This is a genomic window from Paraburkholderia sp. EG287B, from assembly GCF_040965595.1.
Classification (GTDB): domain Bacteria; phylum Pseudomonadota; class Gammaproteobacteria; order Burkholderiales; family Burkholderiaceae; genus Paraburkholderia.
The window spans coordinates 1-45,657 of sequence record NZ_JBFRCG010000040.1 but is presented as its reverse complement, the minus strand read 5'-3'; the positions used below and the strand labels follow the sequence as shown (position 1 = coordinate 45,657).

Below are 45,657 nucleotides of genomic sequence, written 5' to 3'. Positions count from 1 at the left end.
TCGCGCTGGGCAATGCCCTTTGTCGCGCGCTCTTCGAGATCGCGGATATAGCCCCTGACGGCCTTGGGTACGTGCTTGAGATCGGGTGGATTCATGCGCCCCAGGATAGCGGAGCACGGCGCGCCGCAGGTTTACGTCAAACTGTAAAAAGCGCGCCGCCGTTGTTTACGTGCAACGTGTCTTTTGGGCAGACTAGCTCGCGTGCAGGTAGCGACGTACGGGATGGCGACGAACGGCGTCGATGTCGATACCGTCGAGCAGCCAGTGGAGCTGCTCCGTCGTCATCTCGATGACTTCCTGAGGCCGCTTCGGCCAGACGAAACGGTCTTCCTCGAGCCGACGCAGCAGCAGCCAGAAGCCGGTGCGCTCATACAGCAGGAGTTTGACGCGATCGCATTTGCGATTGCGGAACGCATACACGGCGCGGGCGAGCGGGTCCAGCTGCATCGACTCCGTGACCAAGGCCGCGAGCGTGTTGATGCCGCAACGGAAGTCGACAGGCTCGCGACAGAGGTAGACCTTCAGATCGGGATCGAAGCGCAGCATCACCTCGCCCTCAGCGCATCGATCATCGCCGTGAGTAGTGCCGTATCCTGCTGGTCACATTCGAGTTCAAGGCTGACGCCGTTGGGCAACTGCGCCACCAGGCGCGAAGGCAGTGGTGCACGTTGCGAGGGTCGCATCGGCTCGTGCCGCGTCGCAGCCGGCTGGGCGTCAGACAGGGATGCCCTGGCTGACAGGTGCCCAGGCCCGGCATCGACCACTTCCAGAACAGGAACGAATGCCGGCGTACGGGCTGGTGCCGGCGGCCGTCCAGGTCGGCGGCGTGTCTTTGTCCGATCGATGGAGATCCACTTGCGAAGCTGGTTGGCGTTTACGCCGGCCTTGAGCGCAAGCCCGGCCACTGAGGCGCCGGGCTCCTGGCACGCCGCGATCAGCTTGCGCTTGCTATCGCGGTCGTACCGGTTCTTGCCGTCGGCCGATTTGCCGATTACCCGCAGGGGCAGGAAGTCAAAGTCAGTTTGTGGGTCAGTCATGATCTGCGTCCGCAGTGTGTAAGTTGCGGACGCAATCTTGATCCCTGTTACCCGCAGGTTCCAGATGAGCCGAAATTACCGCTTACGATTCACCAGCGACGAGTTCACCCTCCATCGCGGTATTGCAGCCGCCAGTGACGGAACCGCTTTATTTCCGCGCCAGGAGCACCCTGGACACAGTTGGGGATCGGCGCCGGTATTTAACGCCACGCAAGCTCAACAGGATCAAGCCGTGGCGAGCGGCAGTCACGACCTGCTGCCCATGATCTCGCTCGAAGCGGCCATTGCAGGGCGCGACCGCATTGACCTGCTGCACATCGACATTCAGGGTGGAGAAGCTGACTTGATCGAAGCGTGCCTGCCGATGCTCAATGAGAAGCTGGCCTATTTGCTAATCGGCACTCACTCGAAACACATCGAGGGGAGGCTGTACGACATTCTCTCGCCCACCGACTGGGTCATCGAGATGGAGCGGCCCGCCTTCTATCAGGTCAACAACCGGAAGCCAGAGTTGGCCGTGGACGGCGTGCAGGCATGGCGCAATCCTCGTTTTATCCCGATGTAGCTTTTTTGCCGCAATCGCTGGCCCCTAGTTCTGGGGGCTAGCCGCTTCCCTTTTCTACCTGGTTACCGGTCTCCACGGCGTAGCTCAACCCCGACATGGCGCGGTTTGTCCACGATGCGCGACGCCGGTTCGTGCGCCGAACATTCATGTGTAGACTGCTGCTACGATACCGGACTGAAACGACTGAACCGAATCCCGCTACTCTGAATGAGCACTCTAGCCACTATAAAACGCGCGGCCTTGATGGTCATGTCCGGTCAGCAATTCCTGATGACGGAAACGGCACCCCGAAACACCAGAAAGGTATTGTGGTATTACGATTGGGGCACGATCGGTGATTCGATCATGGATTTGTCGCAACGTTTCCTGATTCATGCGGACATCGAGATTGACCTGTGCATGCCCTACGGGCCGATAGAGTTGTTCACCGGCGATAGTCGGTTCAGACGTGTATTTAAGGCGTTGTCGGACGCCGACGACCGATACGACTTTGCTATCGTCCAAAACATTACGACCAAAACACTAGGGCAAAAAGTCCGCTTTTTCCCGCGGACAAGATTCTGCTCGATTATGGGCCATAGGCGGAACGAAGACTTTTCGCGCATGCAGTTGAGCTACGAACGTCTCGCTCAGATTTTCGACGTAACGAACGGCACGGGACCGATCGAGCCGTCCCTTGAGGTCGTGCACGACGAGACGGCCGACGCTGATGGTTTCCAGATCCTAGTTGCGGTAGGCGGGAACGACAGACGGCGCCGGATCGACGACTGGTCAAAACTGTTGCGGGCAGTCGATGCGTTCTGGCCGAAATCGTACGTCAAACCTCGCTACGTGCTGCTAGGAAATGGCGAACCTGCTCGCGAGGCGGTAAGGCAGATTGAAGCGCATCTGCCCCCACAACGCCTCGTTACTGTCACGGACATGCCCGATCTTCGGGCTGCTGCCGGGGTCATCGACCGCTGTTCGTTCTTTCTCGGCGCTGATGGTGGGCTGATGCATATCGCGGCAGCGCTCGGGAAGCCTGGTGTCGCCATTTTCAGTGAGATTCGCCCCGAATGGCGCTTGCATACCCGCTCTAAGATGAGACCGATTTTCACCGACGGCAGTATCAATGAAATCCCGGACGCAAAGATCGCAGGCGAAGTCGTGGGATATTGCGAAGAGCAGATTACCCAAAATCAAATGGAAGCGCAGACCTGAGCTTTTGCCCTAGATAAGGTTCGCATGAACCTCCGAGCGTTCCGCAATCGCTGCGAGGACGGCCAGCATGGTCGCGTAGAAAGACACGGTGCTCTTCAGGTCGAACGTCTCGACGGTCAGCCCAAAAACGAAAAACATCAGAACGAAGGACAGCCCCATGAGCGCTGTGCGCCGCGTTGTCCTCGATGCGGACTTGAGCTTCGCCGCGAAAAATATCGCGGGCACGATGTAGATCGACAGCAGCGCGAGGCCGCCCACAATGCCGTAGTTGGCCATGTAGGCGAGCAACTGGTTATGCACTTCGCCTTCGCCGAATGCGGCCGCCTTCGGGGTGAGCGCGCCTTGCTTGGCCATCGAGGTCATCTTGTCGCGGAACCCGTCGCCACCGAGGCCCAGCACCGGATGTTCAGCGATCAGCGTCGAGGCTGCCTCATATAGCTGCAGGCGGATGCCAACCGAGGTGTCGCGGTGGCCCTGCGTGTACTGCGCGAGGTCGGATGACACATCGCCGACGCGCTGGCGTACCGTCCCCGACAGCCCGTACACCATCCCGAGCAGCAGCGCGACAGTCACCGGCATCAGCACCTTCCAGTGAAGCGGCTTGCCGCGGCCGAGTTCCCACACGATCAGTACGGCAACGAGAGGGATCGCAGCCCAGCCACCACGCGAGCCCGACAGCAGCGAAGCGGCAAGGCCGGCAAACAGGCCCGCGAACTTGAGCGCGCGCATGAACGTTGAGTCCTTGCGCCACCAGTTCAGTGCAATCGCCGACAGCACGCCGAGCGCGACCGCGAGATCGCCGAAATGGATCGGATTCAGGAATGCGCTGCCGATGCGTCCGTCGCCCCAATCGCGCGGCAGGATGACGGCAATCACGAGCGAGGAGAGCGCGCCCAGCGTAAAGGAGAGATCCGCCCAGGCGAAGATCCGCAGCGGCGCGCGCCGCAGGGCAAGAAAGATCGGGACTGCAAGCAGGAACCGCGAGGGCGAATCCCAGGTGCGGAGCAATGGATGGTCGTGCGAGAGCGTGCTGAGCGCCACGGCGGCAACAGGGGCGCACAGTGCAATGCACAACGCCAGCCCGAGGCGGTCGGGACGCGCGTAGCCATACGGCCCGCCGGCCGGCCGCCAGCACAGCGCCGCCAGCGCAATGACACCCGCGCCGATCGATACGGCGCTCGAGGCGCCCTGCACGAGCATCGCGATAGAGGGAAAGCCGAGCAGGAAAGCCGCGGTCAGCCAGTCGCCAGGTTCGGTGCGTCGGGAGTCAATCGTCACTGCTGTCTGCATCGCTACACTGCTCTTGTCGGTAAGGGCGGGACTGACTACATCTCCCGCATTACGTCCCCAAATCGCACCCTCTCGGTTACGAAGTCTGACGGGAAACCCGCCATTGTACGCACACATTCCACCCGCTCGCGTTTTCCCCGAAAAATGCGCACATCAGGACCGTCAACGCCCTCAAAATAAGGGCGCGAATAGCCGTCGAGCTTGACATAAGCCTGTCTGCGCTCCAGGATCGCACCGCCGGGCAGCAAGCTGCACAAGAATAAATATTATGCGGATGCAGGCAGACTTAAGCGCCCAAATGCGATCGCCCGTCGCGGGCACAGTGAACAATCAGATTTTTGCAAGGCACTTCGATTCGCCGATCGGGCAAAGGGCGCCTATGAGGAACCTGCGCGCCGCAATTTGAATCTCGGACTAATCGATGTTTCAAAACCGCTCGCGAAGAACCTGCGCATGGCATCATTCGCATACTTGAGGGAAGGAACATCGTGAAATCAGCAATCATTACTGGCATTACCGGCCAGGACGGCGCCTATCTGGCGGAGCAGCTTCTCGAGAAAGGCTATATCGTCTACGGCACGTACCGCCGGACGAGTTCCGTCAACTTTTGGCGTCTCGAAGAGCTTGGTGTCGCCCATCATCAAAATCTGCGCCTCGTCGAGCACGATCTGCTGGATGCGGGCAGCTGTATTCGCCTGATGGAGCGTGCGCAGCCCAACGAGGTGTATAACCTCGCTGCGCAAAGCTTCGTTGGCGTGTCGTTCGAGCAGCCGGCGCTCACGGCACAGGTAACCGGAGTCGGCGCACTGAATCTGCTCGAGGCGCTGCGCATCATCAATCCGAAGGCGCGTTTCTATCAAGCCAGCACGTCGGAGATGTTCGGCAAAGTGCAGGCTATTCCTCAGACGGAATCGACGCCGTTCTACCCGCGCAGCCCGTACGGCGTTGCCAAGCTCTACGCGCACTGGATCACGGTGAACTACCGTGAAAGCTACGACATGTTTGCGTCGAGCGGCATTCTTTTCAATCACGAATCGCCGCTGCGCGGGCGCGAGTTTGTGACGCGCAAGATCACCGATTCGCTCGCGAAAATCAGCCTCGGCCAGCTCGACGTGCTTGAGCTAGGCAACCTCGACGCACAGCGCGACTGGGGCTACGCGAAGGAATACGTGGAAGGGATGTGGCGCATGTTGCAGGCCGATCAGCCCGATACTTATGTGCTCGCAACCAACCGCACGGTGAGCGTGCGCGATTTCGTCAACGCGGCGGCGAAGTGCCTTGGCATCGAGATCGAATGGCAAGGCACCGCGGAAAACGAAATTGGACGCGATGGCAAGAGCGGCAAGACGATCGTGCGCGTGAATCCCGCGTTCTATCGTCCGGCCGAAGTCGACCTGCTCATCGGCGATGCACAAAAGGCGCACGACGAGCTTGGCTGGGCGCCGAAAACGTCACTTGAAACACTGTGCCAGATGATGGTCGAAGCGGATATCGCGCGTAACAAGAAGGGGACGTCGTTCTGATGGCTTCAGTGCTGATTACAGGAGCCGAAGGCTTCACGGGGCGTTATGTTGCTCAGGCATTGCGCTCGCGCGGCCATCAGATTTCGAGTCTCGTGCGACGCTGTGATGAGCCCAAACCTGACGTGTACGCGTGCGATCTTCAGGATCGCGCGGGGCTTGCAGAGGTGGTGGCGCGTGCGCGACCCGACTGGGTCGTGCATCTGGCCGCCATCTCGTTCGTCGGGCACGGCAATCCGGGGGAAATTTACGCGACCAACGTCGTAGGATCGCGCAATCTGCTCGAGGCGCTCGCCGCGGCTGAAAAGAAACCTTCGGCGGTGCTGCTTGCAAGCAGCGCGAACATTTATGGCGCGGGCCCGCTGGGTCTGCCGATCCCGGAGACGGCGCCGTATCATCCTGCGAACGACTACGCCGTGAGCAAGGTCGCGCTCGAATACATGGCGCAACTTTGGACGGACCGGTTGCCGATCATCACGGTGCGCCCGTTCAATTGCATCGGCGTGGGCCAATCGCTGAGCTTTCTCGTTGCGAAGATGGCGGATCACTTCCGTCGGCGTGCGCCGGTCATCGAGCTGGGCAATCGCGATGTGGCTCGCGACTTCTCCGATGTGCGCTGGGTGGCCGACGTGTATTGCAGGCTGCTCGAAAAGGCGCCGGTCGGCGAAGTGTTCAACGTGTGTTCGGGCCATGCGGTCACGCTCACGCACGTGCTGCAGACAATGTCCACGATCACCGGTCACGATATCGAAGCGCGGACCAATCCCGACTTTGTGCGTGAGCACGAGGTGAAATCGCAGTGTGGCGACAACCACAAGCTGTTGAGCGCCATCGGGCAGCTCGATGCGCCGACACTCTACGACACCTTGAACTGGATGTTGACCGATAGCGACGCCGCGTGAAGGTGGCGGGCAGCGTACATTCTGCCTGCTGTCGACACGTCGCGCCGATGTACCGCGCTCGCGTCATTCTTGGCAGCCGCGCCTGCCCGATAAACCAGCGCGGCTGCATTCAGTCTTACTCAAACCCCCGCGGATTCTTCTCCTGCCAGCGCCAGTGGTCCACGCACATGCGCTCGATCCCGAACTCCGCTTTCCAGCCGATGACGTATTCCGCCGCGACCGGGTTCGCATAGCACTCGGCGATGTCGCCAGGCCGGCGCGCCACAATCTCATAGGGCACGGGGCGCCCTGAGGCCTGTTCGAACGCCTTCACGACTTCCAGCACGCTGTAGCCGCGCCCGGTGCCGAGATTCACGACCAGGCCTTCCCCACGCGAGGCAAGCGCATCGAGCGCCTTCAGGTGGCCCTTCGCGAGATCGACCACGTGAATGTAGTCGCGCACACCCGTGCCGTCCGGGGTCGGGTAGTCGCCGCCGAACACGCGCAGCTTTTCGAGCTTGCCGACCGCCACTTGCGCGACATAAGGCATGAGGTTGTTCGGGATGCCCGCCGGGTCCTCGCCGATTAGCCCGCTTTCGTGCGCGCCAACCGGGTTGAAATAGCGCAGCACGGCAATGCGCCACTCCGGGTCAGAGATCTCGACGTCGCGCAGGATCTGCTCAGCGATGAGCTTCGACTGGCCGTAGGGATTCGTTGCCGAGAGCGGAAACGTTTCGTCGATCGGAGAGCGTTCGGGCATGCCGTACACCGTGGCCGAAGAGCTGAACACGAACTGCTTCACGCCGTGCTGGCGCATCACGTCGAGCACCACGAGCAGGCCGTCGACGTTGTTGCGGTAATACTCGATGGGCTTCGCGACCGATTCGCCCACGGCCTTGAGCGCCGCGAAATGGATCACGCCAGTGATGCGATGCGCTTCGAAAACGCCCGAAACGGCCGCTGCGTCGCGCACGTCGGCTTCGTAGAACGCCACGGGCTTACCGGTGATCTGCTCGACGCGCTTGAGCGATTCGCTGCTGCTATTCACGAGATTGTCGATGGCGACCACCTCATAGCCGCCATTGAGCAGCTCGACGCAGGTATGCGATCCGATATAGCCCGCGCCGCCGGTGACGAGGATGGTGCCCTTTGAGTTCGTCGCAGTCATGCTGTGTTCGTTCCCGTGAAATCCAGACTCGATCAAAAAGTCGACCCGGTGATTTCCCGGATCAGTTCCCGGTAGCGTTGTACCACAACGCGCTCATCGAATTCTTTCTCGATTTTTTTTCGGCCGCGCCCGGCCATGGCGGCGCGCGCCGGCCCGTCGAGGTCCAGCATCCGCGCGAGGCTGGCGGATAGCGAGGCGGCGTCACGCGCTTCGCACAGCAGGCCGTTCACGCCGTCGGCAACCACTTCGCGGCAGCCGGGCACGTTGGTGGCCACGATCGGGCGGCCCATCGCGCTCGCTTCCATCAGCGTGCGCGGCACGCCCTCGCGGTACGAGGGCAGCACGACGCAATCCGCATCGGCGATAAAAGGGCGCACATCGGCCGTTTCGCCCAGATATTCGATCACGCCTTCGCGTTCCCAGGCGGCGACTTCTTCGCGCGAGATCGCGCTCGGGTTGTCCACACCCACCGGGCCGAGCAGCTGGAAGCGTGCGTGCGGATAGCGCGCGCGCAGCGTGCGTGCGGCATCGACGTACTCGCCCACGCCCTTGTCCCAGAGCAGCCGGCCAATCAGAACGAACGCAAACTCTGCGCGCACGGGCAGCGGCGTGAACGGGAAATCGTCGAGATCGACGCCCTCGCCGTGCAGCAGCCTCGCGCGTTCGGGATGCGCGAGAAGATTGCCATCCTTGAAGGCGGCTTCGTCGTCGCGATTGAGGAACCAGACCTCGCGAGGGAAGCGGAACGCGAAACGATACAAACGCTTGGCGACCTGCGCGGCGCGGCTCTTCTGGATGAATACGTAACCGAGGCCCGTTGTGACCGCCACCGAAGGCGTGCGCGCGAGCCAGGCGGCAATCGATCCGTAGATGTTCGGCTTGATCGTGTAGTGGAACACGACGCACGGCTTCAGCGCGCGATAGTGGCGATAGAGCGCGAGGAGCGTGCGCAGGTCGTCGAGCGGATTCGTGCCCTTCGAGGCGACCGGCAGTTCGATACAGTGGCAGCCCATTTGTTTGAGTGGCTCGAACGTGCGGTCGCGCGGCGCGATCACGGTGACTTGCGCACCCGCTTCTGTGAGTGCACGCAACAAGCCGCGCCGATAGGTATAGATCGCCCAGGCCGTGTTGCAGACGAGGGCGACGTGCAGTGGATGCCGATGCGCGGCGGACTGGGGCGCGCTGGCGGCGGATTGGGCGGGCGAGGAGTTCACGAAAGCGGGGGCGTCGTTGGCAGGCGATGGCGGCAGCGGCCGGGGCGCACATTTTAGCCGACCGGCGCCGCTACCCGCCCGACCGAAGCGGCGCGCACAGGGCGCGCGCTGCAAGCTAGTATGAAGATTCGCTGCGCCTCGCGCGCCATTGGGCTACACTGCGCGCGCCGCGCATGTTTCCAGCCCCGCCTTGCCCTTAGCCATGCTTCGTTCCCTTGCCGCCCTCCTGATCTTCCAATGTCTCGGCGAGAGCGTGTCCTACGTGTTCTCGCTGCCCGTGCCCGGGCCCGTGATCGGCATGCTGCTCCTGTTCGCCTTCGCGTTGATGCGGCCTGCTGCCGCCGAGGCCATCGAGCCGACCGCGCTCGAATTGCTGCGACATCTCTCGCTGCTCTTCATTCCGGCGGGCGTGGGCATCATGGTGTCCGCGCAGGCCGTGCGCGGCGAGGCGCTCGCCGTGATCGCGAGCCTCGTCGTGAGCACGACGCTCGGCATCGCGGTGACGGCGCTCGTCACGCGCGCACTGTTGCGTCGCCAGCGTCGCAACACGACGGCCGGGGAGGGCACAGCGTGAACAGCCATCTGCCCATCACGAAGCTCGACGCGATCTGGGTCTACCTCGCCGCCACGCCGCTGCTCGGCTTGACGGTGACGCTCGTCGCCTATCTCATCGCCATCAATATCTACGCGCGGGCCAAGCACAATCCGCTCGCGAACCCGGTGTTGATTGCCGTGGCGCTCGTCGTCGCGGCGCTCAAGATCACGGATACGCCGTATCGCACGTATTTCGAGGGCGCCCAGTTCGTGCACTTCCTGCTCGGCCCCGCCACGGTCGCGCTCGCACTGCCGCTCTATCGTCAGTGGGACAAGCTCAAGCGCGGCGCGCTGCCATTGCTCGGCGGGCTCGTTGCGGGCTCGCTTACGGCGATCGTTTCTGCGGTCGGCGTCGCGAAGCTCTTCGGCGCTTCGCATCAGACCATTGCGTCGCTTGCGCCAAAATCTGTCACTACACCGATTGCCATGGCCGTTGCCGACAAGGTCGGCGGCATCCCGTCGCTTACTGCCGTGCTCGTGATATCGACGGGCGTGTTCGGCGCGGTGACCGCTCGCTGGATTCTTAACGTGATTCGCGTGCGTGAGACCGAGGTGCGCGGCTTCGCAATCGGCGTGGCCTCGCACGGCATCGGCACCGCGCGTGCGTTTCAGGTGAGCGAGGAGATGGGCGCATTTTCAGGGCTTGGCATGGGTCTGAACGGTGTCTTTACCGCGTTCGTCGTGCCGGTGCTCTTGCCCGTGCTGCTGCGCTGGATCTAGGCTGAGTCGCGCGCGAACAGCGCACGCTTCATCTTGTGCAAGGTGCGATAGGGCGTCACGAAGTGCAGCAAGCTCTTCGCCACGCCCGCCCAGTCGCGCCAATTCAGCACATTCAGATAACGCAATTGCAGGCGCAACGTCGATACGATCTGCCGCCGGCGCTTCGTCGCGCTTATGCCGCCTTCATTCAGTTCGTAGTACAAACCAAGCTCCGGCAGATTCGCGCACTCGTAGCGCTCCATCAGTCGCAGGAACAGGTCGAGGTCCTCGGCGGCCGGATACTGTACGCGATAGTTGCCCACAGCGAGCACGGCATCAATACGCAGCATCACCGAAGGATGCACGAGCGGCGAGCGCAAGAGGCGCGAGCGGCGCAGCGCACGCGCATCGCTGCTCGGACGCAGCATGAAAAGCGGCTCGCCCGCGCGATTGACCACCTGGGTCCACGTGCCGAGCGCTGCGAGCGCGGGCTCCGCTTCCATGCGCGCGCGCTGCTTCGCCAGGCGCTGGGGCGCTGCGAGATCGCCCGCGTCGATACGCGCCGCGTAGCGAAACCCTCGCGCCGCGAGCGCTTCGATACCCGCCTGCAACGCGCGCTCGATGCCGCCGTTCTGCGACATGCGCAAGACTTCCACGCACATGCCTGGCACCTCGGGCGCGACGATGGGCGGCGTGCTGCCGTCGTCGACGACGAGCGCATAGATGTTTGCGTCCTCCTCGAACGAAGCGAGCGTGCGCGCGACGTCGTTCTGGCCGTTATATGCGGGCATGAGCACGGCGACGTCGGCGAGCGCGCCTACGCGTGCGTCGTTTGCCGGGAGCGCGGCGGAATTCATCATGAAACTAGCTTGAAGCGGATGTAGTAGAGGTTCACGCAGGCCGCCGCGAGATAGCCCGCCGCGAGACCGCATAGCGCGCCGTACGAGCCAAGGCGCGGGATCGCCACGAGATTCACGGCGAACGCCACGGCGAGCGCGAGCAGCCATTTGGCGAGCAGCACGAATTTCGCCTGATATTTGAGCACGACGAGGTTGCCGATGGCCTCGAGCCCCGCCGGCACCGAAAGCCAAACAGCCCAGCGGAAGATGCCGATCGCGCCTTCATAGTCCGGCCCGAACACGCGGCTAATGATGAAACCCGCGAGCGCATCGAGCACGAGCGCGCCGGCCACCATCAGCACGGCCGTCATCGCGAAGAGGCGCACGAGGTTGCGGCGCAGCTGCGCGGTCTGCTGCACGCGGTAAACGAAGGCGGGCGCGATGGTCTGCGAGAGCATGAGCGCGAGCGTGATCCAGTTCTCGTTGAGCTGCTGCGCGGCGGAGTAGCGGCCAAGATCGGCGAACGAGATCGTGCGCTCGAGCATCAGGCGGTCGAGCTTCAGGAACAGGTACATGCAGATGAGCCCGAGCCAGAACACCGTGCCTGCGCTTGCGAAATGCTTGAAAAGCGAGCGGTCCACGTGCCAGCCAAGCTTGCCGCCGTGGCGGCGCCGGAAGTAGAGCACGAGCGCCGCGCCAATCGCCGCCGATTCCAGCGCCCAGAGCCAGCCGAAGGTCGCGGGCGCGAACGCCGCGCGCGCAAGCAGGTAGACGAGCAGCGCCTTGATCACGGCCGTCGTCATGCTCGCGAGCAATTGCGGCTTGCTGTACGTCATGCTCTGCAGCCAGGCGTTGATTACGCCCACGAACGGCTCGCGAAACAGCATCGTCACCGCGAGCCCGGCGAGCATCGCACCGACCATCGGATCGGTCACACCAAGCGCAATACCGGCCCACGTGACGAGCAGCGCCGCCGCCGACACGCCGATGCGCAGCGCAAACGCGCTCCCGAGCACGGTGCCGAGCTGCTCCGGCGGCCGGTTGACGATGGTGGGCACGAGAATCTCGGCGCCGCACACCCAGGTCACGGGCGCGAGCACGAGCAAAAGCGTGTTGGCGTATTGCCACTTGCCGAAGACGTCAGGGCCGAAATAGCGTGCGAGCACGCCGCTGATGACGATGGCCACCGCGATCTGCGTGACGCGCTCGAGGCCGAGCCACACGATGTTTGCAAACGCGCGGGCGACGTCGGGGTTGCCAAAGCGCTTGAGGCTCAGCATCGCGCCTCGCCTTGGCAGGAGGCGCCAAAGATGGGGCAGGCACGCGGCATGCGCAGTCTCGCCGCCATTTTTGGCGAATATTTTGGCAATAAAAGGAAACGGCGAAGCATTAAAATGGGTGCATACCACTGCCGAAAAACGGCAATTATAGTTTGTAACGGAACCCACTTTTCGTAACGCCAGAGGCTTACAGTCGCCTGTCTGTGTTACGAATAGACCCGAATCCCCATCTGGACGTGAGCCTCAACATGATTTCGAAATCGATTTTCAAGGCATATGACATTCGCGGCGTGATCGGCAAGACGCTCGACACCGACACTGCGCGCGCCATTGGCCGCGCGTTCGGCAGCGAAGTGCGTGCGCAGGGCGGCGACGCCGTGGTGATCGCGCGCGACGGCCGGCTCTCGGGTCCCGACCTCTCGCGTGCGCTGGCCGACGGCCTGTGCGAGGCCGGCGTGGACGTGGTCGACGTCGGCATGGTGCCCACGCCCGTGGGCTACTTCGCCGCGAGCGTGCCGCTCAAGCTGGTGGGCGGCGAGCGCAACGTGGATTCGTGCATCGTCGTGACGGGCAGCCACAATCCGCCCGACTACAACGGCTTCAAGATGGTCCTGCGCGGCAAGGCCATCTACGGCGACCAGATCCTCGCGCTGTACGACCGCATCGTTGCAGACCGTTTCGACGCGGGCGAGGGCAGCTACACGAAGTACGACATCGCCGACGCCTATGTCGATCGCATCTTGAGCGACGTGAAGCTCGCGCGCCCGCTGAAGATCGTCGTCGACACCGGCAACGGCGTGGCCGGCGACCTGGCGCCGCGTCTGTTCAAGGCGATGGGCTGCGAACTGGTCGAGCTCTTCACGGAAGTGGACGGCAATTTCCCGAACCACCATCCGGACCCGGCGCACCCCGAGAACCTGCAGGACGTGATCCGGGCGCTGAAGGAAACGGATGCGGAAATCGGCTTCGCGTTCGACGGCGACGGCGACCGTCTGGGCGTCGTGACCAAGGACGGCGAGATCATCTACCCCGATCGCCAGCTCATGCTGTTTGCCGAGGAAGTGCTCTCGCGCAATCCGGGCAAGCAGATCATCTACGACGTCAAGTGCACGCGCAATCTCGCGAAGTGGGTGAAGGAGAAGGGCGGCGAGCCGCTCATGTGGAAGACGGGTCACTCGCTCGTGAAGGCGAAGCTGCGCGAAACCGGCGCGCCGCTCGCCGGTGAAATGAGCGGCCACGTGTTCTTCAAGGACCGCTGGTACGGCTTCGACGACGGCCTGTACACGGGCGCGCGCCTGCTCGAAATCCTCTCGCGCGTGGCCGATCCGAGCAAGCTGCTCAACGACCTGCCGAACTCGCACGCCACGCCTGAACTGCAACTCAAGCTGGAAGAAGGCGAAAACTTTGAGCTGATCGCGAAGCTGCAGAAGAACGCGAAGTTCACGGGCGCCGACGAGGTCATCACCATCGACGGCCTGCGCGTGGAATATCCGGACGGTTTCGGTCTCGCGCGCTCGTCGAACACCACGCCCGTGGTCGTGATGCGCTTCGAGGCCGACAACGATGCCGCGCTCGCGCGCATTCAGGCCGACTTCAAGCGCGTGATTCTCGCTGAAAAGCCGGACGCGAAGCTGCCGTTCTGACGAAGACGCCGCGGCGGACCGCCGCAACGTAGACAGCGAGCCCGCACACGACCGATTTAACGGCTGTGTGCGGGCTCGCGAACGTTTACGGACTCGATGTGACTGTCGCGCGGCAAGCTGTTCGCCCATACTTCGGGATACAAGCTGTCGCGAGGCACGACCGGCACGAGATGCGCCGCCAGACTTAAAGGGCGGGGCGTCGCGGTCATCCGGCCCAAGCGTCGCGCATGTCGAGGAGGGCCGGGGGATGTTGCGTGTCATCGGGTTCAGAACCAGGTTCGGAGTCGCTGAAGTCATTGCGACCGGCGATCGTGTCTCGATTGCCTGGGCCAATCAGGCGCCATGATCGTGCGCGACGATTCCATCCATCGCGATTCCCGGCCATTGCACGCGGCGCCCGCCTGGCTCGACGGGCAGCGTATCCGTATTTACGCGTCCTTCGTGCTGCTGGTGAATATTGGCTATTTTTCGCTGCGGATCTGGTTTGGCTGCATCGACCGGATACCCAACGTCAGCCCGCCAGGTTGGGATTTCGCCGTATTCTGGAGCGCCTCCTGGCTCGCGCTGCATGGGCCGGCAGCCAGCGTGTTCGACACTGCCCTCATCGAGCGGATCGCGTTACCGCTGCAGAACATGCTGCCGACGCCATTCGTCACGCCGTGGACCTATCCGCCCACGTTTTTGCTGGTCATGCTCCCGGCCGCGTTGCTGCCTTTCTCCGTCTCGTGTCTCGCCTATGTATCGGCAGGCATGGCCTTCGCATACCACGTGTGCGCGCGCATCCTGCCAACGGTGCGGAACCCGTCATGGTGGCTGTCGGTTGTCGCTTTTCCTGCCGTCTGGGTCGCGGCCGGCGCCGGGCAGAACTCATTTTTGACTTTTGGGCTCTTGGGGCTGGGACTCATCTCGCTCACCAGGCGCCCATGGCTCGCAGGCATTTGCTTCGGATTGCTGGCCATTAAACCGCAGCTGGGCCTCGTGATTCCCATTGCGTTGCTGTTCGGCAGGCATTGGCGCGCCTTCGTGTCGGCGGCGCTGACTGTCGGCGCGTTTTCCGCGCTCGCCGGGCTGGTGCTCGGATTCGACACGTTCTCCCGCTTTGCGCAGGCGTTGCCCGCCTTTAGCCAGTTCGTCGTCGAGTATTCAGACCGGTGGCCGCGCGGCATATCGACGGCGTTTGGCGCCGCGCGCCATTTCGGCGTGGCCGTGCCGACCGCGTATGGCTTGCACGCGGTCGTGGCGGTGCTGGCCGTTAGCGCCGTCGCCTGGCTTTGGGCCGTGCGCGCGCGATTCGAGTTGCGGGCGTCGGTGCTCATGCTCGCCACGCTGCTGGTGCCGACCTATGTGATGCCCTACGACCTGCTTCTGCTCGGCTTGCCGATTCTGTGGCTCGTGCGCGATGGTGCCCGCAACGGCTGGCTTCGCGGCGATGGGGTCGCGGTAGTGGGCGCATGGCTCTCGCCGCTCGTCTTCTATACCCCTGGGGATTGGGCGGCCGGCGTTTATGTAACTGTCATCGTATTCGCGCTGTTGATGGTCGTCGTGCGGCGCTACCTCGCGCAACAGGCTGTGCGCGCTGGCAAGCGGCAGTTGGCAGATATCAATGCAGGGACCGGGTTAGCTGCAAAATAATGCCATTCAGAGCTGGTACACGGCCAGGTGGCGTCAGAGGCGCATCGCGTGAGTTCACGCTGGCGTTGAATTACGGGGGACAACATGCGTAACGATCAATCGAGCACAGGTGCCGCGCACACGCCCAGTGATTCGGGTGGGCTTCTCGCCATGTTGGTGTTGCTGTATTTCCTTCCTTCGATCATCGCGTTCCACGGTATGCACCGTAAGCGACGCGCCATCACGAGGCTTAACATGCTGCTCGGATGGACCGTGCTCGGCTGGTTTGCCGTTTTCCTGTGGGCGCTGACTGCCGTTCAGAAGGCGGGGTCTGCAATGAGCGATCGCGCGCCTGCAAATGCGAGGATCGACAAGGAAGTGCGGACGGTTTTTCGCTGAGTGAGCCATCGGAGGTCGCACGCCGCAGCTTCCGGCCGGCGACCTCTGCGGCCCAGCGCATCTATTTCGCACGGTCGCGTGAGGCGCGTATCAGTATCAGAATGAGCCACGCAGGGAGGAGGAATGCCGCCCATGAGTGCGTGGCTGTCGTATTGCAGATCAGGAGAAACGACAGCAGGGGCGTGAACCACGCCAGCGTCACGAAGGTATAGTCCATAGCGGAAAGAGACGTTGATGAGTGGCGTGTGTTAGCGTGGGCGCAAATGCACACGATAGGTAGAAGCAGCCAGGCGAGATCGTAGTACACGAGATAGGGCTGAATCATGAGCGTGGTGACGATGGCGGCCGCCGCGAGCAGTTCCCGGTTCATCCGGCGCGCCCAGGCCATCGAAGTGGCCAGCACCGCCGCAAGGGCGATTGCGACGTGTATCGAGTACGCCGCGCCCGCGCCTACGCCGGCCGCACGCAAGAACGCGAAGACAGTGGGCATGGCACGCCAGAGCCCACCTTCGTTGTGCGACAGCGCGACATCCTGAAACCACGCCGCGGACTGAAAGAACCTGATCCACAGCGACCAGCCAAACGGCACCGTGCTTACTGTGCAAAGCAAGCCGGCAGTCAATATCGTTGCGGCACACGCGCGATAGTGGCGGCCGCACAGAAAGAACAGTGGGAACAGGATGCCCAATTGAGGCTTGATCACGAGCATGCCTGCACACACGCCGGCCCACACAGGCGCAGTCTCCAGCATTAAGAGGGCACCTGCCGCCAATGCCAGCGTGAGCAAAGAATTCTGCCCGTGAACCATCGTCACCCATATCCCCGGAAATGCCGCGACAGTTATCCAGGGCAAAGCATTTTGCTTCATCGCTGGCATGCAGGCAAAGAGGCAGAGCGCAATGCCGATACCCACAAAGAGTGCATACGAAGCCGCATAGGGCAGCAACGCAAGCGGGTACACGAGCAAGTGAAACGTGGGTGGGTAAATCCACGGAGCGAACATGTTTGCCAAAGGCGTGCCCGCCTGCAGCGACGCCTCGCAGGCCAGTAGCCGCTGGTTGTCGAACGCCGCCGCGGCCCCGTGGCGCAGTGAAACCTCAGAGGCGCACCAGAAGACCCGAAAATCCGAACCGGGGAGCGGGACCCCTTCTTTATGGAGGCCCCAATAGCACACCGCCCAGATTCCGATTAGCGCCGCCTGCAAGATGAACAATGCCGCGCTGTACAACCTGATTCGTTCACGGCACAGCCACGGCTGTTGTTTTGCCGTAGCTGTATTGTGGCTGGCCTGGGTCGCAACGCGTATCGCGAGGCCCTGCGCATTTACCGCGACCCTTGATCGGCGCATCTTCATCGGCCGGCTGCTCGCACCTTCGACGCGCCACGCCAGCTAACCAGTTCCAGTGGCGCGCTATGAGTACGTGCCTCTGCGCGTTCGACCGGCAGGACGCTGATGCTGGCACGCGCCTCGTAGCGCCGGCGCACGAGGTAGACGGGCCGCTCTTTTGACTCGTCGTAAATACGCCCGACGTATTCGCCAATGACACCGATGCCAACCAGCTGTATGCCGCTCATGAAGAGCACCACGGAAACGAGAGAAGCGTAGCCCGGAACAGGATTGCCGAACAGCAACGTACGCCCGACCATGAACGTACCGTAGCAAAACGCGAGCGCGGCGATCGCGCCACCGATATACATCCAGATACGCAACGGCACGGTGCTGAAACTCGTAATGCCTTCGAGAGCAAAATTCCACAGGCGCCAGCCAGAGAACTTGGTTTTGCCTGCGCTGCGTGGTGTGCGTTCATAGTCGATCGTGACCGTATTGAATCCGACCCACGCGAACAGCCCCTTCATGAACCGATGCCGCTCCGGAAGACTGCGCAGCGCATTGACCACCTGACGATCCATGAGTCTGAAGTCGCCCACGTTTTCGGGGATCTTCAATTCCGATAGTGCGTTGTGGATGCGATAGAACAACGCTGCGGTTGTGCGCTTCAGAAAGGAATCGCAGGCGCGGCTGGCACGCCGTGCGAGTACGACTTCCGCGCCTTGCTGCCAACGCCGGATCATTTCGGGGATCAACGAGGGCGGATCCTGCAGGTCCGCATCGATGACGACGATAGCGTCGCCGGACGCTTCGTGCAGACCCGCCGTGAGTGCAGCCTCCTTGCCGAAGTTGCGCGTGAGATCGATGACCTTGACGCGCCGGTCGCGTTGGCTCACGAGGACCAGCTCTTCAAGAGTGCCATCGCGACTGCCGTCGTTGACGCAGACGATCTCGAAGCGCACGGATTCAATGGACTCCATCGTCGCGATGATCTGTTCGAAGAACGCTGCGACGCCGTCCTGCTCGTTGTAGAACGGAGCGACGATGGAGATGAGCGGGGTCTCGAGCGCGAGTCCGGCGCGACGCACTTGTTCGTCGATAGGCATGTTCATGATGTTTTCTCCCTCTTACGACGAGGCTGCGGTGTTGGAGATTGCCTGCGCGCTTCGCTCGCGCGCGATTTGCGCGATCAGCATCCAGAGCGTGGCAATCGAGATGAGCGGGGTGAACGGGACGTGCAGATGAGAAACGAGCGTCAGGCCGGCAATGGGGGCAAGCCAGAGTACGGCCAGCCATTCGCGCTGTCCGCGCTGAAAGCCGTGGTCTCGCGCGTGATGGACCACCCATGCGATCACAATTCCATACCAGGTCAGGTCATAGTCATAGAGGTATGGGCTCACGAGCATGCTGGCACATACGAGCACGGCGGCGCGCAGCCCGAAAGCGCTGGGCCGGCCCCACGCGTAGCAGACGGCGGCGGCGGCGCACAGGGCGGATGCGGCCTGTGCGCCGCTGGCGAGCGCGGTTGGCGCATGGAGCAGCTTGAGCGCCGCGAACGGCGTGGGCACGCGAAACAGGAGGGCCCGTCCCGTTTCGACGAAGCTGTTGGCGAGCCCCATGTTATGAACGAACGCGACAAGCGTTTCGCTGCCGAAAGCCAGTACCGAGAACCCCAGTGAAAGCGCCACGCCCACGCTCATTGCGCCCAGTGCGCGCCACGAGTGTGAAGCCAGTAGCGCAAGCGGAATGAGCACGCACAGCTGTGGCTTCATCGCGACGAGTGCAAAGCAGAGCCCCGCGAGAAGCGGGCGGCGGCGCAACAAGATCAGTCCGAGCCCAACCAGTGACGCCGTGAGCAGCCCATTCTGGCCGGACGTCAGCACGAGCGCGGAACCCGGGAAGGCGATTGCGAGCAGTGTGGTGCGCGGGTGAGGCGCGATCGTCTTGATCACTTTGACGAACAGGGCGAGCGCGCCGAACAGGAAGATGGGTGCAGAGAGCGTGAACGGCAGCAGTGCCAGCGGATAAACGAAGAGCAGGAACGTCGGCGGATAGAGCCACGGAAGGACGCCGACGGGCCGCCCCGCGGCATATTCCTCGACGGGCTTCAGGATGTCGAAGTTGTACGCATCCACCGCGTGTCCTTGCAGGGCGAGATGCGAGGCACTCCAGAACGGCAGGCAGTCCACGGCAAGCACGCTCAGTTGCGGGTCCTTCAGCCACACCAGGTGATACACGTAGGCCAGCGCCACGCCAAGATAGTAGGCGAGCGCTGCGAGCGGGTAGACCCACAGGCGCGCGCCGCTCAACCAGTGCGAGCTGGACTGTTGGGTTCCCATGGGCAGAGCGGGCGTGGCCCTGGAGGTGCTCATGGAATCGCTGAAGGTGGTCTGGTTCATGGCGTGGTCTCTCGCCTACTGGGTGGAATCGATGCGTGTGCGACGGAGCACTGCGAGCAGCATGAGCAACAGGATCGCGGGTCCGGTTTGTGGCAGCCTGAGAATCTGGTTGACGAACTCGAACACTGGCAGGAGCCAGACGAGGAGCAGCACGGGCTGCTCGCCGCGCAGCCACCCACGGCGCAATCCGGTCGCGAGCAGCCCTGCGCATGACAAGCCGACCCACGTTAGTTCGTAGTGCCAGACATAGGGTGTGACGATGAGCGTGGCTGTTCCGAGCGCGGCTGCACGCAGGGCAGGGTCACGCGTCGTGCGCCAGATCTTCCATGCGCCGCAAGCAGCGATGACGGCAATCGCTGCCTGCATCAGTCCCGCTGCGACGAGCGAGGCGCCAATGAGCCGCAGCGAAGCGAACACGGACGGTGAGGCGAGCCAGAAGCGGACGTCGTGCTCGAGGATGAGTTCGCGCGCCATGCCAACATTCCCTGCGAACAACCGAAGCGAAGGGGAGCCGCAGAGCGCGATGCTTGTGATGAAAAAAAGTACGGCCGTCAAAGCGGCCCATCCAAACACTCTCCATGCGCGTGCCGCGATCAGAACGAGCGGGAACAGGATGCCGAGTTGCGGCTTGATCATCAGCAATCCGATGCAGATCCCGGCGATCACGGGTCGCCGGTCGATCGATGCGATAGCAAACGCGGCGAGCGCCGCGGTAATCAGCGCGTTCTGCCCGAAGATCGCACACACCATCACACACGGCATGGCGAGCACGACGTAGCGAGCGGCCGCGCTGCCAAGCGGGCCTTGTGCGAGTCCGGAAACGCGAACGGTTGCACAGACGAACGCGAAGGCGCTCGCGCCCAGGAAGGCGACATAGGCGAGCGGAAGCGGCAACAGCGCGAGTGGTGTGACGAACAGGAGGAACGTGGGCGGATACAGCCAGGGGATGAACGCGCTCTTGGGTAAGCCACCCGTCACCGCGGCCACGATGCGGGAGAACGCCGAGTATTCGAAGACGGTGGAGGCCTGGCCGTGCAGGACCGCGTGGCTGGCGGACCAGAATACGAGCAGGTCGGAGCCCGGGCGCCAGCCGCCTGCATCGGCAAAGCCGTGAGTCACCCAGGCCCAGAGCGCCACGAAGCCGACACCGATGACGAGCATGACGGTGCTGTAGGCAATGAGTCTCTCGCGCGAAAGCCAGGAGCACGCCGCCAACTGCAAGCGTGAGCCATCCCGCTCAAGTGGTCGCATTTTTTTGTAGTCCCCGTTGAATATTTTCAGTGGGCGGTACACCCGCCTCGTTTTCCCCCGAACACGCAAGCAGTGCGCTGCATGGCAGGCAGTGCCTGCGTGTTGTCTGGATTATTGGAAGACGAGTGAATCGGGAGCAATGCGGACTGCATTGTCAATGTTCGCGCGCGAACACTCGCCCGCAAAGTCTCCTTGAATGAATAAAGCGCTGAAGAAAAAGGCGCGTTGCGTAGTGCGTCGACGGGGTGGATGTTGTCGGGTAACTGCTGATTCTGGCGTGAAGGGTACCGCAGGAGTTTTGTATAAGCGCGTGCTTAATGCTCGTTTTCCTAACTAAAAAAGTAGTGGACTTATCAACGTAATGTCACGTAGGGATAACTTATAGACGAACGATCGTATTGAAGCTAAAAGAGAAGTGTTCCATAAATACCGGGGTAAACGCGAGATTCGAAGGTGAACCGAATGTGGGTGCAAGAGTTTTAACAACCTCGAAGTGGTGGATAAAACATGCTTATGGCTCGCGACGTGTCGTCGAATTAAGCGAGGTGGGCCACATGCAGCGTGTCAATTTTTCCGATTTGGTGTGTGGAGGAACAGGAAATTGTTGCGCGTGTGGCGAAGCGCACAAAGTCATCGGTTTGACACGCGTAGAACTGCGCCTGTGGCTGCATTGCCGAACCCGGTGACGTAGCCCAACCCACCCTCTAAACCACATGGAAACGGAATCGGGGGTTAACCATGTACACATCGATTGGAGATCAAAAATGCAAAAGATCATCGCTCAGGCAAAGACCTTCGCTCGTGACGAAAACGGCATCACGGCTCTCGAGTACGGGATGCTCGCCGGTCTGATCACGGTGCTGATCATCGCCAGCATCGCATCGATCGGCACGACGCTGAAGAACGTGTTCTCCGACGTTGCCAACACGATTTGACCGGTGCGCGGGCGAGCGGGTTTGCAGCGCAAGCTTCACTCGCCCCATATCGCTGGAAGGACCGGGATTAAACAGTTTCATAACTCGTTGGAGACCAAAATGCAAAAGCTCATCGCTCAGGCAAAGACCTTCGCTCGTGACGAAAACGGCATCACGGCACTCGAATACGGGATGCTCGCCGGTCTGATCACGGTGCTGATCATCGCCAGCATCGCATCGATCGGCACGACGCTGAAAAACGTGTTCTCCGACGTCGCCAACACGATCTGACTGATGCGCGGGCGAGTGGAGTGGGCACGCAACGCAAACTGCACTCGCCCTGCATCCCACACCTAACAGGGGATCAAAAATGCAAAAGATCATCGCTCAGGCAAAGCAGTTCGCACGCGACGAAAACGGCATTACGGCACTCGAGTACGGGATGCTCGCGGCCTTGATCACGGTGCTGATCATGGCCAGCATCGCATCGATCGGCACCACGCTTCAAAACGTCTTCTCCGACATCGTCAATACGCTCTAACCCGCGCGCTGGCGAGTGAGGCTGCTCATGACAAAGCAGGTGTAACCCGGGAGCGCACAAATGGAATTCACGATGCTGTCTGTTTCGTTGCCGCCGCAGCCGGTTCCGCTGTGTGTGGTCGCGTTGGCGATCCTTGCGGCCAGCACCGACATCGTTAGCCGCCGGATTCCGAACCTGCTGATCGTGGTTGGTGTTGTCTCGGCGCTCGCGGTGCAGATCGCGCTGCGCGGCGCCGTTCCTGGCTGCACGCTCTGGCTGGGTGGCGCGGCGACCGGGTTCGCGCTGCTGCTGCCGTTTTATTTGCTACGCGGCATGGCGGCTGGCGACGTCAAGTTGCTGATGATGCTGGGTGCCTGGCTCGGAGCAGCGGCGACCGTCGATATCGCAGTCAACACGTTCATCATCGGCGGGGTGTGGTCGTTAGGGGTTGCCCTGGTGCGCGGACGACTGGTCCGCCTGATGGGAAACGTCGCAGCGTTGCTTGCGGGAGCGAGCCGCGCCGCGCGCGTGGCAGGTGTATCGCCAGGTACGGTGCAGGAATCGGTTGGATCGATTCCGTATGGTGTCGCGATCGCCGGGGGAACGGTTGCCGTGCTGTTCACGATGGTGAGCTGAAGCACTGACCGGTGCCCACGCGACAAGGGTCGAATTTTCGACTCGCCGATTACTAATGTTATGGAATGCTTACGGGGGATGTCATGAAAAACAGCCGCGCTTTCGTCATGCTCGCGATTGCTCTGCTGGCGGGTCTCGCCGCAGTCGTGTTCGCTTCCAGGTGGTTGCTTCAAACGTCGTCAGGCGCCACGGTACCCGTTGCCGTCGCATCGGACGACATCAATCTCGGCCAGCCGATCAATGAAACGATGATCAGAACGGTCAGCTGGCCAAAGGACAGCCTCCCGCCAGGGACATTCGCAATACCGAAGGATCTCGACGGGCGGGTGGTGCGCGCAAGCCTCACGCGGGGTGAGCCGGTGCTCGAGTCGAAGCTGGCGCCCGTGGGCACCAAAGGCGGGCTATCCGCTGTGATCGGCGACGGACATCGCGCGATCACGGTCCGCGTGAACGACGTCGTAGGCGTCGCGGGCTTCGCGTTGCCGGGCAACTACGTCGACGTGATCGTCAACACGCAGGAGCCGGAGAAGAAGGCCGATACCCAGCAGCAGAGCATCTCGAAGATCGTGCTCGAAAAAATTCTGGTGCTGGCCGTCGCGCAGCAGGTCAATCGCGACGACACCGCGCCCAAGGTCGTGAACGCGGTGACCCTGGAGGTGACGCCCGAGCAGGCGGAGAAGCTCGATCTGGCGCGCAGCGTGGGCACGCTCTCGCTCGTTCTGCGCAATCAGGTGGACGACAACAAGCTCATGACCGATGGCGCGACCAAGCAGACTTTGCTCGGTGGACCGTTGCCGCCACCCGTGCCGCTGCCGGAACCGGCGCACCCGGTGCGTGTGAAGTACGCGGAGCGTGCGTCGGCCAAGCGCAACTGTATCGGTGTGCTGTCGGGTGTGACCGGCAGTCAGGAGTGTTTCTGAAAGCAGGCAGAACGGCTACCTGAACCCGGCGATGACCTTCCGGGAAGAGGGCGAGTGAGCGGTAAAGCCGCCATTAAAACGCAGGTAAGTACGGGGTATAACGATATGGATACCAAAGTAAATGTGGGGTCCACGGGGGCCCGCAACGGCGTTCGTCCGTGGCGCGTCGCAACGCTTGCCTGGGTTTGTGCCGGGTTGATGACTTCGACACCGGGCTGGGCACAGCAGTCAAACGGGCACGCAGGGCAGGAGAAGCCGGCCGCAAGCGCTGCGGTTCCCATGGGCAAAGGTCCCATGCAGATGACCATCAGCATGGGGCCGGCGCAAGGCAGCAGCGCGCCGCCCAAAGCGGTGGCGGGACCGCTGCGCGGACCGAACTGCGTGGGCCCCATTCGCAACGAGAGCAATGTGGTCGTGCCGCTTGGCAAGTCGACGCTCGTGCCGATCGACGAACCGGTGCGCAATCGTACGCTCGGCAATCCGGAGGTCGCGCAGGCGACCATGGTTTCGCCGCAAACGCTCTACATCGTCGGCCAGGCGGTCGGGACGACCAACATGATCGTCCAGGGCAAGAGCGGCGCCTGCCAGGTGATCGATGTGATCGTCAGTGCCGACTGCGGCGGCCTGCAGGCCGCGCTTGCGCAACTCATGCCGCAGGAGCGCGACATCCGCGTCTCGACGGCGGCCGACAACATCGTGCTCGCCGGTCATGTGTCGAGCGCGCAGGCTGCCCAGCAGGCCGTGGAAATTGCCCAGGTGTTCGGCGTGAGCGGTCAGGGCAACAACGGCGCGCACACGGGCGGTGTGATCAACATGCTGAGCGTCGACTCGCCTCAGCAGGTCATGCTCGAAGTGAAGGTCGCCGAAGTCGACAAGACGCTGATCGACCAGCTCGGCTCGGCCGTCAATATCCAGGGCGGCTTCGGGTCCTGGACGGGGGCCCTGGTGAGCAATCTGCTGGCGGGCGTCTCGAGCGCATTCGGTTTCTCGAAGGCGAACAACAACCCGCTCAAGTTCGCCATCGACGCGCAGAAGACCGACAACCTCGTGAAGATCCTGGCCGAGCCTAACCTCGTCACGATCAGCGGTCAGGAAGCCACCTTCCTCGCCGGCGGCAAGATCTTCATCCCCGTGCCACAAAGCGGCGGCGGCACCTCCGCCACGGCGATCACGCTGCAGGAAGAAGAATTCGGCGTGGGGCTCAAGTTCACACCGACGGTGCTCAACGGCGGGCGCATCAACCTGAAGGTGGCGCCGGAAGTCTCGGAGCTGTCGCCCACGGGCGTCACACTGAGCGCATCGAACGTGAGCGGCGTCAGCATCCTGCCGCTCATCACGACGCGGCGTGCTTCGACGACGGTGCAAATGCACGACGGCGAGTCGTTCGCGATCGGCGGGCTCATCAGCAACAACATTACCGGCTCGCTCAAGGCAGTGCCAGGCCTTGGTGAGGTCCCGGTGCTGGGCGCGTTGCTCAGGAGCACCTCGTTCCAGCAGGACCGCTCGGAGCTGATCTTCATCGTCACGCCGCACCTCGTGAAGCCGGTGGCGGACGTCGCGCAACTGCAGATGCCTACGGACAGCTTCTCGCAGGTCCACGAAGCCGACGTGTACGCAACGGGCAACATGGAAGGCCGCGCCCATCGCAATCAGGGACGTTTTGCACCGCCCGCGCCCGCTGGCACCCAGGCCGTACCGGCGGAACCCGCACCTGGCGCTACGCCGGCCGCGCCCGCCGCACCGCAGACGCCCGCTGCGCTGCCTGCACCGCAGGTCTCTTCCCGACGCGAAGAGTCGCCGGCGCCGACCGTACCGGCGCCCGCTGAAGCGCTCGCGCAGTCCGTGCCCACGCAGCAGGTGAGCGCGCAGGCCCTCATGCCTCCACCGGGCGAGGACAGCGCAGCGCGCGCGCTGCGAATCGAGCGCGAGGCGGCACGCATCGCCTCGAACGAAACCACCGCTCATTGACCAGGCGATCAGGAGGCCAAAATGAAACTCGAAAACTTTGCATTCGTTCGCCGGCTCCTGCTGATCGCGCCGCTCGGCGCAGCGCTCGGTGGTTGCATGACCAGCTCGCCGATCTGGGAGGCGCACTTCGGGGAAGCCGTGCGCCACTCGATGCAGGCACAAATCATCGACCCGGATGCGGGCCAACACGCATCGCAGCCGGGTGTGGACGGCAAGTCGGCGGCTTCGGCGATGGATAACTACGACAAGTCGTTCCAGCATCCGGTGACATCCGCGAACCCATACACGATTGGCGTAAGCGGTGGCGCTGGTAGCCAGTGAGCGTCGCTACGCACACACGCGCAACTGGCCGGGGAAGGGAACAACAGCGGGGACATACGATCATGATCGACATACTCATTACCTCGACGGACGCAGAGCGGCTTGCGCAGATCATGCGCACGATCGCAGGATGCGGCCCGTACCGCACGACGCGTAGCGTAGGCACACCGTTCGATCTCGTCGAGCGCGGCGACACGCTCGACGCGTTCGACGTCCTGATCGTCGACGCACGGGGTTTGCAGGAGGCGCAGTTGCCTTCCGTGAGCGAGCTGTGCCGTCGTTGCGAACGGCTCACGTGCATTCTGCTGATTCCGGAGGCGTCGCCTGAGGAACTCATCGCGGCAATGCGCGCGGGCTTTCGCGACGTGGTCACGGGGCCGCCGGACGGCCGCATGATTGGCGAAGCATTGCAGCGTGCAATCGGCCAGCGTGCGCATGGCAGCACGCGCACGTCGCGCATCGTCTCGTTCATGTCGTGCAAGGGCGGCGTGGGCACGAGCTTCATTGCGGCGAACGTGGCGCATATCGTCTCGCAGACGCAGAACCGTCGTGTGCTGCTGATCGACCTGAACCAGCTCTACGCGGACGCGGCGTTCCTCGTGACAGCGGAGACGCCGCCCTCGACGCTGCCGCAACTGTGCGCCGAAGTGGACCGCATGGACGTGGCGCTCTTCGAAGCGAGTGTGATGCATGCCGCCGGGAACTTCGACATCCTGGCGGGCGCGGGCGACCCGATCAAGGCGAGCGAGATGCGTCAGGACAGGCTCGAATGGGTGCTCGGCGTCGCCGCGCCCCGTTACGACTGCGTGATCCTCGATCTCGGCCAGACGATCAATCCGCTTTCCATGCTCGCGCTCGATCGCAGTGACGAGATCCACATCGTCCTGCAGGCGAGCATGCCGCATCTTCAGGCGGGACGCCGTTTGCAGGAGATCCTGCACTCGCTCGGCTACGGGCCGGAGCGCATGCGCCTGCTGCTGAACCGGCAGACGCGTCACGGCGAGCGCGTGCGCGAGGCCGCCGACACCGTGCTCGGCATGAAGCCATTCCTCGTCATTCCCGACGACGCGCGCGCCGTGGCCGAGGCCGTCAATCAGGGCGTGCCGATTGCCACGGCCGCGCCCGGCAGCCCGGTGACGCGCAGCCTGCGCACGCTCGCGTCGAGCGTCGCGCTCCCGAATGCGAACGGCGCGACTGCGCGGGGCAAGGGCGAATCCCTGTTCGCGCGCATGCTCGGCCGCCAGGCGCCGGCCAAACTCGGATTGATGTAAAGGAGAAAAGTCATGTCTCTTCGCGAGCAGATCTTTGCGCAACGCCTCGAGCCGACAATCGTCGAGCGCACCGATACGGGCGGCGCGGCCGCCGCAGCCTCCGCGCCGCCGTCCCGGGTGAAGACCGAGGCGTACCAGAAGCTGAAGTACGACACGCATCATGCCGTGCTCGAACGGGTGGAACTCGAGCGTCTCTCACGCATGCCCCAGGAGCAGATCCGCAGCGAGATAAACGCGCTCGTGGGCCGCATACTCGAAGAGCAGAAGGCGCTGGCGAACGACCTCGAGCGCAAGCAGCTGGCCATCGATGTGTACGACGAGATGTTCGGCTTTGGACCGCTCGAACCGTTGCTGCGCGACCCCACTGTCTCGGACATACTCGTGAACACGTGGTGCCAGACTTACGTGGAGCGCCGCGGCAAGCTCGAACTCACCGATGTCAACTTCTACGACGACGCCCATCTCATGAAGGTGATCGAGAAGATCGTCTCGCGGGTGGGGCGGCGCATCGACGAGTCGAGCCCGATGGTCGACGCGCGCCTGCCTGATGGCTCGCGCGTGAACGCCATCATTCCGCCTTCGGCCGTGGACGGCCCGCTCGTATCGATCCGGCGTTTTGCGGTCAAGCCGCTGCTGGTCTCCGATCTGATCGAGCTGCAAACGCTCACGCCGCCCATGGCCCAGGTGCTCGAAGGCCTCGCGCGTGCCAAGGTCAATATTCTTGTTTCGGGCGGCACCGGCAGCGGCAAAACGACCATGCTCAACGTGCTGTCGGGCTTCATTCCGAACGATGAGCGCATCGTGACGATCGAGGACGCCGCCGAACTTCAACTGCGCCAGGATCACGTGCTGCGCCTCGAGACGCGTCCGCCGAACATCGAAGGCAAAGGCGAGATCGCCCAGCGCGCGCTCGTGCGCAACGCGCTGCGTATGCGTCCCGACCGCATCATCCTCGGCGAAGTGCGTGGCGCGGAAGCGCTGGACATGCTCAACGCGATGAACACCGGCCACGAAGGCTCGCTCGCGACGATCCACGCCAACACGCCGCGCGATGCGCTCACGCGCCTCGAGAACATGATCAGCATGGGCGGCCTGGCCTTGCCGCCGCGCACGATGCGCCATCAGATCTCCTCCGCGATCTCGGTCGTCGTGCAGGCCGCACGCCTGACCGATGGCCGTCGCAAGATCGTGAGCATTTCGGAGCTCACCGGCATGGAGGGCGACATCATCAACATGCAGGAGATCTTCACGTTCAAGCGCACGGGCATGGATTCGAACGGCAACGTGCGTGGCCACTTCTGTGCGACGGGTGTGCGGCCGAAATTCTGCGAGCGGTTCGCGGCGTTTGGCGTGAACCTGCCCGAGCAGATTTTCGACCCGGGCCGCCGTTACGACACGGTCTGATATTCACGACGTTCATCCGGGGGAGCGTGTCATGAGTACAACCTTCATTCTGGCGATCCTGCTGCTGTTCGTAGCGGTCGTGCTTGCCAGCCAGGGCGCGTGGGAATGGTGGAACAGCCGGCATGGCGCCGTCGCGCGCCGCCTCGAATCGCGCATCGAGGCCGTGGCGACGGGGGGCGTGGGGCGCAAGGAGGCGATGTCCATCCTCAAGGCGCGCAAGCTAGATGGCTCTACGTTTGGCCAGCGCATGCTGCTGCTCATGCCGGGCATCCGCTCTTTCGAGGCCTGGGTGCAACAGTCGGGCATCAGCTGGACGGCATCCCGCGTTCTCGCAATGTGCGCGCTCATGCCGGTTCTCGTGATCGCAGCGGGGATGTTCATCCGCGTGCCGCTCGTGATGCTGGCGTCTGGTGCGGCGATGTCGACGCTGCTGCCATTGATGTACGTGCGCTTTCGGCGCACGAAGCGGATGCGCCGCTTCCAGAAGCAGTTGCCCGATGCCTGCGACATGCTGGCGCGCGCGTTGCGCTCGGGCCATGCGTTCTCGGGCGCGATCGACCTGGTCGGCACCGAGTTCGCCGACCCGATGGGCGCCGAGTTCCGCACCACGTTCGACGAGATCAACTATGGCGTGTCGCTCAACGAGGCGTTGACGGCGCTCGCGCAGCGCGTGCCGGTGGGGGACCTGCGTTACCTCGTCATCGCTGTGCTGATCCAGCGTGAGACGGGCGGCAACCTGGCCGAACTGCTGGACGGCATTGCGAGCCTCGTGCGCGAGCGCTTCAAGCTGTTCGACAAGGTCCGCGTGCTTTCCGCGGAAGGGGTCCTCTCGGCGCGGGTGCTGGGGCTGCTGCCGGTGGTCACGGGCGGGGCCATCTCCTTCGTGAATCCCGACTTTCTCGAAGTGCTGTGGCAGGACCCGGCGGGCGTGCTGATGCTTCAAGCCGGCACTGTGATGCTGCTGGCCGGCATGGTTTGGGGGCGGCGCATCGTGCGGATTCGCGTATGACGGTGCCACGTCCCGGGCCACTATCAAAACTCAAGGGGGGAGCCATGTTAGCGCTCGATTCGACGCGGTTGCTGTTGCTGGTTTGTCTGTTTGCCTGCGTGTTCGGCCTGTCTTTGGCCGCCATGTATGTCCTTGCACCCAAGGCCATGCGCCGGCGCATTGAACAGGTGGGCGGCGGTCGCGGCGCGCCTGTTCCTGGTATGCAGCCGGACGCCTCCAGCGAGGCCTGGTACGAAAAGCTCGTGCAGATTTCCGAGCCGCTTTCCCGGCTCTCGACGCCGAAGGAAGGCTGGGAGGTCTCGGCGCTGCGCGTGCGCCTGATGAATGCGGGCTGGCGCTCGCCGGGTGCCGTCGCGATCTTCTTCGGCACTCGCACCGTGCTGGCACTGCTGCTGCCCACGCTTGCAGCCATGTGGATGATTAGCGGCGGCGGGGCGGCAAGTTCGGTCACCCGCTTCGCAGTCGTTCTCGTGTCGCTTGTGGTGTTTGGCTATTACCTGCCGGGCCTCGTGCTCGCGCGCTTCGTCGCGCAGCGCAAGCGGGCGATCTTCGAGGACTTCCCCGACGCCATCGATCTGCTGACGGTCTGCGTCGAGGCGGGCCTCGGTCTCGACGCCGCGTTGATGCGCGTGGCGCAGGAGATCCGGTTGCGCAGTGCGGTGGTGGCCGACGAGCTGGATCTCACGCTCCTCGAAATGCGCTCGGGTTACACGAAGGAAAAGGCATTGCGCAACCTCGCCATGCGCACGGGTGTGGAAGACGTCGACTCCTTCAGCACGATGCTCATCCAGGCAGAACGATTCGGAACGAGCATCGGCGATTCGTTGCGCGTGCTCTCCGATACGCTGCGCACGCGCCGGCGCATGCTCGCAGAGGAAAAGGCCGCGAAGATCGCGCTCAAGCTGCTGTTCCCGCTGATGTTCTGCATTTTTCCGGCGCTGATGGTGGTGCTGATGGGCCCGGCGATGCTGCATATCTACCGGACGATGCTGCCGACCATGAACGGCGGATAACGGGCGGTCGCAGCGGGTGACCAAAACAGAGCAAGCCCTGTACGGGCGAATCGATCGGGAGAGGTTATGAAAACTGCAAAGACCGGCGCGGCGTCGCTTCCGTTACGCGCGGGAAGGGGAAGAAGGGGCGCACGGAGCCCGCGGCGTGGACGCAATCGGCGCGCGCAGCGCGGCGTGGCTGCGGTGGAGTTTGCACTCGTCCTGCCGGTGCTGCTGATCCTGCTGTTCGGCATCATCGAAATGGGCTTGTTCCTTTACGACAAGGCCGTGATCACCAACGCCAGCCGGGAAGGCGCCCGCGCCGGAGTCGTGCTGAAGAGCCCGAAGCCCACCGCAAGCGACGTCCAGACGGTCGTGACGAACTACACGTCGAGCTACCTGCTGACCTTCGGTACGCAGAATACGCCGGTGGTCACGACGACCGGCGCTGGCGGCAATTTCGGCCAACCGCTTTCGGTGACCGTCACGTACCAGTACAACGGCCTGGCTTTGGGACGTATGGTGGCGCCCATCACAGGGGCACTTACGCTGTCCTCCACGACCGTCATGAACAACGAATAAAGGGGGCAATCATGCGCACGGGGAGAAGACGCAAGCAGAGAGGGGCGGTGGCCATCACGGTCGCGGTGTTCATGATCTTTCTGCTGGGGACCGCGGCGATGGCCATCGACATCGGCAATCTGATGGTCGCTCGCAACGAGCTCCAGAATGCGGCTGACGCGGCCGCGCTGGCGGGTGCGGGGTGTCTGAAGCCGCGTAGCGAGTGCAGCAACAGCACCGCGACCCAGCCGGATTTCACGACGGCCTCGGCAACAGCGTCGACGTTCTCGACATCGACCTCGACCAACCGGGTTCAGGGCGCCTATGTGCAGACGAGTACGGTCGCGACCGGATACTGGAACGCGACGGGCACGCCATACGGCCTCGAGGCGTTGCCGTTCACACCGGGAGCGAACGACCTGGCCGCCGTGCAGGTGACCATCCGCAAAGACGGCTTGAACGCGAACGGATCGGTGAGGGGCTTTCTGAGCAATGTGCTCGGCGTCAATATCCTCAAAGCCAGTGCGGTGGCCACCGCCGTCCTGTCGTCGCCTGGTAATGTGGGGCCTGGTGGACTCTTTCCATTGGCGATGTCGCAGTGTCTGTACAACAACTACTGGAATGCGTCGACCAATTCGCCCAAGCTCTCGCCCACCAGTGGCACCGTGTCCGGCTTCTCTACGCCGCAGGTCGCGGGACAGCCGTATATCTTCCAGATCGGATCCAGCTATCAATACGGAACCTGTCAATCCGGCCAGTGGACGACGTTTAACGTCAATGACAACAGTGCCAGCTATGCCAGCGGCCTGTTGACTAGCGGCAACAGCACCACGTTCTCCGTCGGGGCTTCGCCGGGGACGTGGATCCAGACGGGCGAGAAAAACTCGATCTTCAAGGACACGGCCGCCTGTAGCGCTGCGGGCAACGGGCAATGCGCATGGGCGACGGTGGTCGTGGTGAACGATCCGTCGACGAGTGGGTTTCAGCCGGTCCAGGCATTTGCCTGCCTGCACATTCTCGATGCCAGCAACGGCTCGACGCCCTATGTGCTCGTGCAGATGTCCAACGACATGAGCCACTGCGAGACAGCCAATTCGGGCGGGGTTGGGCCGAGTTACGGGGCGTACACGCCGCCGAGGCTGGTCCAGTAAGGACGCATTGCCGCAGCGCCGGCGCCGCGCCATTGCACGTGCCGGCGCTTTTGGCCTGCTTCGATGCCCTTTGGGTGGCGATTCCCGCACCTCTATCCGCACTTTCCCCCCACTTTTTCGCTTGACTTCGCCCGGCGCGCTAAAATTGCAGACCTTTTAAATTCGTCCGCACAAAGAACCCTGAGCGTGCAAAAGATCCTCATCGTGCGCGTGTCGTCGCTTGGCGACGTCGTCCACAACATGCCCGCCATCGCCGATATCCGGCGGCGGTATCCTGACGCACAGATCGACTGGCTCGTCGAAGAGAGCTTCCAGTCGCTCGTCGAGCTCGTGGAGGGCGTGCGCCGCGCGATTCCGTTTTCGCTGCGCCGCTGGCGCAAGGGCCTCCTTTCGGGCGCCAACTGGCGCGAGATCGGCGCGTTCCGGCGTTCCCTTGCGGCCGAGAAGTACGACCTCGTGATCGACTGCCAGGGGCTCATCAAGACGGCGTGGGTGGCGAGCTGGGCGCGCGGGCCGCTCGTTGGCCTGGGCAACCGCACCGATGGCGCGGGCTACGAATGGCCCGTGCGCTTTTTCTACGACCGCTCGATCCGCATCGAGCCCCGGACCCACGTGGTCGAGCGCACGCGCAAACTGGTTGCGGGCGCGCTCGATCTTGCGCCGCCGTCGCCCACCGACGACATCGAGTTTGGCCTCGACACCTATCGCGCCGCGCAGGCGCTCGCGGGCGTCGGGCTTAACCTGCCGGTGCCGTATGTGGTGTTCGTGCACGCCACGTCGCGCGCCGACAAGCAGTGGCCCGACCAGCACTGGATCGAGCTTGGCCAGGCGCTCGTGAGGCGCGGCGCGTCGCTCGTGCTGCCCTGGGGCAGCGAGGCCGAGCGCGCCACGAGCGAGCGCCTCGCGCGCGAATTCGGTGAAGCCGCGATCGTGCCGCCCAGGCTCTCGCTGCCTGCCGTGGTGGGCCTGGTCGACGGCGCGGCCGCCACGGTGGGCGTGGACACGGGGCTCGTGCACATCGCGGCGGCGCTGAAGCGCCCGACTGTCGAGTTGTACAATTTCGCGACCGCCTGGCGCACGGGCGGCTACTGGTCGCCGAACGTCGTCAATCTGGGCACGGCAGGCCAGCCGCCAACGCTTGCGCAGGTGAAGGGCGCGCTGGCGGGCTTCGGGCTGCTGTAGCGGCGGGCCGCCGCAGCGCAGGCGCCTGACATACTGAGGGGCTGCGGCGCGTCAAGGCGCACCACTGAGGCTGCGGGTATAAGAATCGGCGCTCGCGGGGTTGCACGCATGTGCACGAGTGAGCGCCAGGGCTTGGCCGGCATGAATCGCGCGAGATGGCAAAGAAGCGGGCAACAGCGCAAACCACGCTCGCACCGCGCCACACCGGCAGGCAATCAGATCCATCGCTTCCAGGGGCGAACAATGAACGAATCCCAGATCATCGAAATCACGTCCGCAGACTGGCACGGCCAGCAGCTCTCGCAACCGCGCGAGACGCTGCTCGACGCCGTCGAGCAGGGCAAGGTGCTGTATTTCCCGAATCTGGCCTTCGCGATCGAAGGCGGCGAGCGCGCGCTGCTCGACCCCGCGATCGCCGACCCCAAGCGCAAGAACATCAGCCTCGACCCGAACGGCGGAGCGCTGCACGGCGTGCTCGGCGACACTGTCACGCAGACGGCCGTGCGTGCGTTGATCGCGCGCTACCAGACGTGCGCTCGCACGCTGGTGGACGGCCTCTTTCCCGAATACACCGGCAAGCTGCGCGTGGCGCCTACGAGCCTGCGCCTGCATCAGGTGGAAACGCGTGAGACCTCGTGGCGCAAGGACGATTCGCGCCTGCACGTGGATGCCTTTCCCTCGCGTCCGAACTACGGCGAGCGCATCCTGCGCGTGTTCACCAACGTCAACCCGAACGGCGTGCCGCGCGTGTGGCGCGTGGGCGAGCCGTTCGAGGATATGGCAAAGCGCTTCCTGCCGAACATCAAGCCGCAATTTCCGGGCTCGGCATGGCTGCAGAACCTGCTGCACATCACGAAGTCGCAGCGCAGCGAGTACGACCATCTGATGCTCAATCTCCACGACGGCATGAAGGCTGATCTCGATTACCAGAAGGCGTGCCCGCAAGAGACCATCGGTTTTCCGCCCGGCAGCGTCTGGGTGTGCTTCTCCGATCACACGTCGCATGCCGTGATGTCCGGCCAGTTCATGATGGAGCAGACCTTCTTCCTGCCGGTGAAGGAGATGGTGCATCCCGAATGGGCGCCGCTCGGCATTCTCGAACGCCTCAAGGGCAAGGAACTGGTTTGAATCCACGCGCGATGAGCTTGTCGATCCACGCCTCCTGCCGCGCGGCCGCGGCGTTTCGCATGACCCTGGCCGACGCGGAGGCACGATGCTGAGAGCGATCTATCGCGCGGCCTGGTGGCTCATTGCCCCGCTCGCGGTGCTGCGGCTATTCATTCGCTCGCGCCGCGAGCGCGGCTATCGAGAGCATATCAGCGAGCGTTTCGGTTTTTCGGCAGGGCGTTTGCCCGAGGACGACGCGCCGCTCATCTGGGTGCATGCCGTTTCTGTTGGCGAGACCCGTGCGACGCAGCCGCTCGTCGACGCGCTGCTGGCGGCGCGTCCCGACGCTCGCATCCTGCTCACGCACATGACGCCGGGCGGCCGCGCCACCGGCGAGCAACTCTTCGGCAGTCGCGTGCTGCGCTGTTACCTGCCGTACGACATGCCACACGCGGTGCGGCGCTTCCTGCACGCATGGCGGCCGTCGCTCGGTCTCGTGATGGAAACCGAGGTCTGGCCCACGCTCATCGACGAATGCAAGCACGCCGACGTGCCGCTCGTACTCACCAACGCGCGCATGTCGGCGCGCTCGTTCAAGCGGGCGGCGAAGTTCGGCGCGGGCACGCGCGAGGTGTTCGGCGGCTTCACGCGCGTGCTCGCGCAAAGTCCCTCCGATGCGGAGCGTCTCACCGCGCTCGGCGCGCGCAATGTGGCGGTGCTCGGCAACCTCAAGTTCGACATGGCGAGCCCTCCGGCGCTAATCGCGCGCGGTCGCGAATGGCGGCGCGCGATTGGCGAGCGGCCGGTGTGGGTGGCGGCGAGCACACGCGAAGGTGAAGAGGAACTCGTGCTGCAGGCCTTCGCGGCACTCAATGTGCCCGACGCGCTTCTGATCCTCGTGCCGCGCCATCCGCAGCGCTTCGACGAAGTGGCCGCGCTCGTGGAGCGCAAGAACTACAAGCTCGAACGGCGCTCGCGCTGGGCGCCGCCCGCGACTGCGGCCGCTGCGGCGCACGCGGGCGTGCGCGTGTTGCCGCAGGACGTGAGCGTGCTGCTCGGCGACTCGATGGGGGAGATGGGCGCTTACTATGCTGCCGCCGATCTCGCGTTCATTGGCGGCAGTCTCCTGCCGCTCGGCGGGCAAAACCTGATCGAAGCGTGCGCCGTGGGCGTGCCGGTGCTGATCGGGCCGCACGTGTTCAACTTCACGCAGGCCACCGCCGACGCAACGGCCGCGGGCGCGGCCCTGCAGGTTCAGGACCCCGCCGATCTCGCGCGCGCCTTGCGCGAACTCTTCAACGACAAGCCGCGCCGGGTTGCGATGGGCGCGGCTGCAGCCGCATTCGCCTCGCGCCACCGCGGCGCGACGGCACGTACGGTGGATGTTGTGGAGGCGCTCGTCTCGGACGTATGAATTCGCGCGCGGTAGCGCGTGCGCCAATCGCGCAACGACAACATGGACACGGTTGGACAAGCGCCTATGACGAAGACGATCTCGCGAATCCTCATCGCGCATCGCCGCTTTCCGCCGTTGGCTGACGACTACGCCGATGCTTTCGAGAAGGCTGGCGTAGAAGCGAAGACTTTCATCATCGAGGATCAGGTCCACTGGGTCTCACGCTAAGGTCTTTCGCAGAATCAACAAGCTCGCCCGTACGCTTCGCCTTGTCCCGAGAGGCACGGACTTGTTCCGCAAGCACCACCTGAGTGAGGTCAACCATCTGGCGACCCGGCTCAGCGAAGAAGTGGCCGCCTATCAGCCCGATGTCGTGCTTTACATCCATGGTAAAAGGGTGAAGATTTTCCAGCTGCGAGAGTCAAAGGTCTTGAAGGCAGGTTGGTGGGTCGAGCAAGACGACAACTGGTCTGAACTGGAAGTAGCCACGCGCGACTTCGACCTCTACTTCGCCTTCGCGCCCGCTGTCGTCGAGCGATTCAGTCGCATGGCCGTGAGGCTCGCTACCTGCCGCACGGTGCCAATGTTCGTCAGCACTATCCGATTGCTGGCACTGCCAAAGAAATCGATCTGGTATTTCTCGGCGCCTGGAGTCCGTGGCGCGATCAGGTCATTGCTAGCGCGTTCGAGGTGACGCAGGACATCGCGCTATACGGACATTCCTGGATCAAGAAAAGCCGGCTGCCACGCGATATCCTGCGCCGTATCCCCAAAGAAGACATCATCCTCGGTGCGTCTCTGAATGCGCTTCACAACAAGGCACGCATGGTCCTCAATGCGGACCGGACGGTCAGTCTCGGTCTGAACATGAGATATTTCGAAGTGCTTGCCAGTGGGTCATGCCTGTTGACGGATAAATCCGAGGTCCACGCGGCTACCAGGGCACCGGCGACCGGATTTTCGTTCAAAGCGGGCAGGGCTGGCCCCCTGACGCGCTGAACGTGGCTGTCGAGAACTTCCTCTGGATCGTGGCGGCCGTTATGTTCAAACAATGTGCGAACGTCGACTACTACCGGAAGACCGTGCTCAATCGAATGGAGTGGCGGTGACGGGGCGGTTGACCCCGATCGCCGGAGCTTGACCTCGCTCATGAGAGGAACCCGTGGATCTTGATATCGGGCGCACCTTGCCATCCCATTGACGCCGCTAAGGGGCGACCGGGAACCTGCCGCAAAGCCAGAGCATCGCGCTCTGGCTTCTCTTGCATTTCCGGGGCGGAGAGCCGCGGCGGGCAGTCCTTCACGTCTCTGGCCTTTGGTGAGACATCGTGACCCGCAACAAACCCCCGACCAAACTCGTCACGTCGGGTACGGCTTTGCAAGCTAGGCCGACCGGCGGCAAAACGATGTCGGATCCAACTCGATCTAGAACGCCGGGCGCAGTTCGATAGCGAACTTGATCAGTTTTTCCTTACGGCGATATTTACCGGTCATTATATTGTTGTATCCGCAATTATTACCCGATTTCTCCATGCGCCAAGAAGCGCGCTATTATTTCTTCCGAAGCCGTTGAACTACACAATAATCGCCGGTACCATTGCGCCGATTCATGCGACGTTAATCAGTCGGTTAATCATTTCCGGCTGTTTCGGGATATTCATCTGGCATACGCCGGTAATGGAATTATGCGTTTTGAACCAGGGCTGTTTGACACGCTGTTTTATAACGCGCCGGATTCCGCTGCCGTGCGTACGCTCTCGCTTGAAGAGCTCAAGAGCACCGTGGCGCAGGATCTTGAAGCCCTGCTAAACACGCGTATGGCGTTTTCGGAGGACGACCTGGGCGGCTTTCCCGAAAGTTCGCGCTCGATTGTCACCTACGGCTTGAACGACTTCTCGGGGCGAACACTCGCAAGCCACGACGACAGCAAGTTCATCTACGAATCCATCGGGCGGGCTATCGCGCGGCATGAGCATCGCCTGGTGGACGTGAGGGTGACGCTTGAGATGCGTGCGCGGTCCACCAGTGCACTGCACTTCGCCATCGAGGCCATGCTGGTGGTCCATCCGGCGCAAGAACGGGTCAGTTTCGATGCACAGCTGCAGCCTTCGACACACCGGTATTCGGTCACGCGTGGGCGCGGCAAGGCTCAGGGGACGTTCGGTGGATGACCTGTTACGGTACAACGAGCGCGAGCTGACGTTCCTGCGCCGCTATTCGGCAGATTTCGCCCAACGCTACCCGAAGACCGCCGGGCGTTTGGGAGTCAGTGGCGAGCACGTCGAGGACACGCACGTTGAGCGACTGATCGAATCGTTCGCGTTTCTTGGCGCGCGCATCAGCAAGAAAATCGAGGACGACTATCCCGAGTTCACCGATGCGCTCCTGGAGGTCCTGTATCCGCACTACCTGCGGCCCTTTCCAGGGATTTCCAAGCGCACCGGCCAGGAAATCATCCGTTGCCAACCACGCAGCGGCGATTCGATCCTCGTGTAACCCGCACACCGAAACGAACGGAAAAAAGATCATGCATGCCTACGAGCAGATCCGCGACATCAGCCAGGGTGTGGTCCAGAACGACCGGCTGCTGAAACTCGATACCCCGCTGGGCAAGGATGTGCTGCTGCCACTGCGTGCGGTCGGCCAGTCGAGGGTCGGTCGCGATTACGGCTTTACGGTCGACATGGTGTCGACTTCCCGGCAGATCGAACTCAAGCAGTTGATCGCCCAGCCCGTCACGCTCTGGATCCGCCAGAACGATAAAACGTACCAGCCGCATCACGGTTACGTGCATACAGCGCGCCGGCTTGGGGCCGATGGGGGGCTTGTTCACACGCAGCTCGAATTCGCCTCATGGTTACACTTCCTGCGCTTTCGCAAGGATGCCCGTATCTGGCAGGACAGGACAGTACAGGACATCCTCGCCGATGTGTTCAATGCACATCCGCAGGCGCGAGGCCGGTTCCGCTTCAACCTCTACGGGCAACTTAAGACACCGCTCGCTCCGCGCTCGTTCTGCATGCAGTACGAGGACGACTGGACCTTTGTGCACCGACTCCTCGAGGCCGAGGGCCTCTGGGGCTACTTCGAGCAGGCGGAGGATGGACAGTCGCATACGCTGGTCATCACGGACTACAACTACTTCGCGAGCGAGCTCAAGCCCGGCCAGATTCACTTCTCGCGCTCGGCGATTGACGCCGAGGTTGACGGTTTCTCGCAATGGTCGGGTACGCGCACGCTTCAGAGTGTGCGCTATACGAGTGTCACCGGGGACTACAAGGCGCCCCTGAGCAGCAAGACCCAGAGCAAGAACACCGTGCCCAATCAGGGTGATCTGCCTGACCAGACCGAGGTCTACGAATACACCGGGAAATACACGTGGCTGGACAACAACCGGGGCGACCACCTGGCAACGCTGCGCATGGAGGAGTTCGAGTCGCGCGCCAAGCGGTTCCATGGTGCAGGCAGTGTCCGCCGTATGGACGCAGGCCGATATTTTGAACTCGTAGATCACCCCGACCATGAGAAGGACGCGCATCAGCAGCGCCAGTTCCTCGCCATCGAGGTGCAGTGGTTTATCGAGAACAACCTGCCCGCTGGCAACACGCGAGCGTTCCCGAGGAGCCTGGAGAGCGAAGTCGCGCAAATGCGCGAGAGCTACCAAGGCGAGGCGTCGGAGGATGACACGCCGCGGGCACCACGGAAAACAGCGGCGGGGGAGAGCGACGGCTTCTTTCTGACGCTGGTCGAGGCTCAGCGCATGAGCGTGCCGTACCGCAGCCCGTTCGAGCACAAAAAGCCGCAGATGCAGATCCAGACGGCGACCGTCACCGGCCCGTCGGGCGCGGAGGTCTACACCGATCCGCTGAACCGCATCAAGGCTCGCTTCGAGTGGGACCGCCTGAACCCGGGTGACGAAAAATCCTCGTGCTGGCTGCGGGTGGCGATGTCGGACACGGGCGGCGGCTACGGTGGCGTGCATGTGCCCCGTGTGGGCGAAGAAATTCTCGTGGACTGGGTGAACGGGGATTGTGACCGGCCTATTGTGACGGGCCGCGTGTACAACGGTTCGGCGACGCCGAACTGGCACTCGAACGGAATACTGTCGGGCTACCGGTCGAAAGAGTATGGCGGCGGCAGTGGCTATAACCAGATGGTGCTGGACGACGCAACGGCCCAGAACCGCATGCAACTCTACTCGACAAGTGCGAATTCCCAGCTTCATTTAGGGTACCTGATAGCGCAGAACGACAATACGCGCGGTGCGTATCTGGGCAGTGGCTTTGACCTGAAGTCGGATGCGTATGGCGCAATCCGTGCGGGCCAGGGGCTGTATGTCTCGACGCATCCGGCAAGCGTTGCCCAGCCGATGAACGTGACCGCCGCAAGCGAGCAACTGGCGAGCGCGGAAAGCGTGGCCGATCTGGCGTCGCAGGCGAGTACGGCAAACCAGGCGGAGAGCTTGCAGGATGGCCTGGACGCCCTGAAAAAGTTCACCGACGCGACGCAATATAGCGTAGCAGGCAGCAGCGGTAGCGGCGGCAACACGGGCGGCGGCGGGACCGGTAACGCCAACGGATTTTCCACACCGATCATGCTGATCGCGAGCCCATCGGGCGTCGGGATGTCGACGCAGGATTCGGTCCACATCACGGCAAACCAGCAGGTCAACATCGTGAGCGGGAAGAACACGCATGTGGCCACCGGCCAGTCGCTGATTGCCAGCGTGATGGAGAAGATCAGCCTGTTTGCCCAGAACGCCGGGATCAAGCTGTTCGCCGCGAAGGGCAAGGTTGAGATTCAGGCGCAGAGCGACGAGATGAAGCTTGCTGCGCAGAACGATGTGACGGTCACGAGCTCGAATGGCAAGGTCGTGATCTCGGCGGACAAGGAAATCTGGATCGGCGCGGGCGGCTCGTACATCAAGATTACGCCCGACCAGATCGAGAATGGGTCGAGCGGAAAGATCCTCGAGCGTGCTGCGTCGTGGAGCAAGCAGGGCGCGTCGTCGATGCGGTTGCCTGCACCGCTCACAAGCGTCCCGAAGGGCTGCGCCTGGAAAACGGCTGCCGCGTCGGCTGATAGCGCATCAAGTGTCCCGCTGGAGTAACTGCAATGGATCATCCGAATACCCCAGGCGCTGTGCAGGAGGCAGATGGCGGCTCCGAGGAAGAAGTCGTCAACGCGACCCTCGACGTCCTGCGCACGTATTTCAGCAAGAATTCGGAGATGCACTGCTTCCTGGCCGTCGATCCGGCGCAGCGGGATCTGACTGACGAAGAACGCTCAGGCCCGGACGCTGCCGCCTCGCGTGCGGTGGTGGAAATCGATCACGACGGGTTTCCGGAGGCGCATCAACCTTACCTGATTGAGCTGGACCTCGCGACGCCGACGGGTATGACGCTTTTGAAAGAGAGCGTCCGGCTGGCGCACGAAGACAGACGTCCGGAATCGATGGCTGCGGGACTGGGGCAGCGCATTGGTGGATGGCTCGCGAGTTCTGCGTCGCTTGCCGAGGTGGCTGCGCACTGGTCCGGCCACGCGCTGCAATACGACGATCAGGGTCACGCATGCGTGCTGCGTTTCTACGACGCGCGCGCGCTCAGCCTGATCTGGCCGATGCTGAGCGGGCGACAGCAGCAGGCATTGCTGGGGCCAGTCAAGGTCTGGCATGCACTTGATGCGAGTGCGAGGCCACGCGTCTACAGCCAGACTGGTGAATCAAACCGGGAACTGGCGCTGACCGCTGCTCAATGGCAGCAGATTCATCGTCATGGCCCGATCAACCGGGCGCTCGCACTGCATGCGGTGGCGAAGGGGCGTCAGCCCAAGCCATCGGACATCGAAACGGCCGTTGCCGCTGCGGAGCGGGCGGAAAGATATGGCCTTGCCGACCGGAACGACCACATCGCTTTTATTGGTCACGCGCTGGCATGGCATCCACAGTTCGATCTGTATCCGAAGGTGCTGAGTGTCCTGGGCAACATGGCGCCGGATGATTTTTATACCGCAGGCATCAGCGAACTGACGCAGGCCGATATTGCGGACATCCGCAGTGGCGCGTGGTATGACCGGCTGACCCCGCCCACGCTCCGCTAAAGCCCGCTTTTGGCACAGTCTGAATCAGATACGTAGGGAAATGTATGGCAGCCAAACCGAAGTGTGACAATTGCGAGAAAACCGGCCTGGCGATCCTGCCTGTGCGATACACGGTCCTGCCCAATGACGTGAAAGCCCAAATGCCGGGCGGCCTGAGCGGGGAGCGCGTGACGGGTGTCGGCTTGACGGATCATCACTACGGCGTGCGCACGTTACGCGAGGGCTGGATCTATCTCTTCTACGAAGTGGGTGCGCGAGGTAGCCAGTACTGGGAGGTCTACAAGGTGACTGCGGACGGTCGTCTCTGGAAGCACGACCTGGCGTCGCCGGCATCTCCGACGCTGTCCGGCGAAACCAGGACCGATCCGGCCTGCGCACAATGCGCCATCGCCGTACCGATGGATATCATCGCCATCGAGCAACCGAAGAAGTGTACCGGGAAGGTCTACATCGCATTTTCCGAACATGCATGGCACGCCGAAGTCTTCAATCACTACAAGACGAATGCGAAGCTGCGCACGGCGCGGATGCAGTACATTGAGCCGTCGAAGTGGATCCAGGGGGGCGCGGATGCCCACGGGCATGCCATTGCGGCGACTGAATCTGCCATCGACGCTGTACTTGAATACATGCCGGCGTTCGATCCGAAGCAGTTCAGCCTGCCCGACGACAAGCAGCCGTTCAGCACGGATAAGGGCGACTACAAGGACGACTGGCTGAAGCTGAAAGTCACGCGCTATCCCCTTTTCATCCGGCAGGCCTCGCCGCTCTCGACGAGCCAGGCGCTTGTAAAACTGATGCAGCAGGTCGGTACAGACGCTTCCGGGTCATCCCATCCGCCAATGCTGCTTGCGCTCTGGGACAGTATCGGCAACGTCCACGAACTCAACGGGTTCCGCAGCGATCCTGTGTCATGGCTTGACCGTTACGTGGCGACCGAGCGCACGCTGCAGGTCGGGGCGCAGCATGATGTTGACGCGGCGAAAGCGATCGTCCAGTCGCGCAATGAGGAGCGGGTCAAGGGGCAGGATACCGTCATGAATCCCCTCGCCAGCCCGGACGCGCCGGCGATGCTGGCAAAGCAGCGTGCCCAGGCACTGGCCGGTGCCGACCCGGCGCGGGCTGCGCAGATCAACGCGTTCTACGACGACCAGGCCTGGATGGCAGCTAACAATACGCCGCCCAGTTACCAGCGACGGCTCAACGTGATTGGAATCAGTTCCTCGGCCACCAATCCTAATTCAAGCGCACCCTATACCGGTGCGTATCGCGACGAGGTCATGTCGGAGGCCCGTGCGTATGCACAGAAGAAGGGCGGGCAGCATGCCCGCGATCTTCAATCGCAGATTGATTCCTCGACGGCCTATGAGTGGTCGAAATACGCGGCGCGACTCAGGGCGAAGGATCTCGATCATTTCCGCGACCAGTACCAGAAACTCCGGACGTCCGTCCATGACCTGCAGGAAACCCGGAGCGCAGACGTTGGGGCCTGGCTGCAGGCGCAGCTACTGTTCGACACGCTGGAGGACTACGGGTCCACTGACCTCAATGATGCGGCCGCGTTCGAGATCGTCGTCACCGACGCAACGGCGGGATTGGGTAGTACGCCCACGGGGAAGAAGATTCTCGATACGCTCGTCGCGCAGTGGAATCCCGTCGAGCTTCCGAGTCTCATCTGGCGCGTCTTCGCGATGAACCAGATGGACGCGCGTCAGGAGCTTGCGGAATATCTGAAGACCGCGCAGGCGAAAAAGGATACACCGCTGGCTGCGCCTGCGGGCCAGGCAGCAGGCGGACATAGCCCCGGTGTCGATGCCGTGATCAGTGCATCCGGCACGCTCGCCAAACTGAACGGTTACTACAGCAAGCTCGCGTCGCTGGCAACTCAAAGCGATCCGGCAAAGATCACACCAGCAGGCAACGCGCTCAAACGTCTTCATGCCGACACGTTCGTGATGAGCGTCGGGGATGCGATCTATCGAAAATTCCGGATTAACCAGATGGGTGATTTCGTCGGTGAGAAACTCATCCAGACGCTTTTACTCAAACGCGCCGGCGTGTCCAACACCGATGCGATTGCGCTGGTGCGCAAGCAGGCCGATCTCGAACTGATGAGTCGCGAGGAAAAACTCTCGCGTGTACGCGCTGCGGTTCCCTTCCTGCGCGCGGGTGCTTCCGCGAAAACACCGCCGGCCACGAAGGAGCTGTACGACACGTGGCATCAGATGGCGCAAACCGAAGACGGCGTGAAGTCATTGCGAGCGGCCCGGATTGGTGTCGTAGCAATGCTGCTGGAGTCGGTCAACTTCTACAAGCTCATGACGGGTGCCAAGGACGATGATACCAACAAGAAACTGGTGCAGTCCGGCGTCTCCCTGCTCTCATCTATGATCACGATCACGATGACACCGTATTACGCGGCGCTGAAGAACTCGAATCGCACGCGGGCGTGGAAATTTGTCGGAGGCGGGTTGGGCGCGATTGGAGCTTCGATTAGCCTATGGATGGATGCAGCAAAAACCCGCGATAGCGTATCAAAACATCAGTTTGACGCATCATTTATTTACGGTCTTAAAGCAGTAGCGGATTTCGGAATTACGGGGGCCGTCGTGATCGACACCATCAGCACGTCAGCCCCGTTGCTCAAGACGATTGCAAGACGGTATGGCACGGAAGCGGTGATTGCCGCCGTCGAGGCCGTAACGGAGAGGGCGGTCGCCTGGGCGGTTCTAAGAGGGATCGGCATGCTGCTGGGATGGGAGGCGGCGATCGGTCTGATCGTGCTCCAGGCCGCTGCGGACTGGCTCACGCCTACCGCCCTTGAAACATGGTGCTCGGAATGCGCCTTTGGAACGGGCCGCACATCGTTCTTCCGCGTCAAGGACTACAGTGTGAAGCTCTATACGGACCCGGCCGAGCAGGAGAAGGACTATGTCTCAGCCATGACCCAGTCGATATGAAAAATCAGGAATCGAAGCAATCCACTGTTCTTTTGTCAGGCACGATCTCGGAACTGAAACGTTCGCGCCGCACTCGTGATTTCGTTCTGACTCAGGTTCAGCATCGACAGATCGATGCGACTGCCGTGGCTGCGTCGCTGATGGGAAGCGGAGCCATCGGCATTGGCCTGATCAGTATGGCAGGCAATTCGGAAGAGGAAGCGGACTGGGTGCAGTTCAATCTGGACGGCAAACAGGTCGAGGGCTGGCTATGGATGATGCCCATGCTTAACGGTGATTCTGTTGAGGTCGCAGCAGAACAGATTGGCGAGAACCGGTACGTCGCCT

44 protein-coding genes and 1 pseudogene are annotated in these 45,657 nt (G+C 62.7%); 34 read left to right on the top strand and 11 right to left on the bottom strand.

The features are described 5' to 3' along the window. Positions 1 to 192 precede the first annotated feature (192 nt). Together tnpB and AB4Y40_RS41105 are read right to left on the bottom strand one after the other, a co-directional pair. Complete coding sequence (tnpB, locus tag AB4Y40_RS41110; RefSeq protein WP_368692734.1) at positions 193 to 546, bottom strand: IS66 family insertion sequence element accessory protein TnpB; 354 nt, start codon at positions 544 to 546, stop codon at positions 193 to 195. Then, the gene (locus tag AB4Y40_RS41105) at positions 546 to 1,037 is read right to left on the bottom strand and encodes a transposase (protein WP_368692733.1); all 492 of its coding nucleotides are present in this window, start codon (positions 1,035 to 1,037) and stop codon (positions 546 to 548) included. The genes tnpB and AB4Y40_RS41105 overlap by 1 nt, the downstream gene beginning before the upstream one ends. 64 nt (positions 1,038 to 1,101) lie before the next feature. Between AB4Y40_RS41105 and AB4Y40_RS41100 the strand changes: the two genes are divergently transcribed. Next, positions 1,102 to 1,602, top strand: a complete 501-nt coding sequence (locus tag AB4Y40_RS41100; protein WP_368692732.1) for a hypothetical protein — start codon at positions 1,102 to 1,104, stop codon at positions 1,600 to 1,602. A gap of 207 nt (positions 1,603 to 1,809) precedes the next feature. Further along, entirely contained in the window at positions 1,810 to 2,802 is a 993-nt protein-coding gene (locus tag AB4Y40_RS41095; protein WP_368692731.1) for a glycosyltransferase family 9 protein, read from the top strand. A 9-nt stretch (positions 2,803 to 2,811) separates the two neighbouring features. On the opposite strand, the gene AB4Y40_RS41090 is transcribed toward AB4Y40_RS41095, so the two are convergent. After that, positions 2,812 to 4,209, bottom strand: a complete 1,398-nt coding sequence (locus AB4Y40_RS41090) for an O-antigen ligase family protein (RefSeq protein WP_368692730.1) — start codon at positions 4,207 to 4,209, stop codon at positions 2,812 to 2,814. 368 nt (positions 4,210 to 4,577) lie between these two features. Here AB4Y40_RS41090 and gmd point away from each other — a divergent pair, with 368 nt between their 5' ends. Both gmd and AB4Y40_RS41080 read left to right on the top strand, forming a co-directional pair. Continuing rightward, positions 4,578 to 5,615 carry a GDP-mannose 4,6-dehydratase gene (gmd, locus tag AB4Y40_RS41085; RefSeq protein ID WP_368692741.1) on the top strand — a complete coding sequence of 346 codons (1,038 nt, stop codon included), beginning with the start codon at positions 4,578 to 4,580 and terminating at the stop codon, positions 5,613 to 5,615. Continuing rightward, positions 5,615 to 6,514, top strand: coding sequence for an NAD-dependent epimerase/dehydratase family protein (locus AB4Y40_RS41080; protein ID WP_368692729.1), 900 nt, complete (start codon positions 5,615 to 5,617; stop codon positions 6,512 to 6,514). Before gmd ends, AB4Y40_RS41080 begins: the two co-directional genes overlap by 1 nt. 115 nt (positions 6,515 to 6,629) lie before the next feature. On the opposite strand, the gene galE is transcribed toward AB4Y40_RS41080, so the two are convergent. Together galE and AB4Y40_RS41070 are read right to left on the bottom strand one after the other, a co-directional pair. After that, positions 6,630 to 7,661, bottom strand: a complete 1,032-nt coding sequence (galE, locus tag AB4Y40_RS41075) for a UDP-glucose 4-epimerase GalE (protein ID WP_368692728.1) — start codon at positions 7,659 to 7,661, stop codon at positions 6,630 to 6,632. Between the two features lie 32 nt (positions 7,662 to 7,693). Further along, on the bottom strand, positions 7,694 to 8,812 hold the full coding sequence (locus tag AB4Y40_RS41070) for a glycosyltransferase family 4 protein (protein ID WP_368692740.1): 1,119 nt from the start codon (positions 8,810 to 8,812) through the stop codon (positions 7,694 to 7,696). A 265-nt stretch (positions 8,813 to 9,077) separates the two neighbouring features. Here AB4Y40_RS41070 and AB4Y40_RS41065 point away from each other — a divergent pair, with 265 nt between their 5' ends. Further along, a complete protein-coding gene (locus tag AB4Y40_RS41065) occupies positions 9,078 to 9,449 on the top strand; it encodes a CidA/LrgA family protein (protein WP_368692727.1) in 372 nt (123 codons plus the stop codon). Continuing rightward, entirely contained in the window at positions 9,446 to 10,189 is a 744-nt protein-coding gene (locus AB4Y40_RS41060) for an LrgB family protein (protein ID WP_368692726.1), read from the top strand. The genes AB4Y40_RS41065 and AB4Y40_RS41060 overlap by 4 nt, the downstream gene beginning before the upstream one ends. Here the strand turns inward: AB4Y40_RS41060 and AB4Y40_RS41055 are convergent. Together AB4Y40_RS41055 and AB4Y40_RS41050 are read right to left on the bottom strand one after the other, a co-directional pair. Continuing rightward, positions 10,186 to 11,025, bottom strand: a complete 840-nt coding sequence (locus tag AB4Y40_RS41055) for a glycosyltransferase family 2 protein (protein WP_368692739.1) — start codon at positions 11,023 to 11,025, stop codon at positions 10,186 to 10,188. The genes AB4Y40_RS41060 and AB4Y40_RS41055 overlap by 4 nt on opposite strands. Further along, on the bottom strand, positions 11,025 to 12,287 hold the full coding sequence (locus AB4Y40_RS41050; RefSeq protein ID WP_368692725.1) for an oligosaccharide flippase family protein: 1,263 nt from the start codon (positions 12,285 to 12,287) through the stop codon (positions 11,025 to 11,027). Before AB4Y40_RS41050 ends, AB4Y40_RS41055 begins: the two co-directional genes overlap by 1 nt. A 248-nt stretch (positions 12,288 to 12,535) precedes the next feature. Here AB4Y40_RS41050 and AB4Y40_RS41045 point away from each other — a divergent pair, with 248 nt between their 5' ends. The 3 genes from AB4Y40_RS41045 to AB4Y40_RS41035 all read left to right on the top strand — a co-directional run bounded on the left by AB4Y40_RS41045 (position 12,536) and on the right by AB4Y40_RS41035 (position 15,940). Next, positions 12,536 to 13,930: a phosphomannomutase/phosphoglucomutase gene (locus AB4Y40_RS41045; RefSeq protein ID WP_368692724.1), complete on the top strand. Its 1,395-nt coding sequence runs from the start codon at positions 12,536 to 12,538 to the stop codon at positions 13,928 to 13,930. 342 nt (positions 13,931 to 14,272) lie between these two features. Next, the gene (locus AB4Y40_RS41040; RefSeq protein WP_368692723.1) at positions 14,273 to 15,562 is read left to right on the top strand and encodes a glycosyltransferase family 87 protein; all 1,290 of its coding nucleotides are present in this window, start codon (positions 14,273 to 14,275) and stop codon (positions 15,560 to 15,562) included. Positions 15,563 to 15,646: 84 nt separating this feature from the next. Further along, positions 15,647 to 15,940, top strand: coding sequence for a superinfection immunity protein (locus AB4Y40_RS41035; RefSeq protein ID WP_368692722.1), 294 nt, complete (start codon positions 15,647 to 15,649; stop codon positions 15,938 to 15,940). Positions 15,941 to 16,001: 61 nt separating this feature from the next. Here the strand turns inward: AB4Y40_RS41035 and AB4Y40_RS41030 are convergent, their stop codons facing one another. From AB4Y40_RS41030 to AB4Y40_RS41015, 4 genes are read right to left on the bottom strand one after another with little or no spacing between them, the layout of a single operon-like run. Further along, the gene (locus AB4Y40_RS41030) at positions 16,002 to 17,294 is read right to left on the bottom strand and encodes a glycosyltransferase family 87 protein (RefSeq protein WP_368692721.1); all 1,293 of its coding nucleotides are present in this window, start codon (positions 17,292 to 17,294) and stop codon (positions 16,002 to 16,004) included. After that, positions 17,291 to 18,376, bottom strand: a complete 1,086-nt coding sequence (locus tag AB4Y40_RS41025; RefSeq protein WP_368692738.1) for a glycosyltransferase family 2 protein — start codon at positions 18,374 to 18,376, stop codon at positions 17,291 to 17,293. Before AB4Y40_RS41025 ends, AB4Y40_RS41030 begins: the two co-directional genes overlap by 4 nt. Before the next feature lie 21 nt (positions 18,377 to 18,397). After that, a complete protein-coding gene (locus tag AB4Y40_RS41020; protein WP_368692720.1) occupies positions 18,398 to 19,669 on the bottom strand; it encodes a glycosyltransferase family 87 protein in 1,272 nt (423 codons plus the stop codon). 15 nt (positions 19,670 to 19,684) lie between these two features. Further along, positions 19,685 to 20,920 carry a glycosyltransferase family 87 protein gene (locus tag AB4Y40_RS41015; RefSeq protein WP_368692719.1) on the bottom strand — a complete coding sequence of 412 codons (1,236 nt, stop codon included), beginning with the start codon at positions 20,918 to 20,920 and terminating at the stop codon, positions 19,685 to 19,687. Between the two features lie 764 nt (positions 20,921 to 21,684). Between AB4Y40_RS41015 and AB4Y40_RS41010 the strand changes: the two genes are divergently transcribed. From AB4Y40_RS41010 to AB4Y40_RS40890, 25 genes and pseudogenes are all read left to right on the top strand, one after another. Further along, positions 21,685 to 21,855: a Flp family type IVb pilin gene (locus AB4Y40_RS41010; RefSeq protein ID WP_368692718.1), complete on the top strand. Its 171-nt coding sequence runs from the start codon at positions 21,685 to 21,687 to the stop codon at positions 21,853 to 21,855. Positions 21,856 to 21,954: 99 nt separating this feature from the next. Next, positions 21,955 to 22,125 carry a Flp family type IVb pilin gene (locus AB4Y40_RS41005; RefSeq protein ID WP_368692717.1) on the top strand — a complete coding sequence of 57 codons (171 nt, stop codon included), beginning with the start codon at positions 21,955 to 21,957 and terminating at the stop codon, positions 22,123 to 22,125. A 79-nt stretch (positions 22,126 to 22,204) separates the two neighbouring features. Beyond that, entirely contained in the window at positions 22,205 to 22,375 is a 171-nt protein-coding gene (locus AB4Y40_RS41000; protein ID WP_368692716.1) for a Flp family type IVb pilin, read from the top strand. A gap of 72 nt (positions 22,376 to 22,447) precedes the next feature. Then, positions 22,448 to 22,990: a prepilin peptidase gene (locus AB4Y40_RS40995; protein ID WP_368692737.1), complete on the top strand. Its 543-nt coding sequence runs from the start codon at positions 22,448 to 22,450 to the stop codon at positions 22,988 to 22,990. Positions 22,991 to 23,073: 83 nt separating this feature from the next. Then, entirely contained in the window at positions 23,074 to 23,910 is an 837-nt protein-coding gene (gene cpaB, locus AB4Y40_RS40990; RefSeq protein ID WP_368692715.1) for a Flp pilus assembly protein CpaB, read from the top strand. A gap of 300 nt (positions 23,911 to 24,210) precedes the next feature. After that, the gene (locus AB4Y40_RS40985) at positions 24,211 to 25,878 is read left to right on the top strand and encodes a type II and III secretion system protein family protein (protein WP_368692736.1); all 1,668 of its coding nucleotides are present in this window, start codon (positions 24,211 to 24,213) and stop codon (positions 25,876 to 25,878) included. A 21-nt stretch (positions 25,879 to 25,899) separates the two neighbouring features. Next, a complete protein-coding gene (locus AB4Y40_RS40980) occupies positions 25,900 to 26,199 on the top strand; it encodes a hypothetical protein (protein ID WP_368692714.1) in 300 nt (99 codons plus the stop codon). A gap of 62 nt (positions 26,200 to 26,261) precedes the next feature. Then, positions 26,262 to 27,470, top strand: coding sequence for a CpaE family protein (locus AB4Y40_RS40975; protein WP_368692713.1), 1,209 nt, complete (start codon positions 26,262 to 26,264; stop codon positions 27,468 to 27,470). Between the two features lie 12 nt (positions 27,471 to 27,482). Next, positions 27,483 to 28,874, top strand: coding sequence for a CpaF family protein (locus tag AB4Y40_RS40970; protein WP_368692712.1), 1,392 nt, complete (start codon positions 27,483 to 27,485; stop codon positions 28,872 to 28,874). A gap of 31 nt (positions 28,875 to 28,905) precedes the next feature. Further along, positions 28,906 to 29,883, top strand: a complete 978-nt coding sequence (locus tag AB4Y40_RS40965; RefSeq protein ID WP_368692711.1) for a type II secretion system F family protein — start codon at positions 28,906 to 28,908, stop codon at positions 29,881 to 29,883. 44 nt (positions 29,884 to 29,927) lie between these two features. After that, entirely contained in the window at positions 29,928 to 30,896 is a 969-nt protein-coding gene (locus tag AB4Y40_RS40960; protein ID WP_368692710.1) for a type II secretion system F family protein, read from the top strand. Between the two features lie 183 nt (positions 30,897 to 31,079). Next, positions 31,080 to 31,457: a TadE/TadG family type IV pilus assembly protein gene (locus AB4Y40_RS40955; protein ID WP_342952151.1), complete on the top strand. Its 378-nt coding sequence runs from the start codon at positions 31,080 to 31,082 to the stop codon at positions 31,455 to 31,457. 47 nt (positions 31,458 to 31,504) lie between these two features. Next, entirely contained in the window at positions 31,505 to 32,587 is a 1,083-nt protein-coding gene (locus AB4Y40_RS40950) for a TadG family pilus assembly protein (RefSeq protein WP_368692709.1), read from the top strand. Between the two features lie 180 nt (positions 32,588 to 32,767). Continuing rightward, positions 32,768 to 33,769 carry a lipopolysaccharide heptosyltransferase I gene (gene waaC / locus AB4Y40_RS40945; RefSeq protein ID WP_368692735.1) on the top strand — a complete coding sequence of 334 codons (1,002 nt, stop codon included), beginning with the start codon at positions 32,768 to 32,770 and terminating at the stop codon, positions 33,767 to 33,769. Positions 33,770 to 34,012: 243 nt separating this feature from the next. Further along, complete coding sequence (locus tag AB4Y40_RS40940) at positions 34,013 to 34,897, top strand: Kdo hydroxylase family protein (protein ID WP_342947829.1); 885 nt, start codon at positions 34,013 to 34,015, stop codon at positions 34,895 to 34,897. An 85-nt stretch (positions 34,898 to 34,982) separates the two neighbouring features. After that, positions 34,983 to 36,290 carry a lipid IV(A) 3-deoxy-D-manno-octulosonic acid transferase gene (waaA, locus tag AB4Y40_RS40935; RefSeq protein ID WP_368692708.1) on the top strand — a complete coding sequence of 436 codons (1,308 nt, stop codon included), beginning with the start codon at positions 34,983 to 34,985 and terminating at the stop codon, positions 36,288 to 36,290. 66 nt (positions 36,291 to 36,356) lie between these two features. Beyond that, positions 36,357 to 36,500, top strand: coding sequence for a hypothetical protein (locus AB4Y40_RS40930; RefSeq protein ID WP_368692707.1), 144 nt, complete (start codon positions 36,357 to 36,359; stop codon positions 36,498 to 36,500). 61 nt (positions 36,501 to 36,561) lie between these two features. Continuing rightward, a complete protein-coding gene (locus AB4Y40_RS40925) occupies positions 36,562 to 36,966 on the top strand; it encodes a hypothetical protein (RefSeq protein WP_368692706.1) in 405 nt (134 codons plus the stop codon). Further along, positions 36,963 to 37,271: a hypothetical protein gene (locus tag AB4Y40_RS40920; RefSeq protein WP_368692705.1), complete on the top strand. Its 309-nt coding sequence runs from the start codon at positions 36,963 to 36,965 to the stop codon at positions 37,269 to 37,271. Before AB4Y40_RS40925 ends, AB4Y40_RS40920 begins: the two co-directional genes overlap by 4 nt. Before the next feature lie 685 nt (positions 37,272 to 37,956). Continuing rightward, a complete protein-coding gene (gene tssE, locus AB4Y40_RS40915; protein WP_368692704.1) occupies positions 37,957 to 38,442 on the top strand; it encodes a type VI secretion system baseplate subunit TssE in 486 nt (161 codons plus the stop codon). Beyond that, a pseudogene (locus AB4Y40_RS40910) lies at positions 38,435 to 38,695 on the top strand (type VI secretion system baseplate subunit TssF); the annotation flags it as partial. The gene tssE and the pseudogene AB4Y40_RS40910, both read left to right, overlap by 8 nt. A gap of 103 nt (positions 38,696 to 38,798) precedes the next feature. Continuing rightward, positions 38,799 to 41,381: a type VI secretion system Vgr family protein gene (locus tag AB4Y40_RS40905; protein WP_368692703.1), complete on the top strand. Its 2,583-nt coding sequence runs from the start codon at positions 38,799 to 38,801 to the stop codon at positions 41,379 to 41,381. 5 nt (positions 41,382 to 41,386) lie between these two features. Then, entirely contained in the window at positions 41,387 to 42,370 is a 984-nt protein-coding gene (locus tag AB4Y40_RS40900) for a DUF4123 domain-containing protein (RefSeq protein WP_368692702.1), read from the top strand. Between the two features lie 44 nt (positions 42,371 to 42,414). Next, positions 42,415 to 45,330, top strand: a complete 2,916-nt coding sequence (locus tag AB4Y40_RS40895; RefSeq protein WP_368692701.1) for a T6SS effector BTH_I2691 family protein — start codon at positions 42,415 to 42,417, stop codon at positions 45,328 to 45,330. Then, on the top strand, positions 45,327 to 45,657 hold a 331-nt coding region (locus tag AB4Y40_RS40890; protein ID WP_368692700.1), incomplete at its 3' end, for a putative type VI secretion system effector. The genes AB4Y40_RS40895 and AB4Y40_RS40890, both read left to right, overlap by 4 nt.

Bases quoted from the DNA above. Each gene is read 5' to 3' on its own strand.
- AB4Y40_RS40970 (WP_368692712.1), top strand. From the start codon at position 27,483: ATGTCTCTTCGCGAGCAGATCTTTGCGCAACGCCTCGAGCCGACAATC.
- cpaB (WP_368692715.1), top strand. From the start codon at position 23,074: ATGAAAAACAGCCGCGCTTTCGTCATGCTCGCGATTGCTCTGCTGGCG.
- waaA (WP_368692708.1), top strand. From the start codon at position 34,983: ATGCTGAGAGCGATCTATCGCGCGGCCTGGTGGCTCATTGCCCCGCTC.
- AB4Y40_RS40965 (WP_368692711.1), top strand. From the start codon at position 28,906: ATGAGTACAACCTTCATTCTGGCGATCCTGCTGCTGTTCGTAGCGGTC.
- AB4Y40_RS41055 (WP_368692739.1), bottom strand. From the start codon at position 11,025: ATGAATTCCGCCGCGCTCCCGGCAAACGACGCACGCGTAGGCGCGCTC.
- AB4Y40_RS40930 (WP_368692707.1), top strand. From the start codon at position 36,357: ATGACGAAGACGATCTCGCGAATCCTCATCGCGCATCGCCGCTTTCCG.
- AB4Y40_RS40900 (WP_368692702.1), top strand. From the start codon at position 41,387: ATGGATCATCCGAATACCCCAGGCGCTGTGCAGGAGGCAGATGGCGGC.
- AB4Y40_RS41065 (WP_368692727.1), top strand. From the start codon at position 9,078: ATGCTTCGTTCCCTTGCCGCCCTCCTGATCTTCCAATGTCTCGGCGAG.
- AB4Y40_RS40905 (WP_368692703.1), top strand. From the start codon at position 38,799: ATGCATGCCTACGAGCAGATCCGCGACATCAGCCAGGGTGTGGTCCAG.
- AB4Y40_RS41095 (WP_368692731.1), top strand. From the start codon at position 1,810: ATGAGCACTCTAGCCACTATAAAACGCGCGGCCTTGATGGTCATGTCC.
- AB4Y40_RS41015 (WP_368692719.1), bottom strand. From the start codon at position 20,920: ATGCGACCACTTGAGCGGGATGGCTCACGCTTGCAGTTGGCGGCGTGC.
- AB4Y40_RS41105 (WP_368692733.1), bottom strand. From the start codon at position 1,037: ATGACTGACCCACAAACTGACTTTGACTTCCTGCCCCTGCGGGTAATC.
- tnpB (WP_368692734.1), bottom strand. From the start codon at position 546: ATGCTGCGCTTCGATCCCGATCTGAAGGTCTACCTCTGTCGCGAGCCT.
- AB4Y40_RS41090 (WP_368692730.1), bottom strand. From the start codon at position 4,209: ATGTGTGCGTACAATGGCGGGTTTCCCGTCAGACTTCGTAACCGAGAG.
- AB4Y40_RS41050 (WP_368692725.1), bottom strand. From the start codon at position 12,287: ATGCTGAGCCTCAAGCGCTTTGGCAACCCCGACGTCGCCCGCGCGTTT.
- AB4Y40_RS41040 (WP_368692723.1), top strand. From the start codon at position 14,273: ATGATCGTGCGCGACGATTCCATCCATCGCGATTCCCGGCCATTGCAC.
- AB4Y40_RS40975 (WP_368692713.1), top strand. From the start codon at position 26,262: ATGATCGACATACTCATTACCTCGACGGACGCAGAGCGGCTTGCGCAG.
- AB4Y40_RS40985 (WP_368692736.1), top strand. From the start codon at position 24,211: ATGACCATCAGCATGGGGCCGGCGCAAGGCAGCAGCGCGCCGCCCAAA.
- AB4Y40_RS41005 (WP_368692717.1), top strand. From the start codon at position 21,955: ATGCAAAAGCTCATCGCTCAGGCAAAGACCTTCGCTCGTGACGAAAAC.
- galE (WP_368692728.1), bottom strand. From the start codon at position 7,661: ATGACTGCGACGAACTCAAAGGGCACCATCCTCGTCACCGGCGGCGCG.
- AB4Y40_RS40940 (WP_342947829.1), top strand. From the start codon at position 34,013: ATGAACGAATCCCAGATCATCGAAATCACGTCCGCAGACTGGCACGGC.
- AB4Y40_RS41020 (WP_368692720.1), bottom strand. From the start codon at position 19,669: ATGAACCAGACCACCTTCAGCGATTCCATGAGCACCTCCAGGGCCACG.
- AB4Y40_RS40895 (WP_368692701.1), top strand. From the start codon at position 42,415: ATGGCAGCCAAACCGAAGTGTGACAATTGCGAGAAAACCGGCCTGGCG.
- AB4Y40_RS41010 (WP_368692718.1), top strand. From the start codon at position 21,685: ATGCAAAAGATCATCGCTCAGGCAAAGACCTTCGCTCGTGACGAAAAC.
- AB4Y40_RS41080 (WP_368692729.1), top strand. From the start codon at position 5,615: ATGGCTTCAGTGCTGATTACAGGAGCCGAAGGCTTCACGGGGCGTTAT.
- AB4Y40_RS40960 (WP_368692710.1), top strand. From the start codon at position 29,928: ATGTTAGCGCTCGATTCGACGCGGTTGCTGTTGCTGGTTTGTCTGTTT.
- AB4Y40_RS41045 (WP_368692724.1), top strand. From the start codon at position 12,536: ATGATTTCGAAATCGATTTTCAAGGCATATGACATTCGCGGCGTGATC.
- AB4Y40_RS40995 (WP_368692737.1), top strand. From the start codon at position 22,448: ATGCTGTCTGTTTCGTTGCCGCCGCAGCCGGTTCCGCTGTGTGTGGTC.
- AB4Y40_RS41035 (WP_368692722.1), top strand. From the start codon at position 15,647: ATGCGTAACGATCAATCGAGCACAGGTGCCGCGCACACGCCCAGTGAT.
- AB4Y40_RS41000 (WP_368692716.1), top strand. From the start codon at position 22,205: ATGCAAAAGATCATCGCTCAGGCAAAGCAGTTCGCACGCGACGAAAAC.
- AB4Y40_RS41025 (WP_368692738.1), bottom strand. From the start codon at position 18,376: ATGCCTATCGACGAACAAGTGCGTCGCGCCGGACTCGCGCTCGAGACC.
- AB4Y40_RS40980 (WP_368692714.1), top strand. From the start codon at position 25,900: ATGAAACTCGAAAACTTTGCATTCGTTCGCCGGCTCCTGCTGATCGCG.
- tssE (WP_368692704.1), top strand. From the start codon at position 37,957: ATGCGTTTTGAACCAGGGCTGTTTGACACGCTGTTTTATAACGCGCCG.
- AB4Y40_RS41100 (WP_368692732.1), top strand. From the start codon at position 1,102: ATGAGCCGAAATTACCGCTTACGATTCACCAGCGACGAGTTCACCCTC.
- AB4Y40_RS41030 (WP_368692721.1), bottom strand. From the start codon at position 17,294: ATGAAGATGCGCCGATCAAGGGTCGCGGTAAATGCGCAGGGCCTCGCG.